Here is a 51248-nt window from a genome sequence, read left to right as displayed (position 1 = left end):
TCTTGACACTTACTCGGGTTGGACTTTCACCAACTAGCAATTAACGGCTTGCTGGGCACGCATGAAATAAAAAAAGACCCCATAAAGGGATCTTTTGCGTATTGAGGCGGCTGGACTGCACGCCACATCGTGCATTTAATGTCTGCCGACTTACTCAATTTAGCTCATCGCTTAACTATTATAACACGAAGCCCGTTAACAAACAAGCAATACACATTTTCATTGTTCAAAACCGTTTAGTTGCTTTTCCTTTTCGCTTGATCCAAAATGAAAGAAACAAAATATAGTGAAATAGATGAATATGGCACAGACTGAAGATTAAACGATAAAGGGTGAACTTATATGAATTTAAAACCATTAAAAGGACAGCATCACGTCTCGGCAATCACTGCGAATGCAAAACGCAACTATGAATTTTATACAAAAACATTAGGCCTTCGCCTCGTTAAAAAGACAGTTAATCAGGATGATACCTCTGTTTATCATTTGTTTTATGCCGATGAACGGGGAAACCCCGGCACCGATTTAACCTTTTTTGAAATTCCAAATGCCGGAAACACTTATCACGGTACCAACAGTATTTCTGCCACTTCTTTAAGGGTTCCAACCGACGACTCCTTAACATACTGGAAAAATCGGTTTGCCGAGCTGGGAGTTGACCATGATGAAATATCGAATGCAACCGGACGCGCTACACTTGCTTTTCGTGACTTTGAAGGCCAGCGGTTAATACTTGTTTCCGATCAAAATAACAAAGGTGTGGCTGGCGGACATCCATGGGATAAAAGCCCGGTTCCTGCTGAACACGCCGTACGCGGACTCGGACCTGTACTATTAACTGTTGGCCAGCTTGAAGCAACCACGAATATTTTAACTCAGGTGATGGGTTTCAGGGAAAAGGGTACATATAACGAAGGTGATCAACAAGTTTTTGTGTATGAGACAGGAGAAGGCGGAACCGGAGCTGAAATACACCTTCAGGAACGAGCGGATCTTCCTGTTGAAAGGCCGGGCCGCGGCAGCGTGCACCATGTCGCGTTCAGGGTAGAAAATGAGGAAGAACTGAAACGATGGGCAGAGCTATTGAAAGAGCTGCGAATTCCCAATTCAGGTTTTGTGGAAAGATATTATTTCCGTTCAGTTTATTTCAGGGAGCCTAATGGAATTTTATTTGAGTTAGCAACAGATGGTCCTGGCTTTGAAGGTGACGAACCGTTTGAAAGTCTTGGAGAAAAATTGTCCTTGCCTCCTTATTTTGAAGACCGGCGCGAAGCCATTGAAGCAAGACTCAAGCCGCTTGATACAAAAGAATAATTGCGGTAAGACAAAGGAGCTAAATGAATGAAGCATATATTTATTAAAGGAAAAGATAAACATGCACCAACGCTTCTCCTTCTTCATGGAACCGGCGGGAATGAGGAAGATTTACTTCCTTTAGCAAATATAGTCGCACCACAAGCGTCAATCCTCGGTGTGAGAGGCAATATACTCGAAAACGGGATGCCGCGTTTTTTTAGAAGGTTGGCTGAAGGAGTCTTTGATGAAGAAGACCTCATTTTTAGAACGATCGAACTGAATGAATTTATTTCAGACAAGGCCACGGAATACGGATTTGACCGCAACCGAGTCGTTGCCCTCGGTTACTCCAACGGCGCAAATATAGCAGCAAGTCTTCTGTATCATGACGCAGAATCTTTGCATGGAGCGATTTTGTTACACGCCATGGTTCCACTTAGAGGAAAGGAATTGCCTGATTTAAGCAACATATCCGTTTTCATAGGAGCCGGAAAACGGGACCCGCTTATCCCGGCAGCTGAAACAAAGGAACTCGCTGAAAACCTGCAGCAAGCAGGAGCCAGTGTCACGGAACATTGGGGGGAAGGCGGACACGAACTAACAAGAGAAGAAGTCAACAAAGCAAAAGAATGGTTTGAGCAAAAATATCAATAAAAGCATAAATAACAAAAGCCCTCTTATTTCAAAACGGAGGGTTTTTGTTATTCTTCCAGATGAAGAAGATAACCTGAAGATAAATGAACACTATACAACGGATGACAACTAAACGGATTTTCCTGACAAAAGTACTGTAATCGTAATTGTACTTGTAAAAAGGAGCGGTTATATCTGGAGAAATCCAACAACAGCTAAATTTGGTATAATAGAAACAATACTTAATTCCTAAAAAGAAATGATCTATGAAAAGCCAAGGAGACAAAATGAAAAATTTACAGCCTTATTGGGAAGCGGTTGTACGGTTTTGGAAGAATAAACATTTAAGCCAGATTTTATTATTAATTTTACTGGTATTTATTTTATTATCCATTCTCTTTTTTGCCTTTATGGCAAGCACCGCAAATGTACAGTCTTTAAAGGACGGTTTAAAGCAATCGGCCGTTATTTATGATAAAGATGGCGATGTCGCCAGCAAACTGGCAACAAATCGGACTGAGGGAGTCTCGATTGAAGAGCTGCCAGAACATATGAAATATGCCGTGATTGCCATTGAAGATGAACGTTTTTATGAACATAACGGATTTGATATAAAGGGGATTGCCAGGGCATTTTTTCGTAATCTGTTTGCCGGGAGAATCACTGGCGGGGGAAGCACGATTACCCAACAGCTGACGAAAAACGCACTGCTATCGCCTGAAAGGTCATATAAACGGAAAGTCGAGGAGTTATTTTTAGCGATTGAAATTGAAAACAATTATAAAAAAGACGAGATTCTCGAAATGTACTTAAATCAAGTTTATTTCGGGAGCGGCGCCTGGGGAATTGACCATGCAGCAACAAAGTATTACAACAAAGGGATCAATGAGGTCACGATCAGTGAGTCCGCCCTGCTTGCAGGGTTGCTTCAGGCTCCTTCCGCATACAATCCTTACGAGAATTACGACCAGGCCATCGAGCGGAGGGACATTGTCCTTGCTAAAATGAAAGAAATCGGTGCAATCTCTGCAGATGAATATAAAAGTGCAAAAAGCGAAAAGATCCAGCTAGAAGATGGCGGCGGCAGCTTTATCGAACGCGAATATCCATATTATATAGATGCTGTGCTCGACGAAGCTATTCACAAATACGGCCTGACCCAGGAGGAAATTTTAACACGCGGATACCGGATCTATACCGAAATGGACCAGAATCTTCAATCGAGCCTTGAGACCGTATACGAACGCGATTCCCTTTTTCCAAGAGGTAAAAAAGATGCCCTTGTCCAAAGCGGGGCGGTGTTGCTTGATCCGGAAACCGGAGGAGTACGCGGGCTTGTCGGCGGACGGGGAGAAGCGGTGTTCCGCGGTTTTAACCGTGCAACCCATATTAAAGCACAGCCGGGCTCAACGCTAAAACCGCTTGCCGTCTATACGCCGGCTCTTGAAGAAGGCTACCTGCCTACTTCGATCCTGAAAGATGAACCGATGTCTTTTGGTTCTTATACACCCGAGAATTTCTCAAAGACATATGAAGGCGACGTTCCGATGTACCAAGCGGTTGAGAATTCGCTAAATGTACCGGCTGTTTGGCTCCTCGACCAAATTGGGATTGACAAAGGACTGGATTCCTTAAAACGGTTTGGCATTCCAGTTGAAAAAGAGGATAAATACCTTGGGATTGCCCTTGGCGGGATGCATAAAGGCGTGTCACCGCTACAGCTGGCTGAAGCATATTCTGTTTTTCCCAACAACGGAAAAAGAACTGATTCACATCTGATTACGAAGATTGTTGGTCCAACCGGAAATGTGATTGCGAAAAGAAAAGCAACAACAGAACGGGTAACTACAAGAGCTGTTGCCAAGCAAATGAATTCAATGCTTTTGAATGTCGTTGAAACCGGGACAGGCAAAGGTACAAACATTCCGGGTCTGCAAATCGCCGGAAAAACCGGCTCCACCCAGTTACCATATAATGATATCAACGGGACAAAAGATCAGTGGTTTGTCGGCTATACTCCAACCCTTGTCGGTGCGGTATGGCTTGGTTATGACCAAACCGATCGGGAACACTATTTGCCTAACAGCAGTTCTGATACTGTTGTACCCATCTTTCGGGCGATCATGGAAAATTCGCAACCATTTATTAAACCTGGTGATTTCAATACTGACTCGGTAAATACACAATTGAATGGATCCAGTGATACAGAGCAGTTTCAGGAGTCAATAAAAGAGCAGGCTGAGAAAATTGAAGGCAGGCTCAAGGAAGAAATGCCGAAATGGAAAGAGAAATTGAATGAAGGAATCGATGATCTAGAAAAGTTCGGAGATAGAATAAGGAATAAGTGGGAAGAGATTAGAAATTAAATTAGTGAGCAGTCTAGACTGTTCTTTTTTTTTGACTTATTTTCATAAAAAAGCTAGGATAGGTTATTGCTATAATTAAATTAGCAAACTGCTAGCAAATGATATCTCAAAGATAGGAATGAGACTATATAATGGATAACAAAGAAAGAATTCAGCTCAACGTACGAATCGGAAAGGAAACTGCAGATAAATTGGATGAGATCGTCGATTATTATCAGGAAAATACCAAAATCGGGCGTATTTATAAAAGTGATGTCCTGACTGATATTATCGAGAAATCATACGAAGTCATGAACAAGCAAAAAGCGATCAATAAACGGAATTATTAACAATACTGATACGTGTGAAATGACTAATTCATTTAGGGAGTTTATTTTACCTGTTAAAAAGGAATTATATTTGTATCATCATTGGGCCTGTTAGAAATTTTAAAATAAGGTGATTCTATGCGCGATGTTACGTTAACAAATATTTTCCAACATCGAATTGCACAAAAATATTTAACAAGATCAGGGCTGGCCCATGCGATTGCCGTTTCTTATCATGCTTTTCATTTGGCGAAAGAACAAGGAGAAGATATTGATATTGCAGCCAAAGCAGGTTTTCTTCATGATATTGGCCATTATACATGGTACAAGAACGGCAAATGGGACTACAACCTGTATAAGCAAAATGACATTCACGCTATTAAGGGAGCGGAACGCGCACATAAACTGTTAATTCGGCTTGGGGAAAATCCAATCAAGGCAAAGAACATTGCCCTGGCGATTCTTTTTCACACTGACTCCTTTTTGCCTGGCGGTGAAGTAGTCAGATCTCCTATTCAGACGATTATTAAGCTCGCCGATGAAAAGGATGAAGAACCTGGTGGAGCGCATCACTACCGTAACATAGATCTCGACCGGGCGATGCGGAGCTTGCAGCGGCTTGATGAAATGATAGATAGCAGCATTTCGGATGAGAGTGCAGGATAATAAATATTTGTAACACTATTCAATATTCTGGTAAAAGGGCTGTTACTTTTATTTCTTTCGGTAAAAATGTTATGATTATCTATGATTTTTTAAACATAAGGAGATGATTTAAATGGCAAAAACAGGATACATAGAATTAGCAGATGGAGCTAAGCTTAGCTTTGAGCTATACCCTGAGGAAGCTCCTAACACAGTGGCCAACTTTGAAAAGCTAGCTAATGAGGGCTTTTACGATGGATTAAACTTTCACAGAGTAATCCCGGGATTCGTAAGTCAAGGCGGATGCCCTAATAAAAATGGAACTGGCGGCCCTGGTTACACAATTAAATGTGAGACAGAAGGCAACCCTCATAAGCACGTAGCAGGGTCTTTATCAATGGCTCATGCTGGTAGAGATACAGGAGGCAGCCAATTCTTTATTGTACATGAGCCCCAACCTCATCTTAATGGAGTTCATACCGTTTTTGGTAAAGTTACAGAAGGCTTAGAACATGCTCTTAACATGAAACAAGGAGCAGATATTAAGACAATTAAAGTATCTGAGTAATACATTGAGGGGAGCAGAAATGCTCTCTTTTTTTATGTCTGAGTAATACACGACAATTTTACAAAAACCAAAAGAGGAGAGACCGATAATGGAACCAATCCCTGATCACTTAAAAGAAGGTCTTGATATGATCTTCGTTGGATTTAATCCAAGCATTCGATCTGCAGAGATAGGACATCATTATGCAAATCCTAATAATCGATTTTGGAAAATATTATATGAGGCAGGCTTAACACCAAGAAAATACCACACAACGGAAGATCATCTGCTTTTAGAACTTGGCTATGGCCTTACAAACATTGTTCCGCGGCCCACCAAAGCTGCCGATGAAATCACAAAAGAAGAATATACGAAAGGCAAGCAGCAATTAAGGGAAAAAATTCAGCAATTCAAGCCAAAAATCGTTTGTTTTGTCGGCAAAGGAGTATATCAAGAATATAGTGAAAAAAAAGATGTTAATTGGGGAAAGCAGGAGCAATCTGTGGTGAACGGAACAATCGATTTTGTTGTGCCTTCTTCGAGTGGATTAGTGAGAATGAAAATCGATGCGATAGTAGAAATTTATCGCGACTTGCTTTCTTTGCTCGCTACTATAAAAGCTCAAAAAAAGTAAAAGTTTCATACAAAATGTCCAACTTTTGTAGCATACTAATCTATTAATCCATAAAAACAACACTCCATTCGAAACTGTTTTCATCTAGCTAGAATTGTTAAAATATAGCCAACATCCAGAACCGGCTTCAATTTTATCGATAGGGAGGGAAAGAAATGGAGCATTATGTCCGCGTGATTCCGTACCAAGTGATACAACAGGTTGAAAGCATTAATGAGGTTCCTTCAGGGGTGGAATTGATTCAAGCACCAAAGATTTGGGCAGAGACGAAAGGAAAAGGAATGACAGTAGCCACTTTAGATACGGGCTGTGACATCAGCCATCCAGATCTAAAAGGGCGAATTATTGGCGGGCGCAACTTTACAACCGATGATGGTAGTAACGCGAATGTTTACAGGGATTACAATGGGCATGGCACCCACGTTGCCGGAACAATTGCTGCTGAGGGAAACGATTTCGGGGTAATCGGTGTAGCTCCAGAAGCGAACCTGCTTATTGTAAAAGTGTTGGATAAAAATGGATCAGGGCAATATGATTGGATCATTAATGGCATACTCTATGCTATCGAACAAAAGGTAGATATTATTTCAATGTCTCTTGGCGGTCCAAATGATAATCCTGAACTGCATGAAGCTATCAAAAAAGCGGTAGAAAACAATATCCTTGTAGTTTGCGCCGCTGGAAACGAGGGAGACGGCAACGACTCGACAGATGAATTTGCCTACCCGGGTTGCTACAATGAAGTTATTAGCGTAGGGGCGATCAATTTGGAGCGACGATCGTCGGAATTTACAAATTCACATAACGAAATCGATTTAGTCGCGCCAGGTGAAAACATCGTTTCAACCTATCTTGATGGAAAGTACGCTTCGTTGAGCGGGACTTCAATGTCTGCTCCGCACGTAGCGGGCGCGCTTGCTTTAATCAAAGATTCAGCCAATAAAGCATTTGAACGAAAGCTTTCAGAACCAGAGCTATATGCACAGCTAATCAAAAGAACGGTACCGTTGGGGCATTCTCCCAAGCTTGAAGGAAACGGACTTGTCTATTTAACCGTCTTGGAGCATTTAAATAAAGTGTTTGATCAAGAATTTCAGGCAAAGGTGTTAGGGTCGTCATGAACGATTTAATGCAAGCACTGGAAGCCGCAAAAGCGCACTTGATCACAAATAGAAAGCAGCCATACTATGACGAGCATTATGATGCAACGTTAAAGGAAGATTATTACCGGGCTATAAGCGATGAAAATGAACTGATAAAGAATGATATCCAAGCGCTTATAATAAAAACTCACCTTACAGAACTCACTTATTCTCCGCACCGCTACGTCTACCCATGGGTAGATTTGCAGGAAAATGGGGAATTGAAGAGTTTGTATTCCGGGAAAAAGATGGACGCTCTGAAAACGATCGAACAAGATATCAAGCTGCTTGAACAGATTAAAGGTCGGGGAATAGGTGCTTTATCCGGACAAAATATTCTTAATTGTGAGCATGTTGTTCCCCAATCATGGTTTGATGAAAAGGAGCCGATGAGAGGAGACCTGCACCATCTTTTTGCTTGCGAGCCTTCGTGCAACAGCATGAGAAGTAATTTCCCGTACTTTGATTTTCCTTCCTATACACCAGAAGGCCGGATTTTTGGAATTAGAGAAGGGTGCGGAATGGCAGAAAACGGGCGATTCGAACCGGAATACGGTAAAGGAATTGTCGCCAGGGCAACTCTATATTTTTTCATCAGGTACGAAGGCGCAATTAATATCAAAGAGAAAGTCGACCTAAACTTTTTGCTGGATTGGCATCACAGCTTTCCGGTCAGCATTTATGAAAAACACAGAAATGCAGCCATACATGAACTGCAGGGAAACAGAAACCCGTTTATTGATTATCCGGAATGGGCTGCGAGGATCATAAATACAAACTAATATCAAAGAGTCGCCATAAAACTGTGGCGGCTCTTTTTAGTAAGTTTCAAAATGGCTTTCTTAAAATATTGATTTTTATTAAAATGAAAGAGTAACAAAAAGAAAGTTTTTTAGCAATGAGTAAGAGGAAAGGATAAAATATGGGGATATTTACCGAAAGAGCAATTGCAATAATAAAAAACATACCAGAAGGCACAGTTATGACTTACGGACAAATTGCGCGGTTGGCAGGGAGCCCTCGCGGTGCCAGGCAAGTAGTGAGAATCCTTCATTCGATGAGCAAAAAATATAACTTGCCGTGGCATCGAGTCATCAATTCCAAAGGCGAAATAGGCTTGAAAGATGATGAACACTACATGGTTCAAAGGCTGTCTCTTGAAAGCGAAGGGATAACCCTCACACGCGAACGCTGCATCGACCTTGTCCAATATCAGTTTCATCCTGATATCGAATGAATGTTTAAGCTGGTTAAACGTCCATCCAATATCAGTTTCATCCTGATATCGAATGAATGTTTAAGCTGGTTAAACGTCCCAACGTATACAGGCATATTAACAGGCATAACTCCAATGGAATTAAACTTCATCACCGCGTCGATCCAACTTCATCACATATTCTTTTACCATATCTACAGTGACATATTTACGGGGCGGAACAATTCCTTGTTTCGATAGTTCATTCATTTCGCCGGTCACTTGATTAATTTTATCTGTCGTAAACTCACTGCCTTGTTTGCACAATATAATCGCTTCTTCAATATAATGTTCCCTCTGCTTATCTAAAGCCAGGAATTCATCAATAATTTTATTTTGTTTTTTCACATGCTTTGTAATCGCTTCGTGTACACTCATAATTTCACCCCTAATGATCTTCGCTTTATTTCAATATATTATCAGCTTTTTACCGGTAAGTTAAGAATATTTGCTTTATCATCATAAAAGTATATGAGGGTTTGTACATTGATATGCTCCATGTATCAACCTGATTAACGCACATTTACAAAACCGGCCGTCAATCAGAGTTCATATATATGGTATGGTTTGAGTAAAATATGGTAGTTCCAGAAAACAGTCCTTTTTCCTCAGGAACAAAATAAAGGTAAGAAGCCTTTCCATAAAGAAGTGTTACATATCAAAAATGGAAGGTGGTAATGGCTCATGAAACAGAAAATGAAAATAATTATAAGCATTATGTTGATTTTTGTGTTGGCTTTTGTCCCTTACATTCATGAAAATGGACCTCCTGTTCAAGCAACTGAAGAAGGGGGAACGCTCGTCCAGCAGCTGAACGAACTTTTAAATAATGATCCGCACTTGAAAGGTGCACTGGCAGGTGTTAGTGTACGTTCTGCTTCTACAGGCGACATGATCTATGAGCATATTGGCGATATCCGGTTAAGACCTGCCTCCAACATGAAGCTTTTTACAGCAGCAACAGCCTTATCAACACTTGGACCAAACCATGTATTCACAACAGAATTACTGACTGATGGAACTGTAAAAGGGAAAATACTGCGCGGAAATCTTTATTTAAAGGGAAAAGGAGACCCAACACTGCTGAAAACTGATTTTGACAACATGGCGAAAGAACTACAACAATCAGGTGTTAAAATGATCCACGGTGATTTGATTGGAGATGATACATGGTACGATGATGTCCGCTACTCGACCGATGTATCATGGAGCGATGAAACCGAATATTATGCTGCCCAGGTATCCGCTTTAACCGCCTCACCCAATGAAGACTTTGATGCCGGGACCGTCATTGTCGATGTAAATCCCGGCAGCCAAGATGGTGACCAACCAATGGTTTCATTAACACCTCAAACCGATTACGTAGAAATTATAAACCTCGCAAAAACCGTTCCCGCTGACGGAAAAAAAGAAATCAAGATTGAACGGGAGCATGGATCGAACACCATTACAATTGAAGGAACAGTCCCGCTGCAAGCAAGCAGATCAAGAGAATGGGTAGCGGTGTGGGAGCCGAGCGGTTACGCGCTGGACTTATTTAAACAATCATTGTCAGAGCATCACATCCGAATATCGGGAAAAGTAAAAACGGGAGCCACCCCTGAATCCGCGAAGCTGGTCTCAGCTCATCAATCGATGCCATTATCCGAACTGCTCATTCCTTTTATGAAATTAAGCAACAATGGGCATGCTGAAACACTCGTCAAGGAAATGGGGAAAACTGTTAAGGGTGAAGGCAGCTGGGAAAAAGGACTCGAAGTTATCGAAGCAGAGTTGCCCAAATATGGGGTGAATACCGAAACATTGGTCTTAAGGGACGGATCAGGTATATCGCACGTTAATTTAATTCCTGCTAATGAGCTTTCCAGTCTGCTGTATTCCGTGCAGGGACAAGAATGGTTTCCGGTTTTTCTGAACTCATTGCCCGTTGCCGGTGCGTCGGAAAGAATGGCAGGCGGAACATTGCGAAACCGCATGAAATCGCCGCCTCTTCAGGGAAATGTCAAAGCAAAAACAGGCACGATCTCCACTGTCAGTTCTCTATCTGGGTATGTGAATACGAAAAGCGGCGAAACGCTAATTTTTTCGATCGTTTTGAATAATTTGCTTGACGATACAAAAGGAAAAGAAATCGAAGATAGGATTTGTGCGATATTGGTCAATCAATAACTATGGAAGATTAGAAAAGCAAAGCGCGCAAGAACTATAAAGGGTCTGTCTCCAATTAATAGCAGACAGACCCTACTTTATTATGGCTTCACTAAAATCTTCACTTGATTTTTTTCTCTCATCAGGGCGTTAAAGCCTTTGTCAACAATTTCATCAAGGGCGATCCGTTCAGTCACCAGGTTTTCGGCTGTAAAATAGCCCTGTTTCATCAATTCCATAACAGCCGGGAAGATGTCGCGATAAGCAATGATTCCCTTGACCGATCTTTCTTTTAACACGATATTGTTCGGCAAGATTGATGCATTCGACTCCCAAATGCTGACGATAATCGTCTCACCTTCAAATGATGTACTGTCAATACATTGCTGGAGCACAGCCGGGACCCCGGTAACTTCAAAGGCAACGTCCACTCCGCCATTTGTAAGCTGCTGAAGCTTGGCAACAACATCTTCTTCAGCAGGATTAATGACAGCTGTGACACCGAGTTCCTTCGCTTTGGCAATCCGTTCAGGGGATAATTCTACCGCATAGATTTCGGAAGCACCAGCAGCTTTTAATGCATCAATCAACAATAAACCGATCGGCCCTGCTCCGTATACGGCAGCTTTATCGCCGGCTTTTAATTTACTTAAGCGTACTGAATGTAACGCTACAGCAGCGGGCTCAACAAGTGCACCCTGTTCAAAAGAGAGGCCCTCAGGCATTTTATGCACCATATGCTCATCTACCATAGTGAATTCTGAAAAGCCTCCGCCCCCGCCGGATAAACCATGGAAACCTAATGAATCACAAAGATTGTATTTCCCTTTCTTACAGGCAGCACATTCACCGCAGGAAAGAATCGGCTCAACAACGACAGGGTCACCCACTTTTACTTTGGTTACGCCTTCGCCGACTTCGGCCACTTTTCCGGAAAATTCATGTCCCATCACAATAGGGGCTAATTCCTTACTGACCGGATGCGCAACCTCAACGGGAATGAAGATTGGTCCAGCCGCATATTCGTGTAAATCACTGCCACAAATACCACACCATTCGACTTTGATTTTAACTTTACCCGGTTGAATTTGCGGCTCTTCGATTGTTTCTACCCGAATATCCCTGGCATTGTACCATCGTGCACTTTTCATAAGAAAACCTCCATTATGTATGATCGTCTACTCTATAATTTTACTACTGCTAAAATAGTAATATTAAATTCAGATAAGAACTTTCTGTTACAAAATCATGCTTAATCGACATCGCAGTTATACCTTTAAACAGTAATTAATTGATTGCAGAAGAAAGCTGCTGCTGTTTAAAAAATCCGGTATAGAATTATCCCTAATTTCACAACCTAGGATCAGTAACAGGGAGAACGGAAGTGATCTCATGAAATTCGGATGTCATGTTAGTATAAGGCATGGTTACTTGGAAGCAGCAAAACATGCAGCAGCCATAGAAGCTGCTGCTTTTCAATATTTCCCCAAAAACCCGCGAAGCCTGTCAGTTAAGGATTTCAATAAAATTGACGCGAAGCTTTGTCAAGAGTTTTGCCAGGAGCACAAGCTTGAGTCAGTTGCCCATACACCCTATCCAACAAGTCTTACACCGGAAAATGATGAAAAGAAGGAAAAGGTAATCATGTCATTGCTCAATGACTTGGAAATTGCTGATTCTTGCGGCTCGATTGGTGTTGTTGTCCACTTTGGAGGCAGGGTCAGTGATAAGGATCCTCTCGCCAGCTACCAACTGATGATCTCGATACTCAATGAGATCCTCGCTAAGTGGGAGGGGGATTGTTTAATCTTACTTGAAAACAACGCTGGAAAAGCAGGAGCAATCGGAACAACACTGGAAGAGATCGTTCAGGTTCGTAACCTAGTTGATTTTCCCGAGAAAATCGGTTTTTGCCTTGACACTTGCCATGCTTTTGCAAGCGATCTGTGGAATGGCGAGAACCATCCTGAATTTATTGAAAACGGTAAGGAATTAGGATATTTGAAGAATTTGCGTGTGATCCACTTTAACAATTCCAAGTATCCAGCCGGCTCTGGTAAGGACCGGCACGCCAATATTTTTAAGAATGGCCACATTTCCGAAGATCATTTTGATCAATTAATCAAAACTCCGTTACTAAAAAAAATCCCTTTTATATTAGAAACACCTAAAGACGCAAATTTTACCCACAAAGATGAAATCAAGCTGTTAAAGAAAAAGTGGGTATAGCTTCAATTCAGCTTTAGTGGCTCGCATAGGATACAAAACAGATAACTGCGATCTGATAGTAAAACACATTGACAATAAACTGCGAAAGGAGGAAGAGAATGAGGAATTACAGATACATACTGGACAAGCAATTTCAAGCTAATTCTGTTGCGGATGACTTGCGGATCCAATTAAGAATGAACCGGATGGACGATGATGCAAAAGTAACCGCTGTAGAAAACCGAAATGAAGTTCTCGTACAGGTTCATGTAGGCGATGACTCTCTTGAAGAAGTAGTAAGCAGCTTCATGGATAGCTACAATCCGAATGTCATTCTTGAATAAGTGGGAGGGGGGGGCATAGAGGTCTCCCTTTTCTTAATCCAATTCCAGTCGTCCAATCTTATTTATTTATAACTTCTGTAAGTTCCATTAAAATAGATACCAGAAATACTACTACGAGGAGAATACTATTTTATGAAATTGGTTTCATGGAATGTGAATGGCTTAAGAGCCTGTGCTGGAAAAGGATTTTTGGATTATTTTAAAGAAGTGGATGCGGATATATTCTGCGTGCAGGAAACAAAACTGCAGGAAGGTCAAATCAATCTCGATTTAGAAGGTTATAGCCAATATTGGAATTATGCTGCGAAAAAAGGATATTCAGGCACTGCGATATTTTCAAAGGTGGAGCCGCTGTCAGTCCAATATGGGATCGGCCACGTCTTGGATGACGAGGGCAGAGCAATCACATTGGAGTTTGAGGACTTCTATGTCGTGAATGTTTATACACCGAATTCCCAGCGCGATTTGGCCAGAATCGAACGACGAATCGATTGGGAAGACCATTTTCGCCAATACTTGATTGAATTGGATACGATTAAGCCGGTCATTTTCTGCGGCGACTTAAATGTGGCCCACAATGAAATTGATTTGAAAAATCCGAAGTCGAACAAAGGCAATTCCGGATTTACTGATGAAGAACGCGGTAAAATGTCCGAATTGCTGAATAGCGGCTTTATCGACACATTCCGTTCTTTATACCCTGAGAAGGAAGGTGCCTATACATGGTGGTCGTATATGAACAAAGTAAGGGAACGCAATATCGGCTGGCGCATTGACTATTTCATCGTTTCTGAGAGATTGGCAGAGTCGATTGAGGACTCAGAAATCCATTGCGATGTGATGGGCAGTGATCATTGTCCGGTGGTGTTGAAGCTAGCTTAAAGACAAAAGAGCAAAACAAGGACAACTTTCCGCTTCATTCTTTTTGATATATTCATACAAAGCAAGGATAATTATAAGTATACTTATAATTATCCTTGCTTCTTTTTATGACACGTTTATACCACTGCGTCAATCAGTTTTAATAATATGGTCTTGGATAGTAGTAAGGGTACGGGATGATAAACGGAAAAACGAAGTACGGATACGGGAATCGGCGGCGGCGAAATCGGCGAAATCTTCTCCGGTAACCACCATATCCGCCATAACCGCCAAATTGTCTGTAATCGTCAGTACTTTCATCAACCTCTTCTGGTACTAGCATCGTTACGCCTTCATTGTCGGTATCTTCAATAATTCCTTCAACTCTTGAACCATCAGTTAAGTGACCAATGACATGGTAAGACGTATACCTTTCACATTTGCTCTTTACGTTTCTAACGTCTTGATCAGTTTCATCCCACTCATTTAGTGGGTTAGCATTTTCATTATTGTTCATTCTAATGCCTCCTCTCGAAAACAGATTATTCATCTATCATTTCAAACGTTACATCATCTTAACTCTCTTTTTAAAAAATTGGTTAAAGCAGAATTTTGATAACTGACTATCAGTTTCTATGAGACTGCCCATGGAGAATTTATTCCTCAACTTAAACATAAAAGGCAACTCCCATGTGCAGGGAAGTTTCCTTTATTATTCCTTTTTTTAAGTTCTAGGTTTAAATATGATAGCGCCATAATAAATAATTGCGATGATTATTCCTAACAAATAAAGAGGTTACCGCCCCAACAATAAAAATCGTTATGACTGAAAAGATAAAGCTTCGGGCCCCTAACGTTTTAAAGGCCATCAACGCTACAAGTCCATCAATCAGAAAAATAATCAGTCCAATGTTTATCGATGCAGCCTTTGAGATGATATGTGCCAATAAGTCAGTACCACCCGTGCTTGCCTCGAAGCGGAGAAGGACCCCGATTCCGACTCCAATGATGATCCCGCCTAAGATGGAACTGATCAATATGGGCAAGGGAAAATGGCTTTGTAATGGTGCCAGCCAATCAATAAAAAACGAAGAAACGACCAGTCCTTGAAAACTGCTCATAAAATAATTACGTTCCTTGAACCACGCATACACACAAAGAGGAATACTCAACAAAAACATCGAGATCCCGGTCTGGAAACTGAAGTAGTAATGGAGAATAAGGGCAATCCCGACAATCCCTCCATCCAACAATTGGTGAGGTACTAAAAAACCATTAATTCCAATCCCTATTAACAGACTGCCGATAAAAATAGCCGCAAGTTTATGAATGATAATGATCACCTTGCTTTTCCATTGTTTACTTTGTACAATATATGTTTCATGTGGACGATCTTGCAGCCAGAAGCGGAAAAGCGACAAGTCTTGTCTACATATAATATAGAAGTTGCTGCAAAAAAATACTTCCAATTTCAATATTCCTTTTTAAAAAAACAGAACGTTTTGGAGAGCATCATTTAGAATTTGATAACAGATAAGATTGAACGAGTTTTACATCCTGTAGAAGTGCGGGAATTAAATTGAATGGATAAAAAACTTTGGCGCCTAATCTAAGGTGCCTTTTTTAGTCTTTTTACACTCTCACATTAATAAATAATGTAAAATAGTATCCTCCTTAAAAAATAGAATATTGAAAAAATAAACCAAATGAAATATATTGGTGTTATGAAAAAAGACACGATGCAAATCATTAAACTTTAGCTGACAGGCTGGTTGAAGAAAGTTGGTTAGGCCTTGGCAAGAATCAAACACAGACCTGAGGTGAAATTTTGCGCCCGATATTATTAGGTATTTTTGCAGCTTTCTTTTTTTCGGTTACATTTGTTCTGAACAGGTCAATGGAATTGTCTGGCGGGAGTTGGATATGGAGTGCGTCATTGCGGTTTATTTTTATGGTTCCGTTCCTTTTAATAATAGTCCTGGCAAGAAGAAACCTGTTGCCACTGTTAAAAGCAATGAAGGAGCAACCACGATCCTGGCTGCTGTGGAGTTTTGTAGGATTCGGATTATTTTATGCACCGATATGTTTTGCCGCTGCCTATTCACCGGGCTGGCTGGTTGCAGGAACTTGGCAAATCACGATCATATCAGGTTCATTACTGGCACCAGCTTTTATTGAAACGATTCAAACGAAGAATGGTCCTATCAAGATTAGAGGGGAAATTCCGTACAGAGGCCTTATGATGTCAGTGGTCATTCTGGTGGGCATTGTTCTTATGCAAATTGAAAACACAAGCCATATTTCTTTTGGCGCCTTATTTTTAGGAATCATCCCGGTTATCATTGCGTCATTTGCTTATCCGCTGGGAAACCGCAAGATGATGGAAATTGGCAAGGGCCGTTTGGATGCTTATCAGAGGGCGTTAGGGATGACTTTAGCCAGCTTGCCCTTCTGGTTCTTGCTCGCTTTTTATGGTGTTTTTACCGTCGGTCTGCCGGGTAGTGATCAGGTGATGCAGGCCGTTTTAGTTGCGATTTGTTCTGGCGTCATCGCGACCGCTCTGTTCTTCAAAGCAACAGATTTGGTGAGGGGAGACATGCAAAAATTAGCTTCGGTCGAAGCCACTCAGTCAATGGAAGTTCTATTTGCGTTAGCATTGGAGCTTATATTTTTATCAATTAATTTTCCGACACTATTATCTTGGACAGGAATCTTTTTAGTTATCCTCGGAATGATTCTACACAGCTATGCATCTCAGAAAAGAACAGTAAATCGCAAGCAGCCAGTTGGCATTTCATAATTGAACAACTTCAGGAAAACTGATTCCGTAGGGGGGTCAGTTTTTTATTGTTGATCAGCACAAAAGCCACAGGTTAAAAAAACCGTATAAATTCTGATCATATTCAATGATGGAAACGAATAAAATATGGGGATAGTTGTCCACAGGTACAGTATAATCAATCAGTCCAAACATACGACAGGAATGATCCAAATGAAAAAATTCATCCGTAAAAGTGGACTAGTACTTGCCGGGGGTGCAATTCAAGGAATGGGAATGGGATTGTTCCTTTTTCCCCATGCTATTCCTTCCGGGGGAGCAGGTGGGATCGCCGTGTTGTTAAATTATTGGTTTACGATGAATATGGGGTTTTCTCTTTGGCTTACAAATTTTTCGGCGCTGGTACTTGCGATCAAATATCTAGGAAATCGATGCGCCTTATGGACGATGGCCGGGATCACCATCGCATCCTTTTCCGTTTATTTTTTTCAGCACAGTATTCAAATCTCTAACCGGGCCCTGGTAGTTGATCTCTTACTAGGATCAATTTTATTAGGGACCGGCGTAGGGATTTTACTGCGTCAAGGCGTCTCCAACGGCGGAGTCGGCGTCATCGCCCTGATTATCTCGTCTGCACGGAATACCCTTCCTGGGAGACCTTTATTTATGATTAATTGCAGTATATTTATCCTTACAGCTGCAATTATTGATTGGAAAATTATTGTACTGGCCTTGATTAGCCAGTGGATTTCAACAAAAATGGTTGATTTGGTATGCGGGATTGATTTTTACCAGTCCTATACTTTTAACTGGCGGAAAAAATAAGCATCCATTAAACGTACTTATAGCGAACAGGGGTATCCTTCTTTTTATGTCCGTCTTTTCCTTCAACATGTATCATCGTTAAGGCAAGCAACCCGACGATAAGCGTAAGAATAGCAATTGATAAAAACATCCCGGTTCTGGACCATGCCATCAAACGGGTGAAAATAGGCGGACCAATCGCAACACCGAGGAACCGGACAGATCCGTATAAGGACGTCACGAATCCTCTTCGTTCCTTGCCGACTGCGCCAGTAATAATGCTATTCACACATGGGAGAATGAGTCCTGATCCAACGCTGCTTAATAATAATACCGCCAAAAACGGGACAAGTTTATCAACTAAAATGAGAGACGCATAAGATATCGTCATGAACAAAAATCCTAATATAACCAGTTTTTTCATTTTCTCAAGGTTTTTCCCGATTTTACTGCCGGTGATATAGGATGTTGTAACCATGACAAGTAATGGTATTGCCAGAATTAGACCTTTCATAACACCATCTATTTTGTACTGGCTTTCCAACAAATCGGATAGATAAAAGAGAATCCCGAACAAAGTAAATAAAACGGTTCCTCCAGCCAGATAGGTAGTGAAAAGCCATCTGCCTTCGTATTTGAAGACGGTTAAAAGACCTCGCAAATATTTTCCAAAGGGAGGGGGCGCCTGTCTGTTTCTTTTCTCTTTTATAAAAATCCATGTTAATAAAATTGAAAAAAAACATATTGCCGGGAAAGCGAAAAATACCGAGTACCATACAATTAAGCCAAGCAGAGATCCGAGAATAGGCGATAACACCTTTCCCAATCCGTTGGACGCCTCAACAATCCCGAGCACACGGCTTTGTTCTCCGCCTTTAAATAAATCGCCGGTTAAAGCCATCGCGAGTGGGGCAGTGCCGGCAGCACCGATCCCCTGCAAGATTCTGCCGATTATAATCCAGATATATGGGGATGGAAAAGAAGCAGCTGCAAAACCTGCGAGCAAGCCGCCAAGCCCATACAAAATCAAGGCAGGAATAATAATAACCTTGCGTGAAAGCCGGTCAGACAGATAGCCAAGAATCGGAATGGAAATCGCTGCAGCAACAGAAAAAACAGTTATTGTCAAACTTACCTGCATTTGAGAAATGTTTAAATCAGATTTCATTGCCGGGAAAACCGGAATTAGCATTGAGTTTCCCAGTGTCATAATCAGCGGTATCGAACCGATTGCGGTAATGGTCATACCCTTTTTTTTAGCCACTTCAATCTTCACGTCCTTCAGTGTTGTAGTACCTTGACTGGAACCTTATTTGATGTCTAATGGAGGGGGAACGAGCCATCCTTTATCTTTCAAAATTTTTAATAGTTTTGACGCATACTCGGCTTTTTGTGTATGGAACTCGCCATACATTTCGCCTATATCTTCACGAATGGAGATTCCCATAATATAACTGCATAAAATCTGCCCCGCCATGATTTCTTTTTGGACTAGAGTCGCGATCTCTGGATCGTTAAACCTTGCTCCAGCCGGGATATCCTGCACTTCTACATTTGGCCGGTCTGGCGGGGCAGGGGGCAGACGAATACCCGTTTGTTTTAAAACAGCTTCAACTTGCTGCGCCTCCTGCTTAAGGCAATTTTCCTTCAAATCCTCTAAAAACACCTTTAAATCATGATCTCCAGTGTGGTTGGCCAATACTTGCAAAGTTACCAATGTTCCTTTTGTCCCATACAAATGTGACCAAAGATTGAAGACTTCACCAGAATGTAACGGTTCGTCTTGCGGATTGCCGCTCAAAATACCCATCATATTTACCCCCTTTTATTTGTCGTCCTTTAGTTTACCTACATAAGAACAATTTATGTCCTATGATTTTTATTATCAGACAGGAACCTACTTTTCATTTGCGCATAGGCTAAAAAAGACATAAATGGTATTTCCGAAAAAAAACGAAAGGGTGGATCATTCATATGAAAAAAAGAGCTATTTATAAGCTTATGAATGACGGGGACGCTTCTTTTCGGTTGCAATCAAAACGAGGATGAGCCTGCTGGTAATAAACAAGCACAGAAAGGAGAGGCGGTCAGGATCGGTTATCAGAAAACGGTCCGCTGATGATCCTGAAATCGCTCAGAACACTCGACAAGCGCCTTGAGTCAGATGGTTATGAAGTCGAGTGGAAGGAATTCCAGGCAGCTGCTGCCCTTTTCGCAACAGGGGAACTGTATAACCATATCTCGATCAGCCTCGGCAGGGTTTTGACAGGATCGAATCATGAACCGTAAAACTAACAGTGATTTGCGACTCGTGGTAGAAAATACACAGTAGTCTTCTATGCGGTTAGTTCCCCTTTACGCCATACAGAATGCAGGCGACACCAATAAAAATCCAAATGAATTTGCCGAACGAAATATTATCAGCTATCCCAAAAAGACCGATAGTCGTCGTAACGATTAATACGATCGGTCCTATCAAAGCAAGCGAACTATTAATGATAAGTGCTTTTTCTATTTCATTAAATTTCAGCATTAAAAAAGCCGCAAATATTTCAATACTGCCTGAAAACAATCTTATGATAGCCATTCCCATGACGGCTTTTTCGAATAAATTAATCATTTATGTCCTCCCGATGGTTTATTCATCACATTATATGCAGGAGATGAAAACGAAAGGACAGGTTATTTAAATTCAACAATAGATTTTTGCTGTTCATTTCATAAAAAAGCTGCCGATGATAAATCGACAGCTTTTTTATAATCGAGTGGGATAGCAATATCCAGTAACTGCCTTCATTGTCAACCTCCTACATACAGAATATTGAATATATACCCGGAATACTTGTGAAATGTATAAAATTGCAAGGTTTTTTCAGCAATTTTACCATTCCGGCCAATGTATTTATACAGCAATCGCGAGAGCTATAACCCAGGGATTATCAGTTAAACAATTGATCATAATATTCAAAGGTTTATTTGAATAATCTTTGACAATTTTGTAAACCTGGCATAAACTAAATTTATATTCAAACATTCATTTGAATGAGGTGAAGTAAATGATTGAAAAGACGTTAGAATCAGCCCTTTATGACACATGCGAAACGTTTTGCTTTGATGAAGATAAAGTAAATCGTGTCAAAGCCCGAGTGGACGAGGTGAGGGGTGTTGAATTACTTTTTAAAGCATTGTCTGACTCGACCAGAATTAAAATTGCTTATGCTTTAACAATAGAAAAAGAATTATGTGTTTGTGATGTGGCTAATATTATCGGCTCGACTACAGCCACCGCTTCCCACCATTTGCGATTATTGCGAAAAATGGGACTGGCAAGTTATCGGAAGGAAGGAAAGCTGGTATTTTATTCGTTAGCTGATGAACACATACATCAGCTCGTTTCAATTGCTTTAATCCATTCAAAAGAAGGTGCAGCAGATGGAGAAATCGTTGGAGAACAATAAACAAACTTATCGTTTACAAGGCCTTTCCTGCACCAACTGTGCAGCGAAATTCGAGAAAAACATCCGTGATATCCAGTCTGTAAACGACATTCAATTAAACTTCGGCGCTTCAAAAGTGACGGTCTATGGAGAAGTAACCGTTGACCAGCTTGAAGAAGCAGGTGCATTTGACGGGATTAAAGTACTGCCTGAACGTCAAAGAGATGCACAGGAAAAAGTACCGTTCTGGAAGAAAGCTGAAAATAGAAATACATTCATCTCGCTCTTTTTCCTTATCTGTGGTTATGTTTCGATGTACTCGTTAGGAGAGGAGCATCCTGCTACAATCTCCATTTTTCTTTTATCGATCTTTATCGGCGGCTACGATCTATTCAAAGTCGGGTTAATGAATCTTTTAAAGCTCCAATTTGACATGAAAACGTTAATGACGATTGCGATTATTGGCGCTGCCGTGATTGGAGAATGGGGCGAGGGAGCAGTTGTTGTTTTCTTATTTACCTTGAGTGAAGCATTGGAAAGTTATTCAATGAATAAGGCCCGCCAATCGATTCGCTCTTTAATGGATGTAGCTCCGAAAAAGGCATTAGTCAAACGAGAAAATCAGGAAGTGGAATTGGACGTGGAGGATATTCAAATTAGTGATATTCTAATCGTCAAGCCTGGGCAAAAACTGGCTATGGACGGCGTAGTGGTTGACGGCCAATCTTCGATTAACCAAGCAGCCATAACAGGCGAATCTATTCCTGTTTTAAAAACATGTGGCGATGAAGTATTTGCTGGTACCTTGAATGAAGAAGGCTCTTTACAAGTAAAAGTAACAAAACGAGTCGACGACACGACCATTGCAAAGATCATTCACCTAGTCGAAGAAGCCCAGGCTGAACGCGCACCAACACAGGCGTTTGTTGATAAATTCGCGAAATACTACACTCCGGCCATAATGGCCATCGCGTTATTCATAGCAGTTGTCCCTCCGTTATTCATGGCAGGAGATTGGTCTGATTGGGTGTACCGTGGTTTAGCCGTCCTCGTCGTCGGCTGTCCATGTGCCCTGGTCATTTCTACTCCTGTTGCGATTGTCACAGCGATCGGAAACGCCGCAAAAAAAGGCGTACTGATCAAAGGTGGTATTCACCTCGAAGAAGCAGGACGATTAAAAGTCATTGCTTTTGATAAAACCGGAACGTTAACAAAGGGAACACCGGAAGTAACCAATATCGAAGTGTTAAATAACATGAATGAAAACGAAATTTTAGGAATTTCGATGGCGATTGAAAAGTTCTCCCAGCACCCATTGGCATCTGCGATCCTTCGAAAAGCTGAAGAAAAAGGTGTTTTTACGAATGACTATGCTGCGGAAGGTTTTCAATCCATCACAGGTAAAGGCGCAAAAGCGACCGTAAAAGATCGCACGTATTATATCGGCAGCCCAAAATTATTTGAAGAGATGATGCGCCTAACTGCCTCCGTTGCAGAAAAAATAATCAAGCTGCAAAAACAAGGCAAGACGGTGATGCTGGTCGGTACAAACGAAGAAGTAATCGGACTGATTGCTGTCGCTGATCAAGTGAGGAGCAGCAGCACAAATGTAATTCGAAAATTACATGAAATAGGCATTCAAAAGACCGTCATGTTAACAGGGGATAACGAAGCAATCGGACAGGCAATCGGCAGCCAGGCAGGCTTAACTGAAGTTAAAGCCGAGTTGTTGCCACAGGACAAGCTTGAAGCTGTTAAATCATTAAGAAAGAAGTATGGAAAGGTTGCCATGGTTGGAGATGGTATAAATGACGCTCCCGCGTTGGCAGCGGCAACTGTCGGAATCGCCATGGGCGGTGCCGGAACAGACACAGCATTGGAAACGGCCGATATCGCGCTAATGGCAGATGATCTCAATAAATTGCCTTATACGATGGAACTCAGCCGAAAAGCGCTTGGAGTTATTAAGCAAAATATAACATTTGCTTTAGGGTTAAAGGTGTTAGCCTTATTGTTAATCATACCAGGCTGGTTAACACTGTGGATGGCAATCTTCGCCGATATGGGGGCCACTTTAATTGTGATTGCTAACTCATTGCGGTTATTAAGAGTAAAATAAGACTAAAAATGGAAGGACATGTGATTTCAGCCTCGATTGCGCCGTTTGATCATGTCCTTTTAAAGTGTCATTTTGCTAGATGAAAAATTCTTCTTAACAGAACGATGTTTTTTTGGTATAATATTTAGTGTTTTTAACATAAGTAAGTTTATAATATGTAGTACTAAGTGAGAAATTACGTAAGGTGGTGTTAATCTTGGAAAATCACTCATATCGAGTTTTACTTTATTATCAATATGTTCCGATTGAGGATCCGGAACAATTTACCATAGATCATTTAAAACTTTGTAAAGAGATTGGTTTAAAAGGCCGGATTTTAGTTGCTAAAGAGGGTATTAACGGAACTGTTTCCGGAACGATGGACCAAACCGAAACATATATGCATACCATGAAACAGGATCCCCGCTTCGCAGATATGGTTTTCAAAATAGATGACGAAAGCGGTCATGCCTTTAAAAAGATGCATGTTCGCCACCGCAAGGAACTTGTCCACCTCGGACTGGAAGATGACGTCAATCCTTTAGAATTAACTGGTAACTACCTCAGTCCAAAGGAATTCTATGATCAAATGCAATCTGATGATACCGTTGTCATAGATGCACGAAATGACTATGAATATGATTTAGGGCATTTTAGAGGCGCAGTCAGACCGGATATTGAAGCATTCCGGGAGCTGCCGGATTGGATCCGTAAAAACAAAGAAGCATTTGAGGGAAAAAAAATCTTAACTTATTGTACCGGCGGGATCCGCTGTGAAAAATTCTCTGGATGGTTATTGAAAGAGGGCTTTGAAGATGTTTCACAGCTTCACGGCGGAATTGTAACATATGGAAAAGATCCTGAAGTACGCGGACAACTCTGGGATGGCCAGTGTTACGTATTTGATGAAAGGATTAGTGTCCCGGTTAACCGCGTTGAGCATGTCGTTGTAGGAAAGGACTATTTTACAAACGAACCTTGCGAACGTTACGTCAATTGTGCTAATCCGGAATGCAACAAACAAATCATCTGTTCAGAAGAAAATGAACACTTTTATATGCGTGGCTGCAGCCATGAATGCCGGGTTCATCCGCGAAATCTTTATGTTAAAGAACATAATCTAACAGAAGAAGAAGTAAACTTGAAATTAGCTAAAATTAATAAAAAAATAGCGTGACACTTGGATAAAAGAGTTTTTTCTTTTATCCTTTTTTTAACTACAGAAGGGTTTCTAACAATTTGGGAGAACACAGGTCTTCAATGAAAGTAAATGAATTTGTATAATAAACTATCTGGCACAAAAAAACCGCAAATTTGCGGTTTTTTTGTAGCTCATATCATACAAGGAGAAAAGTTATTTTGATTGTAGAACATCATGGTCTACATATCTTTCCCCGTTCAGTTCACTAATAATGTTAATAGCCACCTTAGCCCCATCACCCGCAGTGATAATTGTGTGAACGCTGACTCCGGCAGCTGTTCCAGCTGCCCAAATTCCTTCAATATTTGTCTTTCCATTTTGATCAGTATTCAGCACTGTTTTAATTCTGGGCTCTGTGCCCGGCTTTGTATGAATACCGGTTTTCTCTGCAAGGTCCAGCGCGAGTCCAGTCGCGAGGATTACATGCTTCGCTGTATATGTAGCATTTTCTGTTTGAATTTCAAAACCTTCTTCTTTTTTCTGCAAATGCACTGCCGATCCATTGACGATTTCAGCACCAAATTTTTGCGCTTGTTTTTTACCAATCTCAATCAAGTCTGGACCGGTTATTTCCTCTACTCCGTAGTGATTTTCAATCCAAGCCCGTTTTGTCATTCCTTTATCATTGTCAATCACCAGCGTGCTCTTGCCTGCTTTCGCCGAAAAAATAGCTGCGCTCGCTCCGGCTGGTCCTGCTCCAATAATGGCGATGTCAAACATATTCTCCACATCCTTTTTTAGCTTTTTTATAATCAAACGTATCGTAATTAAAAATACTATTATTGTCAATTAATTTGAATAGTCCAAGAACGAAAACCGATAAACAGAGTTTGCCACTTCTGCATTTTATTTTCTATTTAAAGGGGGTGAACCTGGTTTTAAAAGAAACGCTCATCATAAGTTCGAATAAACCGAGATACCTCCAAAAAAGATCCGTCGAACTAAGAAAGCTATAACCCTTGTTTAAGGAACGACTTACAGGTTTTTGTTGCAGTTTTGGATAAATTCGCCTGTCATGAAAAATAATAACGCAGTAAGTACATATAAGGAGGGCTTCAAAGTGGAAAATCAACAGGAAGCAATGCACGAAAATATGCATATAGGGGATGTTCCCCAGCAGTTGAATCATGGCGGCCATGAAGTGCTTGATGTACACGAGGTCTTATCAGGATCAGTTGACGCTCTTAACACCTATCTGCTATTTCGCCAATTTGTGAAAGATCCGGAGCTGGTTGATATTATCGATCGCCAATATCGCTTTATGCAGGAAGAATACAACATCACACTGGATAGCTTCAAAACAGGAAAAGACCCTTTCAAACCAACACAGAGCTACAAAATGGAACCAGATAATGATTTTATATATGGCATCGAACCAACAGAGCCAGTTAAGCCAATACAAAGCGTTTCGGAATTTAATGAGCAAAGCGTGTCGAGCATTTTACTGGGAGCGGTAAAATCGCTGGCGACAGTAAAAACGATGGCCGCATTGGAGTCAACCAATCCGGTCGTTCGCAGAGTGCTCGCCGACTCGATTCCAAACTGTATTGAAATGGCCTATGAAATTTCCATTTACCAAAACAAGCGGCACTACTACCAGGTACCACAATTTGCACCGCAAGACATGCAAGCGATGTTGAATGCGTACGAACCTGGGCAAGGACAGCCACAAACACAAAACAATAATGTTTCTCATTAAATAAAAAGAGTGCCGCCGAGCACTCTTTTTGCTTTACGAATAAACCATCATTTAATAAACAATTTTATTTTTTGAGTCCGTTCTTTATACTCGGGTATCGAAACGGAATGGTGGTTTCATATGTATTTATTGAGTTTTTTAATTTTTGTAAAGCAGATACCCGAAAAGCTAAGTCCTTCGTTTTGCCTGTTCGAAAAAAGGCTTCCTGCTTGTTAATCAACATAGAGTAACTTTCCATCTTATTCACCTTTTTATGTGATAATCAGATTTATGCTCCTCATAAAATTGTACCAAGGAGCAAGGGTATCTTTAAGGTCCGGGCACGCAATCCCTGAGCCTTGCAAATCTTCCCGAGCCGGGCTGCAATCATATTGCGCCATGCACGTAAAATAATCCAACGCTTCTTTCTTATCGCCTCAGTGACATTTCGCATTATTATCGTTAAAACAGGGGCATATTGGTCGATAATGGAAAGTATCAAGTCAAAACAAAGCAGTTGACGCCCATGTTTCCTTAGGTGTAAAATGTTTCCCATAGGAAACTTTCCTTTTGATACAGCATACATTTAATTTAGAAGAAGTCGTATTGAAGACATTTTTAGACTTTGATATTGAAGAACCGCAAAACAGCTTTATAAAAACGTGCTATTCCAGGACACCAAAGTTAGGGAGAGAAGAGATGATCGCTGAAAATATTTTATTTGCATTTGGCCTGACGTTAATGGCTGGCCTCGCCACAGGAATTGGAAGTGTTCTTGCATTTTTCACATCTACTACAAATACGAAATTTTTATCAGTGTCACTCGGTTTTTCAGCAGGGGTGATGATCTACGTATCCATGATCGAGATTTTTGTGAAAGCAAAGGATGCTCTCGTAGGGTCGCTAGGAGTTGAGTTGGGAAACTGGGTGACGGTTGCCGGTTTCTTTGGTGGAATTCTTTTAATTGCGTTGATTGACAAATTTATTCCCAAACAAGGAAACCCACACGAACTTAAGAAAGTCGAGGATATGACTAAACCAGAAAAGGCTGTAAACGGCGATCCACAGCTACTAAAAATGGGAACATTTACGGCCCTTGCCATAGCCATCCACAACTTCCCTGAAGGAATTGCTACCTTTACTTCAGCCTTACAAAATCCAGGACTTGGGATTGCGATTGCCGTCGCTATCGCGATTCATAATATTCCTGAAGGAATTGCTGTATCTGTCCCTGTTTACTTTGCAACGGGAGATAAGAAAAAAGCATTTAAGCTTTCATTCCTGTCTGGATTGTCAGAGCCAGTCGGAGCGATTGTTGCTTACTTCATTTTAATGCCCTTTCTGAACGATATCATGTTCGGGGTCATCTTCGCTGCTGTTGCTGGAATAATGGTTTTTATATCCGTTGACGAACTGTTGCCAGCCGCAAAAAAATACGATGAAGAACACTTATCCATCTATGGGCTGGTCGGCGGTATGGCCGTGATGGCAGTCAGCTTGCTGTTGTTTATTTAAAAATAATGAAAAAGCGTACATCCAAATTGGAAGTACGCTTTTTGCTTTTCATGACATAGCAACACCGCCTTCAAAATCATTCGCCAATATTAGTAGGAACTGTCGAGAACTTTTTGAGGTATCACATACTGATTCTCCTTGCATATTAGATTTTTGAAAGCTTTTTCATCTGCATATGTAAAGGGGTTCGAATAAAAGTAGTTCCTGTTTGTTTCCTAAAAGAAAAAGATCGCTTCAATTTAATTTTGACAAATTTTTTTGTCTTCTTATGTTAAATTGGTTAAAGATTCAGAAAAGTGTACAAGAAAGTCACCCTATAGGGCTTGCATTTCCACACCACCTACTTGTCTAAAAGGGAATAGACAAGCTGACCAATCCTCAAAATCAGTTTACTTTCTTACTCGTTCAGTCATAGCTATGTAAAAAATACATCTTACATATTGGTTAAACAAATGCTTGCATCATTTTACAGGTTGTATAATGATATGCAATTTTATCATCTGTAAAATAAAAATAAGATGCAGAATTTTCTGATAAAAATTTTAACTAAAAAGGAGGAATTAGATTTTATCGCGGGTTATGTCAATATTAGGGGGCGAAACGATGTCAGATATTGTGAAAATCGGGTTAATTCAAGCAACCCACGATGTAGATGGAAACGAACCGGTCGAGGTTCATAAGGAAAAAGCGATTGAAAAACACATCAAGCTGGTAAAAGAGGCTGCCAGCAATGGAGCACAAATCATTTGCTTGCAGGAGATTTTTTATGGACCGTATTTCTGCTCCGAGCAAAATACGAAATGGTATGATGCGGCCGAAGAAATCCCGAATGGACCAACGACCAGCTTATTCAGGGAGTTGGCCAGGGAACTCGCTGTCGTAATTATCCTGCCGATCTATGAGAGAGAAGGGATTGCTACTTACTATAACACAGCTGCCGTGATCGATGCAGATGGCTCTTATCTCGGAAAATATCGAAAGCAGCATATTCCCCATGTCGGGGTAGGAAATGATGGTTATGGGTTTTGGGAGAAGTTTTACTTTAAACCTGGAAACCTCGGCTATCCTGTATTCGATACTGCATTTGCAAAGGTTGGAGTATATATATGCTATGATCGCCACTTCCCGGAGGGAGCGAGGTTACTTGGCTTAAATGGTGCTGAAATCGTCTTTAACCCTTCTGCTACGGTCGCAGGCCTATCCGAATATTTATGGAAGCTGGAGCAGCCGGCCCATGCGGTTGCAAACGGCTACTACTTGGGCGCAATTAACCGGGTTGGCTTTGAATCACCATGGAAAATGGGTGAATTTTATGGCCAATCCTATTTAGTCGACCCAAGAGGGAATTTTGTCGCTACCGCAAGCCGGGATAAGGATGAAGTGATCATCGGTGAGATGAATAAGAAAATCATTCGTGAAGTTCGTGACACATGGCAGTTTTATCGGGATCGCCGCCCTGAGACCTACGGAGAAATGTCAGCATTACTCCCTTAACAAAAGGGAATTTAACACCACTGGGGTCAGCCGACTGGCCCCTTGGAATGTATTCATTATTTGAAAGATTGAGAAAAGGAGGGCTTCTCATTGGCTACTGCAAAAAAGCAGCGTATTTCCTGGACCGATCTCAAACAGAATTTCCATGAAGTTGAACCAGGCCTGACCCGTCAAGAAGCGTTTGAAGAGTCGAATCGATGCCTTTATTGTTATGACGCTCCCTGCATTAAGGCGTGCCCGACCGGGATCGATATCCCAGCGTTTATTAAAAAAATCAGCTCCGGAAATTTACTGGGGTCTGCCAAGACGATCATGATTTCTAATCCAATTGGTGCAAGCTGTGCCCGGGTTTGTCCTACCGAAGAGCTTTGTGAAGGTGCTTGTGTACTAAATGATTCAACAAAGCCGATCATGATCGGTAACCTGCAGCGATATGCAACAGATTGGGCGATTCAAAATGAACAAACCCTTTTTCAACCAGGAAAACTAAACGGCAGAACAGTTGCCGTGATCGGATCGGGTCCTGCAGGATTATCTGCTGCCAGGGAGCTTGCCAGATTAGGCTATGAAGTTACGATTTTCGAAGCAGCAGAAATAGCCGGCGGATTAAATACGTTTGGCATCGTTTCCTTCCGTTTGCCACAGTCGATTTCATTCTGGGAAGTTGAACAAGTTCAAAAACTCAATGTAAAGATCAGAACAAATACGATGGTCGGAAGGGATGTTTCAGCGGAATATTTAACTGAAAATTTCGACTTTATCATCCTTGCTGCTGGAATGGCGAATGTCCCAAGCCTCAATATTGAAGGCGAAAACGCAGATGGGGTATTCGATGCAATCGAATTCGTAAAGGCAACGAAAAGCGGCCAATTATCAAAGGACTTGATCGGAAAGCGTGCAGTCGTGATTGGTGCTGGAAATACTGCCATCGACGCTGCCACATGTTCGGTCCGTCTTGGGGCTGACAATGTAAAAATCCTCTATCGTAGAACCGAAGAGGAGATGTCTGCTTATGATTTTGAGTATGAATTTGCCAAACAGGATGGCGTCGAGTTCCGCTGGTTAACCGCACCGAAACGAATCATCGCTGCTCAAAACGGGAAGGTAACCGGAATCGAGTGTATCAAAATGAAGCTTGGTGAGCCTGAGCGAGACGGACGCCGGAGCCCGGTACCGATTAGCGGCTCCGAACATGTGATTCCGGTTGATGCTGTTATTAAAGCGATCGGACAATCACGACATTTGCAGTTAATCGAATCGTTCCGCCTTCGCCATGAAAACGGCGTCGTCCAAGTCAACCAAGAAACCTTTCAAACGTCAAATCCTAAAATATTTGCTTGTGGTGACATCGTTTTTGGTAAAGGAAAAGGCGACGCCATGGTCGTAACTGCTGCCCAGCAAGGAAAAAAAGCAGCCTACTCCATTCACATGCTGCTTACTACGGCTTTTGAAACAGCTTAAGTAGCATATCAGCCAGTTATGAAAAGTTTCTCTCATTTATCGAAAATGCCTCATTTCTCAAAATAAATCATCCGAAACACGAATTAAAAAGAACACTTGGATTTCTTTTATTCCACAAAAAAGGGAGAGAAAGAGATGGCAGATTTAAGCATTAATCTCGCTGGAATTAGGTCACCCAATCCATTCTGGCTTGCCTCAGCCCCTCCAACCAATTCCGGCTATCAGGTACAAAGAGCCTTTGAAGCAGGCTGGGGAGGAGCAGTATGGAAAACATTGGGTGACCCGATATTAAATGTTACATCACGATTCGCTGCTATCAGTTTTAATGGGCAAAAGGTAGCGGGGTTTAACAACATTGAACTAATTACGGATCGGCCGCTGGATGTCAATTTAAAAGAAATTTATGAGACTAAAAAGCGATTTCCCAATCATGCAGTTGTGGCATCGTTAATGGTTGAACCGAAGCAGGAAAAATGGCATGAAATTGTTAAGCGTGTTGAGGATGTCGGCGTTGATGGACTGGAATTAAACTTCGGTTGTCCACACGGGATGGCCGAGCGCGGGATGGGCTCTGCTTCCGGTCAAGTGCCGGAACTGGTTGAGAAGCAGACATATTGGGTTAAAGAAGCGGCTAAAACCCCGGTTATCGTGAAATTGACGCCGAATATCACGGACATCACAGCGACTGCAGAAGCCGCTGTCAACGGGGGAGCAGATGCAGTCAGTATGATCAACACGATCAATAGCCTGGCCGGTGTTGATATTGATTCATGGAATACAATACCGCATGTTGCCGGAAAAGGGGCTCATGGCGGATATTGCGGCCCTGCTGTTAAGCCAATTGCATTAAGCATGGTCGCGGAATGTGCCCGCAATCCAAGAATCAATGTCCCGATATCCGGAATTGGTGGAATCTCGAACTGGCAAAATGCCGTTGAATTTATGCTCATGGGTGCGACAGGGGTGCAAATTTGTACTGCGGCGATGCATCACGGGTTTCGGATTATTGAAGATATGGTGGAAGGACTTGATCACTACTTAAATGAGAAAGGAATTTCCTCTGTATCAGAACTGATTGGAAAAACCGTACCCAGATATTCGGACTGGGGAAATCTGGACCTTAATTACAATATCGTTGCCCAAATAAATACAGAGGTTTGCATCAATTGTAATAAGTGCCATATTGCCTGTGAAGATACATCGCATCAATGCATCGACATATTAGCGGATGCGAGTGGAAAAAGCTATTTAAAAGTACGGGAAGAAGATTGTGTCGGTTGTAACTTATGCTCGATCGTCTGTCCGGTTGACGGCGCGATTGACATGATCGAGGTTCCTCATGAACAACCGCCAATGAGTTGGAATGAGCGTCAGGCAGTCCTTAGTCTGGCTCAAAGTGTGAAGCAGTTGTAGAAAACTTGTCAGGGAGGAAATCGAATATGATAAAACTCATCAAAAACGGCATCATCGTGACAGCATCAGATACATTTCAGGCAGACATTTTAGTTGAGAATGGAAAAATATCGACAATCGGTTCAAGCTTATCCGCTCCTGGGGCTGAAATCATTGATGCGGCCGGCTGTTTCGTCTTTCCTGGCGGAATCGATCCGCACACCCACCTTGACATGCCATTTGGCGGTACGGTGACAAAAGACGATTTTGAAACAGGGACAATCGCGGCTGCCTTTGGCGGAACTACTACGATTATTGATTTTTGTTTGACGAATAAAGGGGAACCTCTAAAAAATTCGATTCAGACTTGGCATGCAAAGTCAAAACAGAAAGCAGTTATTGACTATGGTTTCCACCTCATGATTGGTGAAATTAATGAACATGTCCTGGGTGAGCTTCCGCAAGTGATAGAAGAAGAAGGAATCACATCATTTAAAGTGTTTATGGCTTATAAAAATGTTTTCCAGGCCGATGATGAAACATTATTCCGAACACTCCTGGCAGCTAAAGAACTCGGGGCCCTAGTGATGGTTCACGCTGAGAATGGTGACGTTATCGATTACTTAACAAAAAAAGCAATCGCAGAAGGAAACAGAGACCCAATCTATCATGCCTTAACACGCCCCCCTGTAGTGGAGGGAGAAGCAACAGGGCGCGCTGCCCAGCTGGCAGGACTCGCCAATTCACAGTTATATGTCGTTCACGTTTCATGTGCGGATGCGGTTGAAAGAATCGCCGAAGCCCGCAGTAAAGGCTTTGATATTTGGGGAGAAACTTGCCCGCAATATTTGGTCCTTGATCAAAGCTATTTAGAAAAGCCAAATTTTGAAGGTGCCAAATACGTTTGGTCACCGCCGTTAAGGGAGAAATGGAATCAGGACGTCCTCTGGAATGCGTTAAAAAATGGACAGCTGCAGACGCTCGGATCGGACCAGTGTTCATTCGACTTTAAAGGGCAAAAGGATTTAGGACGAAATGATTTTACAAAAATCCCGAATGGCGGCCCAACCATTGAAGACAGAATCTCGATCTTATTCTCTGAGGGCGTCAAGAAGGGACGCATTACTTTAAATCAGTTTGTTGATATTACATCCACTCGCGTCGCCAAGCTATTTGGGTTATTTCCGAAAAAAGGGACGATTGCCATTGGAACTGATGCTGATATCGTGATTTTCGATCCCAATGTGGTACGGACGATTTCTGCTGAAAGCCACCATATGGCCGTCGACTATAATGCATTTGAAGGCATGAAAGTTTACGGAGAGCCTGTTTCCGTGTTATCAAAAGGAGAATTCGTCATTCGCAACAAGCAATTTGTCGGTACGCCTGGATCCGGTCAATATTTGAAGAGGGCGAAATATTCACTGCACACTGCATTAGGGCAAACTGAAATGCAATCGATTTAACAAAATACCTTCATCAGAGTACTCCTGCCTTAATTTGTTGAAGACAAACATCCCGCTTTTATCTCCTTGTCGATATCCATCAACGCGATTCGGTTTATGAAATATGATCTGGATTTTCTGCAATTTCAACCGAAAAAAGGAGAGTTGGTATGAAAAAAAGCCACTTGAAATCACCGGATTTGTTTCCAATTCAGCAAAAAGACCGAAAAATCACTTCATTAGGTTTTTCTTTTATGTGGGTAGGGATGGTTGTCGTGCTGGCAACCTTTGCGATTGGCGGTTCTGGTGTTATGACATTGCCTTTACCGTTAGTGATCATTGCGACTGTTATTGGCTGCCTTGCGATCGGCTTATTTATTTCGTTAATCGCCGATATTGGGATTGAACACGGATTGTCATTTCCGGTTTATATGAGAGCACCATTTGGAACAATCGGCACACATATCCCTTCCGTCACACGCGGCATTACTGCTTCGATGTGGTTTGGCATTAACACGTACTTTGGAGCAACAGCGATGAATGGCATATTAGATATTTTAATTGGTTTTGACAACTGGTTTATTTGTTACCTCATTTTTGCGATTGTACAATTGGTCAATACGGCTCTCGGAATTAAATCCATTGAACGCTTTGCCGATTTAGCGGCACCGATCATCATCTTAATTTCGGTTTGGATGTACGTTTCATTATCAGATACTGCTGCTGGCCAGGGACGAAACATTTGGACTTGGGCAGAAAATCCTGCTACCGGCAGTGATGCGTTTACAGCTTTTTTAATCGTCATTTTCAGTAATATGGGCTTTTGGGCGACGCTTAGTGCAGATATTCCAAGCATTTCCCGTTTTATGAAAGCACCTGTCAATGAAAAGAACTGGTTTAAAAGGAATAAAGGGTCGTTAATCGGAAATCTCGTTGCTATGCCGTTAACACAGACCTTCATGATTATTATTGGTGCCATTTCATACATCGCGGTACTGAACTACGACCCAGTTGCGGCTCTTCAAGAGGCTGCTGGCGGTGTTATCCTTGCTATTTTATTGTTAATGATCGTCTTAGCCCAATGGTCGACCAATACGGCAGCGAATGTTGTGCCGGCTGCGACTATTTTCTCTAATGTTGGCGGACCCAAGTTTCCATTTTGGGCTGGGGTTATTACGGCGGGGATTGTCGGCTCAATCGTACAGCCATGGAATTTATTTGCGATCATTATTCCCTTTCTCTTATTCGTCGGCGGGATATTGTCAGCAATTGTTGGTATTCTATTTGCCGATTATTATCTGCTCCGTAAAAGAAGGGTAAATGTGCCGGAGTTATTTGAAAGCCAGGGGCAGTTTAAATATATGAGCGGTATAAACTTAGCCGGATTCATATCCTGGATCATTGGCGCCGCCGCTTCCTATTTTGTACCGAACTACGGGTTTTTGGCTGGATTTTTAGTTGGTGCCGTCCTCTACTATATACTTGCAAAATTCTGGTGGTTCAAAAAATATAAACAGGCCGAAATAGAAGATCCAAGCGATGAAAAATATTTAGGAATTTCGGTCGGGCGGGATTGGATGATCGAAGATGAGCAATTTGAGCCGGTTTTACACGAGATTCCGACAAATGTCACGCTGGATTAATCATTATTAAAAGATGAAAACACGGAGGGGGATTTAATGTCTGAGCATCGACAATTTCTCGATGAAAGAGACAAAATCGATTTTCTGATAGAAAAGGGATATCGGATCAACAGCGTACAAGAAAACTTGGACGGAGCTTTAGTCGATTTTATCCATCCAGATGGAAAAAAGCATGAAACCCTACTTATTGGAACAGCAAATGCGCGAAAGTACTTTTCAAGTCTTCTCATTCATCAACATAGAACAGCGAATTAAAAAGGTAGCAGAGGCCGATCTGTAAATGAATTATTTCAAAAAATTGTTTCAAAAAGGAGAGAAAGAATGTGGAATTCTTTTTGAAATCAAAGGACAATGCCTTCCCGTGCGAAGTGACAATCGATGAAGACAATGGACGCTACACGATCAGGAAATCAGACTCAAGCGGGGAAGTGTTCAATTCTGCAAGGGAATTGGCAGCCTGGATTTTGAACAATTGGGGTTCAGACGATTTTACAGACAAAGAGCAATATGAGTCAATGTTAAAGGAAATCCAAAGATATCTGCCGCTCATTCATTAACTATTGTAAGTAAAGGATTGGATCAGCTCTCCAATCCTTTTTATTGATAACGTTGAACGAAGATTCCGATTATGGGGGAGCTGCGCGATGAAAGGACATTTTCAACTTAAGGTCGAGGATATTTTAAGTCGGAAACACTTCGAAAACACGATTGTAATAGCCGGAGAAGAAGGCATTCATCGAATTGTGAAATGGGTACATGTTGTCGAAGTGACGAATATTCGCAATCTCTTAAACGGAAATGAACTCATTTTATCAACCGGAGTAGCTTGGCAAGAGGATGAGAATTTGTTTATTTCCATGCTTAAGCAGCTTTTAGAAAACAATGCCGCCGCCTTATGCATCGAGCTCGGAACCTATATGACAGAAATACCTGGGGAAGTCATTGATATTGCCAACCAGCATCAATTTCCAATCATTATTTTTCAACAAGAGGTGCCCTTTGTTGAAATCACCCAAGATATCCATTCGGTTCTAATCAATCAACAATATCGGATGATCTCCGATTTGGAGAACTATTCGCAAAGCCTGAACAAACGGTTGCTTACAATCGAAACGTATGAGGATATTCTGCAAATTATATTTTCAGCTCTGGATGTCCAAATCATTTTTCGCCTGAAGGATCAGCAATACGAATTCGTTCCCAGTATCAGCAGCCAGGAGCAAAGCTCTATTATTCACTGCCTTCAAGAAGCGGATCCATTGCCTACTGATCATTTCGCATATTCGCCCATTTATTTATTTGGACAGGAATACGCGGAACTATATATCTACTCAAAAGAACTTCCGATTAATGAATTCGATTTGTTAATTTTAGATCGAACTTCAACCGCTTTAGCCCAGCATTTATTAAGAGATTTGTTTGTGGAAGAGAAGAAGCGGGTGGAAGAGTTTGAGTGGCTGCATGGATGGCTTGCAGGTGAACATCCGAACGAGAGCATTACCGAATACTTGGTTGAGCACGGTATTAAAAATGCGGCCAATGATGCGGTAGTTTTAATTGCAAAGCTTACGGTCTTAAAGGAAAAGCCGAGTCAGGATATCACTTATTTAAAACTTCTGTTCCGCTCTGTTTTTGAACAGCATGGCTGTGCTGTATTTTCAGTCGAAAAAAGAAATGAAATCATTTTCATTCTATTGAATAACCGGACAAAAAGGAATTTAAAAGAACGAATCACAAACGCGATTAAGTCACTAGAAGATTCTGAGTTTATGAGAAAACAAAATTCGGGAAAAATTTTTATAGGCGCAGGCAAGTTTATTGATAACTTAAACGATCTGCATAAGAGCTATTATACAGCCAAAGAAACGCTCAACATCCAACACAAGCTGACGATGGGCAAGATTTATCATTTCTATGAAGATTTACATCTGTATCGTCTCATTGCCCTGATGAATAAACATATCGATTTACAAGAACTTGTCATGGAATACTTGCTGCCGGTTATTGAATATGATCAAAAGTATAATGGGAAACTTCTGGAAACCTTAACAGCGTACTTACAATGCAATGGGTCAAAGCAAGAAACATCGAAACAGCTTTTTATCGTGCGGCAAACCTTATACCATCGTCTTCAAAAAATTGAAAACCTTCTTGGAGAAGATTTTATGGACCATGAAAAACGGGTTGCAATCGAGTTTATGCTTCTTGTAAAAGATTATTTAACCCCTTCTCATACACAGCGGAGGATGGATCTGAATGATTCAAAATCCTTTTACCGATAAGTTGTCAAAGTGTGGAAGAAATTCTGTCATACTTTTTACAAAATGTCTAATGAATGCCTTTTGCTGGTTCGCGATAATCATATATAAGGATTATATTTTTGCTGACAAGAAGGGGGAACGTTTCGTTGATATAACGAAAATTCAATCACAAAGGAGGTCGAAACATGAATATCACTACAAATGATACAACGGTTCTCGAAAATTATATTAATGGTCAGTGGATACATTCAACTAGCCAGCAAGCACTTGAGGTGCCAAACCCAGCAACAAACGAGCTATTGGCAAAAGTTCCGCTTTCCACAAAAGAGGATGTAAATTTTGCCGTGTCCGCAGCAAAGAACGCGTTCGACTCATGGAAAAACGTGCCTGTGCCGAAAAGAGCAAGAATTCTATTTAAATATCATTATTTATTAACAGAAAACCACGAAGAACTGGCCAGGCTGATTGTCGGGGAGAATGGCAAGGCGTATAAGGAAGCACATGGAGAAGTGCAGCGCGGGATCGAGTGTGTCGAATTTGCTGCAGGTGCACCTACATTAATAATGGGAGAAACGATATCAGGTATTGCAGAGGACATGGATTCAGAAATGTTTCGCTATCCGCTCGGCGTCGTAGGTGGGATTACCCCGTTTAACTTTCCGATGATGGTACCGCTTTGGATGTTTCCGTTAGCGATTGCCTGCGGGAATACGTTTGTGTTGAAGCCTTCTGAACGAACACCGATCCTGGCCAACAAGCTTGCAGAGTTGTTTTCGGAAGCGGGAGCGCCTCCGGGTGTATTGAATGTTGTTCATGGAGCCCATGAAGTTGTCAATGGATTGCTTGATCATGAAGATGTTGCCGCGATCTCTTTTGTTGGTTCACAGCCGGTGGCCAAGTATGTATATGAACGGGCATCCGCAGAAGGAAAGCGGGTCCAGGCTCTTTCAGGAGCAAAGAATCATCATATCGTCATGCCGGATGCGAATATGGAAAAGGCTGTCCAGCATATCATCAGTTCTACTTTCGGAAGTGCCGGACAGCGGTGCATGGCTTGCAGCGCGGTTGTCGTAGTCGGCGATAATGGACCTTTTGTAGATATCTTAAAGAAAAAAGCAGATGAATTGATCATCGGGAACGGCATGGATGACGAGGTGTTATTAACTCCGGTGATCCGGAAGCAGCATCGCGATAAAGTTCTTGGCTATATCGAAAAGGGAATTACTGACGGAGCCGAACTTATCCGGGATGGACGGAGGGAAATGGCTGAGCATGCCAAGGGGAATTTCATAGGGCCGACTATTTTCGACCATGTCCGGCCGGAAATGACGATCGCAAAGGATGAAATTTTCGCACCAGTACTAAGCGTTCTTCGCGCCAGAGATCTGGATGAAGCACTCGACTTTATGAGAAAATCAAGATACGGAAACGGCGCAACTATTTATACAAATAACGCAAAAGCAATCCGGCAATTCCGTGAAGAAGCTGATGCAGGCATGCTTGGCATTAATGTCGGTGTTCCGGCAACGATGGCCTTCTTCCCATTCTCCGGCTGGAAGGATTCGTTCTATGGAGATCTCCATGTAAATGGTAAAGACGGATTAAACTTCTATACCCGCAAAAAAATGATCACCTCCCGATTTGATTTTTAGCAAAGGAGTGATAAAAATGGTTCAAACGAGTCATTCCCAGGACCAATTGTTGGAGCAGGATGAAAAATACATTTGGCATTCGATGAAGCCTTACAATCCAAAGGCGACGATTGTCGCGGCAAAAGCTGAAGGATCATGGATCACCGATGCAGAGGGAAAGCGTTATTTAGACGCGATGGCAGGCTTATGGTGTGTAAATGTTGGATATGGAAGAACGGAGCTTGCCGAAGCGGCTTATGAACAGTTGAAGGAAATGGCTTATTTTCCGCTGACAAACAGCCATGTTCCGGCTATTAAGCTGGCAGAAAAATTAAATGAGATTCTTGAAGATGAGTACGTCATTTTTTTCTCAAACAGCGGCTCTGAGGCAAACGAAACCGCGTTTAAAATCGCCCGGCAATATCATCAGCAAAGCGGGGAGCATAATCGCTATAAAATCATTTCCCGCTACCGCGGCTACCACGGCAATTCAATGGGAGCTTTAGCAGCAACAGGCCAGGCGCAAAGAAAATACAAATACGAGCCGCTATCCCCAGGCTTCATCCATGTATCGCCTCCGGATTCATACCGGGATGATTGCAACGTTTCTGACCCCCATGAACTGGCTTCAGTAAAAGAAATAGACCGGGTGATGACGTGGGAGTTGAGTGAAACAATTGCTGCGATGATTATGGAACCGATTATTACAGGAGGGGGAGTGCTTGTTCCACCAGAAGGTTATATGCAAGCCGCTAAACAGGTGTGCGAAAAACACGGGGCACTTCTGATTGTAGATGAAGTCATCTGCGGTTTTGGCCGCACCGGTAAACCGTTTGGCTTTATGAACTATGGCATAAAACCCGACATCATAACAATGGCAAAAGGAATTACGAGCGCTTATTTACCGCTTTCCGCAACAGCTGTAAGAAAAGAAATCTATGAAGCTTTCAAGAGCGCCGATGAATATGATTTTTTCCGGCACGTCAATACGTTCGGCGGAAATCCGGCCGCCTGTGCCCTGGCGATAAAAAATCTTGAGATTATGGAAGAGGAAAAATTGTTTGATCGCTCCCGGGATCTGGGGGAAAAGGTTTTGAATGAGTTAACCAATCTGCTGACAAACCACCCTTATGTGGGCGATGTCCGCGGCAAGGGGCTATTGATTGGAATTGAATTAGTGAAGAACAAAGACTCGAAGGAACCACTGGATAGCGCTCTAGTGAATGAAGTGATTGCTGATTGCAAAAAGTCCGGTTTATTAATCGGCAAAAATGGCACCACGGTTGCCGGATACAATAATGTATTAACACTATCTCCGCCATTAAATATCGAACAGAAAGATTTGGACTTTGTTGTCGACACGCTTACAGCAGCCCTTAACAAAATCAGCTAACCATATTGAATAGCAAATGCAAAACAGCCGGATTATCATTATGATACCGGCTGTTTTGCTTGGTTATGAAAACTAACTTTGGTCTACTATATTATAGCTCCGACCGAAAAGTTTTTCCTAGCTGAGTTCCAAGACCGAAACTGTTAGAGTTAAAGTGGATCCAGCGAATACCACAGACGAGGGCAATTAAAATCACTTCAGTTGGAAAAACCGGCCTGAAAGAATTATTTTCGATTGATGTTGTAATTAACAAATAATGAAATAGATACGAGCCGGGGTTATCTACAGAATAGTTAACGTCGGCTTTTTATTTTAAAAGCATTTGCACAGAAATATAAAAAGGATACAGAACCATTTTCTCTCTTTTAAAATTTATTGTTGTTTTCTAAATATAAGTGTTTTATTATATAAGTAAGTTCTTATATGTTTATAAAGGAGGGTAGCAATGGGAGACAGGTCATTAGAAGATAATGCCAAGATACTAAAGCTTTTAGGGGACAAAACACGCTTAGCGATGTTAGGCCTGCTTATGATTAATGAATGCTGTGTTTGTGAGTTTGTTGATATCTTTAAAATGTCCCAGCCCGCCATCAGCCAGCATTTACGAAAACTGAAAGATGCCGGTTTAGTCAAAGAGAACCGAAGAGGACAGTGGATTATTTACTCCCTAAATCGCGAAAATGCTTTTTTTCCTATGGTTCGAGATGTATTAAAGCATGTTCCGAGTCAGGAAGAAAAATTCATTTGGCTAGAGCAGCAAGGATTGAGAATTTCATGTGATTAATGGAGGATAGCAACCAATGTTACAGATTGTTTTAGCATCTGTCATTTTTTTAGTGACGCTCGTACTTGTCATCTGGCAGCCGAAAAATTTATCGATCGGGTGGTCTGCGTGTGGAGGAGCGATTCTAGCCCTTATCGTTGGAGTCGTTGATTTTCAGGATGTTCTCGATGTAACGAACATTGTTTGGAACGCAACACTTGCCTTTATTGCGATTATCATCATTTCCTTGATTCTTGATGAAATAGGATTTTTTGAATGGTCTGCACTTCATATGGCGAGAGTAGCTAAAGGTGATGGAATCAAAATGTTTGTCTATGTATCGATATTAGGAGCGATTGTAGCGGCATTTTTTGCGAACGATGGAGCAGCACTAATATTAACGCCGATCGTTTTAGCAATGGTAAGAGCATTAAATTTCGATGAGAAAATGGTTTTCCCATTTATCATTGCAAGTGGTTTTATAGCTGATACAACGTCTTTACCTTTAGTCGTCAGTAACCTGGTGAATATTGTTTCGGCAGACTTTTTTGGAATTGGTTTTAGTGAATATGCTTCCCGAATGATCGTTCCAAACTTGTTTTCACTAGTAGCCAGCATTGTAGTTTTATTTCTTTATTTTAGAACAAGCATTCCAAGGCGATATGACTTGAATGATTTAAAAAGACCAGTCGACGCGATTCGCGATAAAAAAATGTTTCGCCTGTCATGGGAAGTATTAGCTGTATTATTGGTTGGCTATTTTGCCAGTGAGTTCTTCAATATACCTGTCTCGATTATTGCCGGCATTATCGCGATTTTCTTTTTATTTATGGCAAGAAAAAGCCCGGCAGTCAATACGAAGCAAGTCCTAAAAGGCGCTCCCTGGGCAATCGTCTTTTTCTCAATCGGAATGTATGTGGTCGTTTACGGTCTACGTAATGCGGGACTAACAACTATCCTGGCCGATGTAATCCAAATCGGGGTTGACGAAGGGTTATTTGCCGGTACGATGTTGATGGGCTTCATTGCGGCGATTCTTTCTTCGGTGATGAATAACATGCCTACTGTCATGATTGATGCCCTCGCTATCGCAGATACTACAGCTGCGGGGACAATGAAAGAAGCGCTTATTTATGCAAATGTTATTGGGTCAGATTTAGGTCCTAAGATTACACCTATTGGTTCTCTGGCAACCTTGCTGTGGTTGCATGTTCTATCGCAGAAGGGTGTCAAAATATCGTGGGGTACCTATTTTAAAACGGGAATCGTCTTAACCATTCCGGTATTGTTTATCACATTATTAGGGTTGTACCTATGGTTACTCATAATTTAACCAGTTAATAAAACAAAGGAAAAGGAGCAGTAAAACATGTCAAATAAAAAAACCATCTATTTCTTGTGTACAGGTAACTCATGCCGCAGCCAAATGGCCGAAGGATGGGCAAAAAAATTTCTAGGTGATCAGTGGCGAGTTCTCAGTGCCGGAATCGAAGCACATGGGTTAAATCCAAATGCCGTTAAAGCAATGAAGGAAGTAGATATTGATATTTCCCATCAAACATCAGACATCATTGACACTGAAATATTAAACAATGCAGACTTTGTTGTCACTTTATGCGGTGACGCAGCAGACAAGTGCCCAATGACTCCTCCTCATATAAAACGCGACCATTGGGGCTTCGACGATCCTGCAAAAGCTGAAGGAACCGATGAAGAGAAATGGGCAGTTTTTCAACGTGTACGTGATGAAATTGGAGAACGCATTAAGCAATTTGCTGAAACAGGAAAGTAATACCGATTCCGGGAGAAATCTCGGCTATTCTTTCAAGGAGTGTAATCACATGAAAAAACTAGAGGTATTTGATCCAGCAATGTGCTGCCCGACCGGGGTGTGTGGACCGAGTGTAGATCCCGAATTGACGCGTATTGCTTCTGCACTTTTCCTGATAGAAGGGAAAGGGTTTACTGTAAAAAGGTATAACTTAGCTAGTGAACCAGATGTTTTTATTGATAACGCCAAGATATCTCAGTTGTTAAATGAAAAAGGCCCTAGTGTATTACCGATTGTGTTATTTAATGATGAAGTAGTAAAAGAAGCAGCATATCCTGCAAACGATGAACTGGCAGAGTGGTTTGAAATGGACAGCAGTGAATTGTCAATAAAGAAATCTACAAATAAGCTTTTATAAGGGAGAAGGTGGCTTTTATGTTTCCTGTATTTAACCCGGCAGAAGTCAGTCTAACACCATACATGTTCTTTACCGGAAAAGGAGGAGTTGGCAAGACATCCACTGCAAGCGCACTGGCTATAGCTCTTGTAAACAAGGGAAACAAGGTTTTAATCGTTTCCACGGATCCAGCTTCCAATCTACAGGATGTCTTTGAAGTAGAATTGAGCAATGAAATGATCCCGATACCACAAGTAAAAGGTCTTTTTGCCTGCAACCTTGATCCTGAAGAGGCAGCAAGGCAATATCGTGAAAAATTGGTAGGTCCATATCGCGGAAAGATGCCTGACAGTGTCATCCAAACTATGGAAGAACAATTATCGGGCGCTTGTACAGTTGAAATTACTGCCTTCGATGAATTTACAAATCTGTTGGCCAATCCCTATATTACAGAAACGTATGATCATATCATATTTGATACAGCACCAACAGGTCATACTTTACGTCTTTTACAACTTCCGACTGCCTGGACGGATTTCTTAAATGACAATACTCATGGAGCCAGTTGTTTAGGTCCACTGTCCGGCTTGGCTGATAAAAAAGAATTGTATTCCAAGTCAGTTGAGGCACTTTCCGATAAGAACAAAACAACACTGGTCCTTGTTGCACGCGCAGATGTTTCTTCTCTTAAAGAAGCAGAGAGAGCAGCAAAGGAACTTGGTGAAATTGGTATTTTAAATCAAATGGTATTGATTAACGGGGTTCTTCAACACGTCAAAGAAGATGATGAAATTTCTGCTGCTTTTTATCAGAAGCAGCAAGATGCATTATCTCAAATACCTGAGTACTTATTGACACTATCATTATTTGAAACACCTCTCGTTTCTTATTCTCTGACAGGAACAGATGCATTAACAAAATTCTTCGAGAAAGAAGCAATCCAAGAAATATCCTATCAAGAACTCGAAATTCTTTCTTTACCTGACTTTAAAGATGTAATTGATGATTTAGATCAGCGGGGAATTCGTGTAATATTTACGATGGGGAAAGGTGGAGTTGGTAAAACAACGATTGCTGCAGCGATCGCAGTGGGACTTATAGAAAAAGGACATCGTGTTCACTTAACGACAACGGATCCTGCTGCACACTTAGCTAATATATTAGGAGTGAACGATGTTCCTAAGAATTTATCAATCAGCCGAATTGATCCGAAAACAGAAGTTGAGAAATATCGAAATGAAGTGTTGAGCAAAGCCTCCGTCGATTTGGATGAAGATGCAATAGCTTATATAAAAGAAGACTTGGAATCACCTTGTACAGAGGAAATCGCCATTTTCCGGGCGTTTGCTGACGTGGTAGCAAAATCCAAAGATGAAATCGTAGTTATAGATACAGCACCAACCGGCCATACTTTGCTTCTTCTTGATGCGGCTCAATCCTACCATAAAGAATTGGAGCGCTCTACTGGAGAAGTATCAGAAAGTGTAAAGGACCTCCTACCTCGTTTAAGAAACACTAAAGAAACTGAGGTCATTATCATTACTCTTCCTGAAGCTACACCTGTTTTGGAGGCAAAGCGATTGCAGGAAGATTTAAGACGTGCTGAAATTTCTCCTAATTGGTGGATCATTAATCAAAGTTTTCATGCTACTGATACAACCGATCCAGTTTTAAGAGGGCGATCATTGGCAGAGAATTACTGGATTCAAACAGTAAAGAATGAATTAGCAAAAAAAGCCGCTGTTATTCCATGGTTAAAGGATAAAAATATCGGATATCAACAAATAAAAAATCTTATTAATCATTGAGAGGTGGAACAAATTGAACATTACAGATCAGGCTCGTGATCTCTTGAACCAATTGTTTCAAAAACGGGATGCTTCAAATATTCGTATATATTTTGCAGGTTTTGGCTGAGGTAAACCACAGTTGGGGCTGGCTCTGGATGAGCCAGATAAAGATGATAAAGTGGTAACTATTAATGGGATACATGTCGCAATTGATCCTAATATTGAACCCTATACAGAAAGTCTTACTCTCGAAATTAATCAGGAGAAAAATGGACTTGTATTGTTAGGGAATGAAAGTGATTGTTGTTAACAAAACATTCTTAATTGGACATTAGAATACAATATCCAATGACTAACAACCAATAATGAACAAGCTGATGAATCCTGCCAAAAATATAGGCAGGATTTTTTATATTAATGAAAATGTTCTAAAAACTACCAACAAACCAGTTTTTTATGAAATAATAATTTTAATAAAAACGATTTGTTTGATAAAGATAGGTGATAAAATGAATGTGCTCTATGTGATGATTGGTGGTTTTTTCGGTGCTATTTGCAGGTATGCATTGGGAGAGTGGTTAGCTGCAGACAGGTTCCCAATAGGCACTTTAACAATTAATCTGTTAGGATGTTTATTCCTTGGCTGGTTTTTAACGTCCGTAAGTGAAAGAAAAACCGTCAGACCCGAAACAGTTTTGTTTATCGGCACTGGATTTACTGGCTCCTTTACTACCTTTTCAGCGTTCTCACTCGAAACGATTAACTTATTGAAGAACGGCTATGAATTGTTAGCCATTTTATACATTCTTGCGAGTATAATTTTAGGTATACTTCTTGTTTTCATAGGCTACAAATTAGCAAATGTTAAAGGTGGAGCAGGATGATTTGGTTAATTGGATTGGGTGGTTCATTCGGCGCTGCTGCCAGATACATATTAGGTACGATTATAAATAAACGGGCACAAAGATTATTTCCTTTTCCAACGGGAACCTGGCTTATTAACATCACAGGTTCTTTTCTGCTGGGTTTCATTGCTAATCTCCATCTTAGTAATCAAATAGAGGACTGGGGATGGTTTCTATTTGGTGTCGGCTTCTGTGGTGCTTTCACGACTTTTTCAACTTTTGGATATGAAGTAATCATGCTGCTGCAATCCAAAGAAATTAAATTAGCATTAATATATGTGTTAAGCTCCATTATTTTAAGTGGCGTTGCTGCAGCAATAGGACTTTATCTATAATATTCAATGACGACCAGCTGGGGGAGAATTAAAAACATGTATTCCATTATGTTATTCATACTTGCCGGTATTGCAGAAATTGGCGGGGGTTATCTGATCTGGTTATGGTTGCGGGAAGGAAAGCCATTTTACCTGGGCATTTTTGGAGGATTATCTTTAGCCTTATACGGGGTTATTGCAACATTTCAGTCGTTTCCTTCTTTCGGCAGAGTCTATGCTGCATACGGAGGAGTTTTTATCATTCTATCTGTTTTATGGGGATGGGGAGTAGATAAAAAAACTCCTGATACATATGACTGGATTGGTGCCATTATTTGTATGATAGGTGTTTCCATTATGCTGTGGGGACCGAGACAATCATAAATATAAGGGGTAAAATTAAATGGTGATTCAATCGAATATGTCTCCAAAGTCTATTGTTCTAGTTTGGGAGTCTACAAAAGAAGTATTTAATAAATATAATATACAACTAACTGATAAAACCTTAGAGTCAGTGGTCAAAGAAGAAATTCTTATTTTGCTTCTTGCTGAATTGAATGAAGAGGTTGGCAGTACTAGTACAACTTGTATAGAAGGCGGCTGACAATTGCCATCCAGAAATGGAGTAGGTAACTCCATATAATTTATTTATCAAGCATTTAAAAGCCGGATTTGGCGTTTACTCAAAAGATTCAATCCCCCTTCAATTTGAAGGGGGATCTGATAGAGTCAATAATTTAAAGCGACACTATCTGGAACAGCATTCGTCATGCTCATTGTTAGAACAGCATTGTTCTTTTTTTTCGGACGAACAACATTCATCTTCATCATTAGTTCCCTGATCTTTTACTTCTACGATCTGAACATTACAACAGCTTGCATTTTCTTCAGAACTCTTTTTGAATAGGTTAAACATAAGATCATCTCCATTTTTTATTTTTATTGTTCGTTAGCATTCGCTGCAACTAGGTGGCTGGCTTAATACACTAGCTTCTCGACTCACTTTCAAATTCTTCACTACCTTTACAAACATATTTTCTTTTGTGATTGAGGCAAACTTCCAAGCTTCATTCGCAGCTTTTTCTATTTGCTTCCTCTTTAAATCAACTAACATATGTTGTTCATAAGAAAACATTGTAACCACTCCTTTTAATTTGTTATATATCAATCTTTTATAAAAGATTAATACCTTATATAAAATAGAACAGCGTGCCCGAAAGTGTAGACATTGAGAATACAGATAAAATAAAGGCAACAACTAAACGTTTATGGAAAATCGAATTAAGCAGTGCAACTTCCGGTAAGCTTGCGCCGGTCGAACTAATCATTATTGCCATCACAGGGCCTAATGCCATCCCTTTGACAATCATCATTTGCGCGATTGGAATCATCGTTGAAAGACGAATATACAATGGGATACCAATGATAGCCGCTACAGGAATTAACCACCATTGGTCACCGCCAAAGTAAGTTGTAATGAAATCTGTAGGAATTGCTCCATGAATGATTGAACCAATGAAAGCTCCGATAATAAGATAAGGATAAACGGTCTTCATTAGGCTTAATGTTTCATCCCAAGCTTTTTTTAGATTAAATTTACTGCTCTGTTCTTTTCCACCTGAGATAATCACATTTTTAACGGCATTTTCAAAACCAAAAGCTTCAAGAGTGAAACCTATTACGATGGAAAAGATCGTGGTAATGACGGTATAGATGATCGCTACTTTCCATCCGAGCAAGGCACCCATCAAAGTTAATATCGTCGGGTCAAGAACCGGTGACGCAAACAAGAAAATCATCACAAAACCGAATCTGATTTTCTTCTGGAGCATGCCGACAACAACCGGGATCGTCGAACATGAACAAAACGGAGTAATAAATGCTAAAACGATAGCAACGAAAGCACCGACAATTTTATTGGAATTCAATAGATACTTTTCGATTTTTTCATACGGGATCAATCCCTGAAGAATACTGACTGCAAAAGAGATAATAAAAAACAAGACCGTCAATTCAAGAGCAATCGACAAAAAGCTAAAAATTATATCTTTCCACATAATAGCCCTCCTTAATTACTTGCAAAATGCAATTATATATGTAAAAGTTAATCCTCCTTATTTCGGAGGACAACAATAGTTTTCCGATTTCCTCATCGCATCGTCCAACAGTGTCATCGACCGGATGACAGACTCACGTTCATACTCGCTCAAATGAGATAAAATTTGATTAAGATAATTATTCATCTCTTGATTAATGTTTTCTTCAATTCTCTTGCCTTCAGCAGTAAGCGACAAAATGTTCACCCGGTTATCGAGAGGATGAGGGGTCTTTTTCACTAATCCCTGCGCAACAAGTGCCTTGACCTGCCGGCTGAAAGTTGTAATATCCAAGCCAAGTTCACCGGCGACATCCTGCATCGAAGGCTCGTTTTGTCTTGATATTTCATAAATAATATGGCTCTGAACCAGGCTCACATCTTCTCCGCAGCAGCTCTCACAGCATCGTTCATTGAGAAAGCCAAACCTTCTGACCACCATTTGAAACACGCTTCTTAAGTTGTTACTTTCCATTGCATTCACCTCTAGTTCAGTTATAAATTATTTATTTGCATTTTGCAACTATTTTATTTTCAAAATGCAAATAATTTTATACAATATTTAAAAATACCAAGTAAGAAGGGGAGATCGGGTTTGAACACGGATATCGAGACAAGATTGGCAACCAAAGAGGATTTACAATCGATTTTGCAAATTTACAACCAAGGAATTGAAGACCGGGTTGCTACATTAGAAGAGGATCAGAAGGGCTTGGATTATATGGAAGATTGGTTTAGCCAGCATAACGAGCGTTTTGCCGTTGTAGTAGCCGTGCAAAATAATGAAGTTGTCGGTTGGGCATCGTTGAATCGTTATTCGAATCGATGCGCGTATAACGGAGTCACCGATTTGTCCATTTACATAAAAAGAGAGTATCGCGGCAGGGGAATCGGCTCAATTCTTTTATCCAATATCGAACGAATTGCCATGAAGAATAACTTTAATAAAATCGTTTTATTTACCCTGCCTTTTAATAAGTTGGGACAGGGCCTTTACCGTGACACCACCCACGACTGAAGCCGTGGGCTTCTTTTCTTGCTATTACCTTGCTTATTTCAGGTATAGCCCCTTCCGGAGAAGGGACCTAAAGCAGAGGCAGGGATACGGCAAGCAACATTTATTGGAGAAACAGTCCAATAAAAGGGCGGTGTCGTGCCTACTACGCCTTCCTCCAGGCGATACTTTTATCACTTGTTTCCTTACGTTTTTTTACTGTCAGGTACCTTCGGTACCAAACGGGTTGTCGATACAAAACATCGACCGATTTTGTCTCCATCGCGAATCTTTTCCGGCATATATTTTGTGCCCCGTTCACATCCCGATGGATTTCTGTATTGTGTACAGAACATTTAAACTTGCGGCCATTGGCTTTATGCCTTCCACCGCAAAAAGGGCAGTCTTGAGAAGTATAGCTTTCATTCACGAAGTGAATGTTGATGCCCTTAAGTTCGGATTTATATTTTAATTGTTGTTTGAATTCACCATAAGACCAGCCTGAGAGTTGCTGTCTTCTGGTTTTATTATTTTTCTTCTTTTTATTTTCGTCTTTTTTGCTGTTCTTCTCAATCCCTTCGGGATTTCCAACCACTAGATCAGATACTTTTTCCTGTACTAAAAAGTTAATCGCTTCTTTTGTAGACTTGTGGATCAAATATTCAATTTGAGCATCTGATTTTGACTTTAAACGATTTTTAGCTTTGATATACTTCTTCTGTTGCCGGGAGCCTTTCTTACATCGGCTGATTTTCTTTGACAGTTCAGAAAGCAACTTGGCTCTGCGTTGTTTGATGGAACGAATCGCCCGGCCGGAAATCACTAAAGCTTTATCTTCAGTTGCCAACGTGATGGAATGAATTTCTCCTAAATCAGAACCAGCAGGTTTGAATCTTTTAACTTTTGCTTCTTCTTCAACTTCAATGACATAATGAAACCAATACGAACCGTTTTTATAAACAATTTCTGCATAAGAAATGTTGGATAAGTTTTCAATCGCTAAATTTGGAATTTCGATATAATCTTTTTGTTTTTTGACCGTTTCGTTCCAGCCTTTTTTCTTCTTCTTTTCGACCATATTTTTTAAAGATAACTTGTTTGAATAGTTGCTGTTCTTTAAGATGATGATGTTGTCTTTCACGCTAATAGCCGACTTTTTATATGGAATGGAGAAGAAGCGTTTAGATCGCCAAGGATATTTAGCGTTTTTATCTCCATTTCGACGTTTAGTTAAAGTAGATGTTCGATTTTCATCATATTTGGCGACAATTTCTTGAACGGTTTGAGAATGAAGGTCATACGTATTTTTAGTCATTTTCACAAGTTCGGAAGTCGAAATCCATTTTTTAAAAGTGAAATAATGGTCATTTGCATATCGAACAACATCGGACCAGCATTTCCCGGATTCAAGTTGTTTATTTTTTAATTGATGATATAAATCTTTTTTATATGGAATTTTAAACTTATGAGTTAATTTCACGTGTTGTCCTCCTTTCTTTTACGAACGCAGGTTCGCTATTTATATTTTTATTTTAAACTTTGTAGAGTAGAAAACAGGAATTAGATATTGTCTTCTTGTCCTCGGGTTTCAGGGTGTTCC

General features: G+C 41.0%; 54 protein-coding genes. 42 read left to right on the top strand and 12 right to left on the bottom strand.

Translation table 11 applies throughout. The features are described from left to right. The first annotated feature begins 342 nt into the window (after positions 1 to 342). From CU635_RS20775 to CU635_RS20730, 10 genes are all read left to right on the top strand, one after another. Positions 343 to 1314 carry a ring-cleaving dioxygenase gene (locus CU635_RS20775; protein WP_101579284.1) on the top strand — a complete coding sequence of 324 codons (972 nt, stop codon included), beginning with the start codon at positions 343 to 345 and terminating at the stop codon, positions 1312 to 1314. A gap of 27 nt (positions 1315 to 1341) precedes the next feature. Next, positions 1342 to 1950: an alpha/beta hydrolase gene (locus tag CU635_RS20770; RefSeq protein WP_101579283.1), complete on the top strand. Its 609-nt coding sequence runs from the start codon at positions 1342 to 1344 to the stop codon at positions 1948 to 1950. A 266-nt stretch (positions 1951 to 2216) separates the two neighbouring features. Beyond that, a complete protein-coding gene (locus tag CU635_RS20765; RefSeq protein ID WP_101579282.1) occupies positions 2217 to 4295 on the top strand; it encodes a transglycosylase domain-containing protein in 2079 nt (692 codons plus the stop codon). 131 nt (positions 4296 to 4426) lie between these two features. Next, a complete protein-coding gene (locus CU635_RS20760) occupies positions 4427 to 4624 on the top strand; it encodes a hypothetical protein (RefSeq protein ID WP_101579281.1) in 198 nt (65 codons plus the stop codon). Positions 4625 to 4741: 117 nt separating this feature from the next. Continuing rightward, positions 4742 to 5269 (top strand): HD domain-containing protein, encoded by a 528-nt coding sequence (locus CU635_RS20755; protein ID WP_101579280.1) that lies wholly within the window; start codon positions 4742 to 4744, stop codon positions 5267 to 5269. Positions 5270 to 5381: 112 nt separating this feature from the next. Beyond that, complete coding sequence (locus tag CU635_RS20750; protein ID WP_101579279.1) at positions 5382 to 5816, top strand: peptidylprolyl isomerase; 435 nt, start codon at positions 5382 to 5384, stop codon at positions 5814 to 5816. Between the two features lie 88 nt (positions 5817 to 5904). Beyond that, positions 5905 to 6429 (top strand): G/U mismatch-specific DNA glycosylase, encoded by a 525-nt coding sequence (mug, locus tag CU635_RS20745; protein WP_101579278.1) that lies wholly within the window; start codon positions 5905 to 5907, stop codon positions 6427 to 6429. Between the two features lie 155 nt (positions 6430 to 6584). Next, positions 6585 to 7550: a S8 family peptidase gene (locus CU635_RS20740; protein WP_101579277.1), complete on the top strand. Its 966-nt coding sequence runs from the start codon at positions 6585 to 6587 to the stop codon at positions 7548 to 7550. Then, positions 7547 to 8353, top strand: a complete 807-nt coding sequence (locus tag CU635_RS20735; protein WP_101579276.1) for an endonuclease I family protein — start codon at positions 7547 to 7549, stop codon at positions 8351 to 8353. Before CU635_RS20740 ends, CU635_RS20735 begins: the two co-directional genes overlap by 4 nt. 140 nt (positions 8354 to 8493) lie before the next feature. Then, positions 8494 to 8808: an MGMT family protein gene (locus CU635_RS20730; RefSeq protein ID WP_101579275.1), complete on the top strand. Its 315-nt coding sequence runs from the start codon at positions 8494 to 8496 to the stop codon at positions 8806 to 8808. Between the two features lie 120 nt (positions 8809 to 8928). Here CU635_RS20730 and CU635_RS20725 read toward each other — a convergent pair whose 3' ends face one another. Next, a complete protein-coding gene (locus tag CU635_RS20725; protein ID WP_101579274.1) occupies positions 8929 to 9204 on the bottom strand; it encodes a YpbS family protein in 276 nt (91 codons plus the stop codon). Between the two features lie 306 nt (positions 9205 to 9510). Between CU635_RS20725 and dacB the strand changes: the two genes are divergently transcribed. After that, positions 9511 to 10995 (top strand): D-alanyl-D-alanine carboxypeptidase/D-alanyl-D-alanine endopeptidase, encoded by a 1485-nt coding sequence (gene dacB, locus CU635_RS20720; protein WP_101579273.1) that lies wholly within the window; start codon positions 9511 to 9513, stop codon positions 10993 to 10995. Positions 10996 to 11075: 80 nt separating this feature from the next. Here the strand turns inward: dacB and CU635_RS20715 are convergent, their stop codons facing one another. Then, complete coding sequence (locus CU635_RS20715) at positions 11076 to 12125, bottom strand: 2,3-butanediol dehydrogenase (RefSeq protein WP_101579272.1); 1050 nt, start codon at positions 12123 to 12125, stop codon at positions 11076 to 11078. A gap of 241 nt (positions 12126 to 12366) precedes the next feature. Between CU635_RS20715 and CU635_RS20710 the strand changes: the two genes are divergently transcribed. The 3 genes from CU635_RS20710 to CU635_RS20700 all read left to right on the top strand — a co-directional run bounded on the left by CU635_RS20710 (position 12367) and on the right by CU635_RS20700 (position 14408). Further along, positions 12367 to 13203, top strand: a complete 837-nt coding sequence (locus CU635_RS20710; RefSeq protein WP_101579271.1) for a deoxyribonuclease IV — start codon at positions 12367 to 12369, stop codon at positions 13201 to 13203. A 98-nt stretch (positions 13204 to 13301) separates the two neighbouring features. Beyond that, a complete protein-coding gene (locus tag CU635_RS20705; RefSeq protein ID WP_101579270.1) occupies positions 13302 to 13526 on the top strand; it encodes a hypothetical protein in 225 nt (74 codons plus the stop codon). A 132-nt stretch (positions 13527 to 13658) separates the two neighbouring features. Further along, positions 13659 to 14408: an exodeoxyribonuclease III gene (locus CU635_RS20700; RefSeq protein WP_101579269.1), complete on the top strand. Its 750-nt coding sequence runs from the start codon at positions 13659 to 13661 to the stop codon at positions 14406 to 14408. Positions 14409 to 14547: 139 nt separating this feature from the next. Here CU635_RS20700 and CU635_RS20695 read toward each other — a convergent pair whose 3' ends face one another. Both CU635_RS20695 and CU635_RS20690 read right to left on the bottom strand, forming a co-directional pair. Further along, on the bottom strand, positions 14548 to 14904 hold the full coding sequence (locus tag CU635_RS20695) for a hypothetical protein (protein ID WP_101579268.1): 357 nt from the start codon (positions 14902 to 14904) through the stop codon (positions 14548 to 14550). A 220-nt stretch (positions 14905 to 15124) separates the two neighbouring features. After that, entirely contained in the window at positions 15125 to 15721 is a 597-nt protein-coding gene (locus CU635_RS20690) for a YitT family protein (RefSeq protein ID WP_101579288.1), read from the bottom strand. A 494-nt stretch (positions 15722 to 16215) separates the two neighbouring features. On the opposite strand from CU635_RS20690, the gene CU635_RS20685 reads away from it, so the two are divergent. Both CU635_RS20685 and CU635_RS20680 read left to right on the top strand, forming a co-directional pair. After that, complete coding sequence (locus tag CU635_RS20685; protein ID WP_101579267.1) at positions 16216 to 17187, top strand: DMT family transporter; 972 nt, start codon at positions 16216 to 16218, stop codon at positions 17185 to 17187. A 192-nt stretch (positions 17188 to 17379) separates the two neighbouring features. Beyond that, complete coding sequence (locus CU635_RS20680) at positions 17380 to 17991, top strand: YitT family protein (RefSeq protein WP_101579266.1); 612 nt, start codon at positions 17380 to 17382, stop codon at positions 17989 to 17991. A gap of 7 nt (positions 17992 to 17998) precedes the next feature. On the opposite strand, the gene CU635_RS20675 is transcribed toward CU635_RS20680, so the two are convergent. Next, a complete protein-coding gene (locus tag CU635_RS20675) occupies positions 17999 to 19240 on the bottom strand; it encodes an MFS transporter (protein WP_245917546.1) in 1242 nt (413 codons plus the stop codon). Between the two features lie 39 nt (positions 19241 to 19279). After that, positions 19280 to 19780, bottom strand: a complete 501-nt coding sequence (locus CU635_RS20670) for a DUF3231 family protein (RefSeq protein WP_101579265.1) — start codon at positions 19778 to 19780, stop codon at positions 19280 to 19282. Positions 19781 to 20088: 308 nt separating this feature from the next. On the opposite strand from CU635_RS20670, the gene CU635_RS23520 reads away from it, so the two are divergent. After that, complete coding sequence (locus CU635_RS23520; protein WP_180956541.1) at positions 20089 to 20259, top strand: hypothetical protein; 171 nt, start codon at positions 20089 to 20091, stop codon at positions 20257 to 20259. A 55-nt stretch (positions 20260 to 20314) separates the two neighbouring features. Here CU635_RS23520 and CU635_RS20660 read toward each other — a convergent pair whose 3' ends face one another. Then, positions 20315 to 20590 (bottom strand): YqhV family protein, encoded by a 276-nt coding sequence (locus CU635_RS20660; protein ID WP_101579264.1) that lies wholly within the window; start codon positions 20588 to 20590, stop codon positions 20315 to 20317. Positions 20591 to 21026: 436 nt separating this feature from the next. On the opposite strand from CU635_RS20660, the gene CU635_RS20655 reads away from it, so the two are divergent. From CU635_RS20655 to trhO, 3 genes are all read left to right on the top strand, one after another. Continuing rightward, positions 21027 to 21428, top strand: a complete 402-nt coding sequence (locus CU635_RS20655; RefSeq protein ID WP_101579263.1) for an ArsR/SmtB family transcription factor — start codon at positions 21027 to 21029, stop codon at positions 21426 to 21428. Beyond that, a complete protein-coding gene (locus CU635_RS20650) occupies positions 21403 to 23526 on the top strand; it encodes a heavy metal translocating P-type ATPase (protein WP_101579262.1) in 2124 nt (707 codons plus the stop codon). Before CU635_RS20655 ends, CU635_RS20650 begins: the two co-directional genes overlap by 26 nt. A gap of 196 nt (positions 23527 to 23722) precedes the next feature. Beyond that, positions 23723 to 24682: an oxygen-dependent tRNA uridine(34) hydroxylase TrhO gene (trhO, locus tag CU635_RS20645; protein WP_101579261.1), complete on the top strand. Its 960-nt coding sequence runs from the start codon at positions 23723 to 23725 to the stop codon at positions 24680 to 24682. A 177-nt stretch (positions 24683 to 24859) separates the two neighbouring features. Here the strand turns inward: trhO and CU635_RS20640 are convergent, their stop codons facing one another. Beyond that, positions 24860 to 25426 (bottom strand): FAD-dependent oxidoreductase, encoded by a 567-nt coding sequence (locus CU635_RS20640; RefSeq protein ID WP_101579260.1) that lies wholly within the window; start codon positions 25424 to 25426, stop codon positions 24860 to 24862. Between the two features lie 340 nt (positions 25427 to 25766). Between CU635_RS20640 and CU635_RS20635 the strand changes: the two genes are divergently transcribed. From CU635_RS20635 to CU635_RS20525, 21 genes are all read left to right on the top strand, one after another. Further along, complete coding sequence (locus CU635_RS20635; protein WP_101579259.1) at positions 25767 to 26405, top strand: spore coat protein; 639 nt, start codon at positions 25767 to 25769, stop codon at positions 26403 to 26405. A gap of 678 nt (positions 26406 to 27083) precedes the next feature. Then, entirely contained in the window at positions 27084 to 27899 is an 816-nt protein-coding gene (gene zupT / locus CU635_RS20625) for a zinc transporter ZupT (protein ID WP_373270879.1), read from the top strand. Between the two features lie 603 nt (positions 27900 to 28502). Then, the gene (locus CU635_RS20620) at positions 28503 to 29393 is read left to right on the top strand and encodes a nitrilase-related carbon-nitrogen hydrolase (RefSeq protein WP_101579257.1); all 891 of its coding nucleotides are present in this window, start codon (positions 28503 to 28505) and stop codon (positions 29391 to 29393) included. Between the two features lie 90 nt (positions 29394 to 29483). Beyond that, on the top strand, positions 29484 to 30854 hold the full coding sequence (locus CU635_RS20615; RefSeq protein ID WP_101579256.1) for an NAD(P)-dependent oxidoreductase: 1371 nt from the start codon (positions 29484 to 29486) through the stop codon (positions 30852 to 30854). Positions 30855 to 30989: 135 nt separating this feature from the next. Continuing rightward, the gene (preA, locus tag CU635_RS20610; RefSeq protein ID WP_101579255.1) at positions 30990 to 32267 is read left to right on the top strand and encodes an NAD-dependent dihydropyrimidine dehydrogenase subunit PreA; all 1278 of its coding nucleotides are present in this window, start codon (positions 30990 to 30992) and stop codon (positions 32265 to 32267) included. A gap of 26 nt (positions 32268 to 32293) precedes the next feature. After that, positions 32294 to 33712, top strand: coding sequence for a dihydropyrimidinase (gene hydA, locus CU635_RS20605; protein WP_101579254.1), 1419 nt, complete (start codon positions 32294 to 32296; stop codon positions 33710 to 33712). A gap of 149 nt (positions 33713 to 33861) precedes the next feature. Next, a complete protein-coding gene (locus CU635_RS20600; RefSeq protein WP_101579253.1) occupies positions 33862 to 35334 on the top strand; it encodes an NCS1 family transporter in 1473 nt (490 codons plus the stop codon). A gap of 36 nt (positions 35335 to 35370) precedes the next feature. Then, complete coding sequence (locus tag CU635_RS20595) at positions 35371 to 35589, top strand: hypothetical protein (RefSeq protein WP_101579252.1); 219 nt, start codon at positions 35371 to 35373, stop codon at positions 35587 to 35589. A gap of 68 nt (positions 35590 to 35657) precedes the next feature. After that, positions 35658 to 35891 carry a hypothetical protein gene (locus CU635_RS20590; protein WP_101579251.1) on the top strand — a complete coding sequence of 78 codons (234 nt, stop codon included), beginning with the start codon at positions 35658 to 35660 and terminating at the stop codon, positions 35889 to 35891. Positions 35892 to 35978: 87 nt separating this feature from the next. Beyond that, complete coding sequence (locus tag CU635_RS20585; RefSeq protein ID WP_101579250.1) at positions 35979 to 37616, top strand: PucR family transcriptional regulator; 1638 nt, start codon at positions 35979 to 35981, stop codon at positions 37614 to 37616. A gap of 164 nt (positions 37617 to 37780) precedes the next feature. After that, positions 37781 to 39247: a CoA-acylating methylmalonate-semialdehyde dehydrogenase gene (locus tag CU635_RS20575; protein ID WP_101579248.1), complete on the top strand. Its 1467-nt coding sequence runs from the start codon at positions 37781 to 37783 to the stop codon at positions 39245 to 39247. Positions 39248 to 39263: 16 nt separating this feature from the next. Then, positions 39264 to 40619, top strand: coding sequence for an aspartate aminotransferase family protein (locus CU635_RS20570; RefSeq protein ID WP_101579247.1), 1356 nt, complete (start codon positions 39264 to 39266; stop codon positions 40617 to 40619). Between the two features lie 445 nt (positions 40620 to 41064). Next, positions 41065 to 41403, top strand: coding sequence for an ArsR/SmtB family transcription factor (locus CU635_RS20565; RefSeq protein ID WP_101579246.1), 339 nt, complete (start codon positions 41065 to 41067; stop codon positions 41401 to 41403). Between the two features lie 16 nt (positions 41404 to 41419). Next, positions 41420 to 42715 carry an arsenic transporter gene (locus CU635_RS20560; protein WP_101579245.1) on the top strand — a complete coding sequence of 432 codons (1296 nt, stop codon included), beginning with the start codon at positions 41420 to 41422 and terminating at the stop codon, positions 42713 to 42715. Between the two features lie 36 nt (positions 42716 to 42751). Continuing rightward, on the top strand, positions 42752 to 43174 hold the full coding sequence (arsC, locus tag CU635_RS20555) for an arsenate reductase (thioredoxin) (RefSeq protein WP_101579244.1): 423 nt from the start codon (positions 42752 to 42754) through the stop codon (positions 43172 to 43174). Positions 43175 to 43223: 49 nt separating this feature from the next. Then, on the top strand, positions 43224 to 43571 hold the full coding sequence (gene arsD / locus CU635_RS20550; RefSeq protein WP_101579243.1) for an arsenite efflux transporter metallochaperone ArsD: 348 nt from the start codon (positions 43224 to 43226) through the stop codon (positions 43569 to 43571). A 17-nt stretch (positions 43572 to 43588) separates the two neighbouring features. Further along, the gene (arsA, locus tag CU635_RS20545) at positions 43589 to 45358 is read left to right on the top strand and encodes an arsenical pump-driving ATPase (RefSeq protein WP_101579242.1); all 1770 of its coding nucleotides are present in this window, start codon (positions 43589 to 43591) and stop codon (positions 45356 to 45358) included. Between the two features lie 347 nt (positions 45359 to 45705). After that, the gene (crcB, locus tag CU635_RS20540; protein WP_308303508.1) at positions 45706 to 46224 is read left to right on the top strand and encodes a fluoride efflux transporter CrcB; all 519 of its coding nucleotides are present in this window, start codon (positions 45706 to 45708) and stop codon (positions 46222 to 46224) included. After that, positions 46221 to 46580 (top strand): fluoride efflux transporter CrcB, encoded by a 360-nt coding sequence (gene crcB / locus CU635_RS20535; protein WP_101579241.1) that lies wholly within the window; start codon positions 46221 to 46223, stop codon positions 46578 to 46580. Before crcB (CU635_RS20540) ends, crcB (CU635_RS20535) begins: the two co-directional genes overlap by 4 nt. Positions 46581 to 46616: 36 nt before the next feature. After that, positions 46617 to 46943, top strand: a complete 327-nt coding sequence (locus CU635_RS20530) for a YnfA family protein (RefSeq protein WP_101579240.1) — start codon at positions 46617 to 46619, stop codon at positions 46941 to 46943. A 19-nt stretch (positions 46944 to 46962) separates the two neighbouring features. After that, complete coding sequence (locus CU635_RS20525) at positions 46963 to 47163, top strand: hypothetical protein (protein WP_101579239.1); 201 nt, start codon at positions 46963 to 46965, stop codon at positions 47161 to 47163. A 345-nt stretch (positions 47164 to 47508) separates the two neighbouring features. Here the strand turns inward: CU635_RS20525 and CU635_RS20520 are convergent, their stop codons facing one another. The 3 genes from CU635_RS20520 to CU635_RS20510 are packed head-to-tail and all read right to left on the bottom strand — an operon-like array spanning position 47509 to position 49129. Next, positions 47509 to 47694 (bottom strand): hypothetical protein, encoded by a 186-nt coding sequence (locus tag CU635_RS20520; protein WP_101579238.1) that lies wholly within the window; start codon positions 47692 to 47694, stop codon positions 47509 to 47511. A gap of 55 nt (positions 47695 to 47749) precedes the next feature. After that, complete coding sequence (locus CU635_RS20515) at positions 47750 to 48616, bottom strand: permease (protein ID WP_101579237.1); 867 nt, start codon at positions 48614 to 48616, stop codon at positions 47750 to 47752. 57 nt (positions 48617 to 48673) lie between these two features. Then, positions 48674 to 49129 (bottom strand): MarR family winged helix-turn-helix transcriptional regulator, encoded by a 456-nt coding sequence (locus CU635_RS20510; protein WP_101579236.1) that lies wholly within the window; start codon positions 49127 to 49129, stop codon positions 48674 to 48676. A 120-nt stretch (positions 49130 to 49249) separates the two neighbouring features. Between CU635_RS20510 and CU635_RS20505 the strand changes: the two genes are divergently transcribed. Beyond that, a complete protein-coding gene (locus tag CU635_RS20505) occupies positions 49250 to 49672 on the top strand; it encodes a GNAT family N-acetyltransferase (RefSeq protein WP_101579235.1) in 423 nt (140 codons plus the stop codon). 142 nt (positions 49673 to 49814) lie between these two features. Here the strand turns inward: CU635_RS20505 and CU635_RS20500 are convergent, their stop codons facing one another. Then, positions 49815 to 51128 (bottom strand): RNA-guided endonuclease InsQ/TnpB family protein, encoded by a 1314-nt coding sequence (locus CU635_RS20500; protein WP_101579234.1) that lies wholly within the window; start codon positions 51126 to 51128, stop codon positions 49815 to 49817. Positions 51129 to 51248 lie beyond the last annotated feature (120 nt).

The organism is Bacillus canaveralius, assembly GCF_002860125.1.
Taxonomy (GTDB): Bacteria; Bacillota; Bacilli; order Bacillales; family Cytobacillaceae; genus Bacillus_BJ; species Bacillus_BJ canaveralius.
Note: the sequence above shows the minus strand (reverse complement) of the source record. Positions and strands in the feature narration are given on the sequence as shown.

Excerpts from the sequence above, each read along its gene's own strand:
- dacB (WP_101579273.1), top strand. The coding sequence starts at position 9,511 with ATGAAACAGAAAATGAAAATAATTATAAGCATTATGTTGATTTTTGTG.
- CU635_RS20575 (WP_101579248.1), top strand. The coding sequence starts at position 37,781 with ATGAATATCACTACAAATGATACAACGGTTCTCGAAAATTATATTAAT.
- CU635_RS20695 (WP_101579268.1), bottom strand. The coding sequence starts at position 14,904 with ATGAACAATAATGAAAATGCTAACCCACTAAATGAGTGGGATGAAACT.
- hydA (WP_101579254.1), top strand. The coding sequence starts at position 32,294 with ATGATAAAACTCATCAAAAACGGCATCATCGTGACAGCATCAGATACA.
- CU635_RS20775 (WP_101579284.1), top strand. The coding sequence starts at position 343 with ATGAATTTAAAACCATTAAAAGGACAGCATCACGTCTCGGCAATCACT.
- CU635_RS20755 (WP_101579280.1), top strand. The coding sequence starts at position 4,742 with ATGCGCGATGTTACGTTAACAAATATTTTCCAACATCGAATTGCACAA.
- CU635_RS20600 (WP_101579253.1), top strand. The coding sequence starts at position 33,862 with ATGAAAAAAAGCCACTTGAAATCACCGGATTTGTTTCCAATTCAGCAA.
- CU635_RS20660 (WP_101579264.1), bottom strand. The coding sequence starts at position 20,590 with ATGATTAATTTATTCGAAAAAGCCGTCATGGGAATGGCTATCATAAGA.
- arsC (WP_101579244.1), top strand. The coding sequence starts at position 42,752 with ATGTCAAATAAAAAAACCATCTATTTCTTGTGTACAGGTAACTCATGC.
- CU635_RS20770 (WP_101579283.1), top strand. The coding sequence starts at position 1,342 with ATGAAGCATATATTTATTAAAGGAAAAGATAAACATGCACCAACGCTT.
- CU635_RS20670 (WP_101579265.1), bottom strand. The coding sequence starts at position 19,780 with ATGGGTATTTTGAGCGGCAATCCGCAAGACGAACCGTTACATTCTGGT.
- CU635_RS20765 (WP_101579282.1), top strand. The coding sequence starts at position 2,217 with ATGAAAAATTTACAGCCTTATTGGGAAGCGGTTGTACGGTTTTGGAAG.
- CU635_RS20565 (WP_101579246.1), top strand. The coding sequence starts at position 41,065 with ATGGGAGACAGGTCATTAGAAGATAATGCCAAGATACTAAAGCTTTTA.
- CU635_RS20510 (WP_101579236.1), bottom strand. The coding sequence starts at position 49,129 with ATGGAAAGTAACAACTTAAGAAGCGTGTTTCAAATGGTGGTCAGAAGG.
- crcB (WP_101579241.1), top strand. The coding sequence starts at position 46,221 with ATGATTTGGTTAATTGGATTGGGTGGTTCATTCGGCGCTGCTGCCAGA.
- CU635_RS20715 (WP_101579272.1), bottom strand. The coding sequence starts at position 12,125 with ATGAAAAGTGCACGATGGTACAATGCCAGGGATATTCGGGTAGAAACA.
- arsA (WP_101579242.1), top strand. The coding sequence starts at position 43,589 with ATGTTTCCTGTATTTAACCCGGCAGAAGTCAGTCTAACACCATACATG.
- CU635_RS20735 (WP_101579276.1), top strand. The coding sequence starts at position 7,547 with ATGAACGATTTAATGCAAGCACTGGAAGCCGCAAAAGCGCACTTGATC.
- CU635_RS20640 (WP_101579260.1), bottom strand. The coding sequence starts at position 25,426 with ATGTTTGACATCGCCATTATTGGAGCAGGACCAGCCGGAGCGAGCGCA.
- CU635_RS20585 (WP_101579250.1), top strand. The coding sequence starts at position 35,979 with ATGAAAGGACATTTTCAACTTAAGGTCGAGGATATTTTAAGTCGGAAA.
- CU635_RS20560 (WP_101579245.1), top strand. The coding sequence starts at position 41,420 with ATGTTACAGATTGTTTTAGCATCTGTCATTTTTTTAGTGACGCTCGTA.
- mug (WP_101579278.1), top strand. The coding sequence starts at position 5,905 with ATGGAACCAATCCCTGATCACTTAAAAGAAGGTCTTGATATGATCTTC.
- CU635_RS23520 (WP_180956541.1), top strand. The coding sequence starts at position 20,089 with ATGATCCTGAAATCGCTCAGAACACTCGACAAGCGCCTTGAGTCAGAT.
- CU635_RS20710 (WP_101579271.1), top strand. The coding sequence starts at position 12,367 with ATGAAATTCGGATGTCATGTTAGTATAAGGCATGGTTACTTGGAAGCA.
- CU635_RS20760 (WP_101579281.1), top strand. The coding sequence starts at position 4,427 with ATGGATAACAAAGAAAGAATTCAGCTCAACGTACGAATCGGAAAGGAA.
- zupT (WP_373270879.1), top strand. The coding sequence starts at position 27,084 with ATGATCGCTGAAAATATTTTATTTGCATTTGGCCTGACGTTAATGGCT.
- CU635_RS20515 (WP_101579237.1), bottom strand. The coding sequence starts at position 48,616 with ATGTGGAAAGATATAATTTTTAGCTTTTTGTCGATTGCTCTTGAATTG.
- CU635_RS20595 (WP_101579252.1), top strand. The coding sequence starts at position 35,371 with ATGTCTGAGCATCGACAATTTCTCGATGAAAGAGACAAAATCGATTTT.
- CU635_RS20650 (WP_101579262.1), top strand. The coding sequence starts at position 21,403 with ATGGAGAAATCGTTGGAGAACAATAAACAAACTTATCGTTTACAAGGC.
- CU635_RS20620 (WP_101579257.1), top strand. The coding sequence starts at position 28,503 with ATGTCAGATATTGTGAAAATCGGGTTAATTCAAGCAACCCACGATGTA.
- CU635_RS20740 (WP_101579277.1), top strand. The coding sequence starts at position 6,585 with ATGGAGCATTATGTCCGCGTGATTCCGTACCAAGTGATACAACAGGTT.
- CU635_RS20750 (WP_101579279.1), top strand. The coding sequence starts at position 5,382 with ATGGCAAAAACAGGATACATAGAATTAGCAGATGGAGCTAAGCTTAGC.
- CU635_RS20680 (WP_101579266.1), top strand. The coding sequence starts at position 17,380 with ATGAAAAAATTCATCCGTAAAAGTGGACTAGTACTTGCCGGGGGTGCA.
- crcB (WP_308303508.1), top strand. The coding sequence starts at position 45,706 with ATGAACAAGCTGATGAATCCTGCCAAAAATATAGGCAGGATTTTTTAT.
- CU635_RS20725 (WP_101579274.1), bottom strand. The coding sequence starts at position 9,204 with ATGAGTGTACACGAAGCGATTACAAAGCATGTGAAAAAACAAAATAAA.
- preA (WP_101579255.1), top strand. The coding sequence starts at position 30,990 with ATGGCAGATTTAAGCATTAATCTCGCTGGAATTAGGTCACCCAATCCA.
- arsD (WP_101579243.1), top strand. The coding sequence starts at position 43,224 with ATGAAAAAACTAGAGGTATTTGATCCAGCAATGTGCTGCCCGACCGGG.
- CU635_RS20700 (WP_101579269.1), top strand. The coding sequence starts at position 13,659 with ATGAAATTGGTTTCATGGAATGTGAATGGCTTAAGAGCCTGTGCTGGA.
- CU635_RS20530 (WP_101579240.1), top strand. The coding sequence starts at position 46,617 with ATGTATTCCATTATGTTATTCATACTTGCCGGTATTGCAGAAATTGGC.
- CU635_RS20525 (WP_101579239.1), top strand. The coding sequence starts at position 46,963 with ATGGTGATTCAATCGAATATGTCTCCAAAGTCTATTGTTCTAGTTTGG.
- CU635_RS20730 (WP_101579275.1), top strand. The coding sequence starts at position 8,494 with ATGGGGATATTTACCGAAAGAGCAATTGCAATAATAAAAAACATACCA.
- CU635_RS20520 (WP_101579238.1), bottom strand. The coding sequence starts at position 47,694 with ATGTTTTCTTATGAACAACATATGTTAGTTGATTTAAAGAGGAAGCAA.
- CU635_RS20570 (WP_101579247.1), top strand. The coding sequence starts at position 39,264 with ATGGTTCAAACGAGTCATTCCCAGGACCAATTGTTGGAGCAGGATGAA.
- CU635_RS20655 (WP_101579263.1), top strand. The coding sequence starts at position 21,027 with ATGATTGAAAAGACGTTAGAATCAGCCCTTTATGACACATGCGAAACG.
- CU635_RS20705 (WP_101579270.1), top strand. The coding sequence starts at position 13,302 with ATGAGGAATTACAGATACATACTGGACAAGCAATTTCAAGCTAATTCT.